This window comes from Pseudoalteromonas sp. MMG005 (assembly GCF_018101015.1).
Taxonomy (GTDB): Bacteria; Pseudomonadota; Gammaproteobacteria; order Enterobacterales; family Alteromonadaceae; genus Pseudoalteromonas; species Pseudoalteromonas aurantia.
In genome coordinates this window covers 57,672-115,342 of record NZ_JAGJEK010000006.1, presented here as the reverse complement: position 1 = coordinate 115,342, position 57,671 = coordinate 57,672, and the positions used below count along the sequence as shown (strand labels likewise).

59 protein-coding genes and 1 pseudogene (2 of these 60 cut by a window edge) are annotated in these 57,671 nt (G+C 41.4%); 30 read left to right on the top strand and 30 right to left on the bottom strand.

Translation table 11 applies throughout. The features are described 5' to 3' along the window. The 7 genes from J8M01_RS06455 to J8M01_RS06425 form a co-directional block, all read right to left on the bottom strand. Positions 1-2,108, bottom strand: partial view of a S8 family serine peptidase gene (locus J8M01_RS06455; protein WP_211057419.1) — the 5' portion only. Its footprint begins 19 nt before the window's first position; only the first 2,108 of its 2,127 coding nucleotides appear in the window; it begins with the start codon at positions 2,106-2,108; its stop codon lies off the left edge, out of view. Between the two features lie 298 nt (positions 2,109-2,406). Then, on the bottom strand, positions 2,407-2,622 hold the full coding sequence (locus J8M01_RS06450; protein WP_192510155.1) for a DUF6500 family protein: 216 nt from the start codon (positions 2,620-2,622) through the stop codon (positions 2,407-2,409). 42 nt (positions 2,623-2,664) lie between these two features. Next, positions 2,665-3,885, bottom strand: a complete 1,221-nt coding sequence (locus J8M01_RS06445) for a pyridoxal-dependent decarboxylase, exosortase A system-associated (RefSeq protein WP_211057418.1) — start codon at positions 3,883-3,885, stop codon at positions 2,665-2,667. A 2-nt stretch (positions 3,886-3,887) separates the two neighbouring features. After that, entirely contained in the window at positions 3,888-5,462 is a 1,575-nt protein-coding gene (locus J8M01_RS06440) for an acyl-CoA ligase (AMP-forming), exosortase A system-associated (protein WP_211057417.1), read from the bottom strand. A gap of 9 nt (positions 5,463-5,471) precedes the next feature. Next, on the bottom strand, positions 5,472-7,241 hold the full coding sequence (locus tag J8M01_RS06435; protein WP_211057416.1) for an ABC transporter transmembrane domain-containing protein: 1,770 nt from the start codon (positions 7,239-7,241) through the stop codon (positions 5,472-5,474). A gap of 15 nt (positions 7,242-7,256) precedes the next feature. After that, positions 7,257-8,096 (bottom strand): lysophospholipid acyltransferase family protein, encoded by an 840-nt coding sequence (locus tag J8M01_RS06430; RefSeq protein WP_192509637.1) that lies wholly within the window; start codon positions 8,094-8,096, stop codon positions 7,257-7,259. 1 nt (position 8,097) lies between these two features. Continuing rightward, complete coding sequence (locus tag J8M01_RS06425) at positions 8,098-8,352, bottom strand: hypothetical protein (protein WP_192509636.1); 255 nt, start codon at positions 8,350-8,352, stop codon at positions 8,098-8,100. A 315-nt stretch (positions 8,353-8,667) separates the two neighbouring features. Between J8M01_RS06425 and J8M01_RS06420 the strand changes: the two genes are divergently transcribed. Beyond that, the gene (locus J8M01_RS06420; protein WP_211057415.1) at positions 8,668-9,438 is read left to right on the top strand and encodes a hypothetical protein; all 771 of its coding nucleotides are present in this window, start codon (positions 8,668-8,670) and stop codon (positions 9,436-9,438) included. 113 nt (positions 9,439-9,551) lie between these two features. Here the strand turns inward: J8M01_RS06420 and J8M01_RS06415 are convergent, their stop codons facing one another. The 3 genes from J8M01_RS06415 to J8M01_RS06405 form a co-directional block, all read right to left on the bottom strand. Continuing rightward, entirely contained in the window at positions 9,552-9,689 is a 138-nt protein-coding gene (locus tag J8M01_RS06415; RefSeq protein WP_192509634.1) for a hypothetical protein, read from the bottom strand. Between the two features lie 96 nt (positions 9,690-9,785). After that, a complete protein-coding gene (locus J8M01_RS06410; RefSeq protein ID WP_192509633.1) occupies positions 9,786-10,193 on the bottom strand; it encodes an ACT domain-containing protein in 408 nt (135 codons plus the stop codon). A 170-nt stretch (positions 10,194-10,363) separates the two neighbouring features. After that, positions 10,364-10,519 (bottom strand): hypothetical protein, encoded by a 156-nt coding sequence (locus tag J8M01_RS06405; RefSeq protein ID WP_211057414.1) that lies wholly within the window; start codon positions 10,517-10,519, stop codon positions 10,364-10,366. Positions 10,520-10,765: 246 nt separating this feature from the next. On the opposite strand from J8M01_RS06405, the gene J8M01_RS06400 reads away from it, so the two are divergent. The 15 genes from J8M01_RS06400 (at position 10,766) to J8M01_RS06330 (ending at position 22,556) form a co-directional block, all read left to right on the top strand. Next, entirely contained in the window at positions 10,766-12,049 is a 1,284-nt protein-coding gene (locus tag J8M01_RS06400) for an ATP-binding protein (protein WP_211057413.1), read from the top strand. A 150-nt stretch (positions 12,050-12,199) separates the two neighbouring features. Continuing rightward, a complete protein-coding gene (locus tag J8M01_RS06395) occupies positions 12,200-13,399 on the top strand; it encodes an AraC family transcriptional regulator (RefSeq protein WP_211057412.1) in 1,200 nt (399 codons plus the stop codon). A 516-nt stretch (positions 13,400-13,915) separates the two neighbouring features. Beyond that, positions 13,916-14,209, top strand: a complete 294-nt coding sequence (locus tag J8M01_RS06390; RefSeq protein WP_010366135.1) for a RebB family R body protein — start codon at positions 13,916-13,918, stop codon at positions 14,207-14,209. A gap of 37 nt (positions 14,210-14,246) precedes the next feature. Then, complete coding sequence (locus tag J8M01_RS06385) at positions 14,247-14,516, top strand: RebB family R body protein (RefSeq protein WP_010366137.1); 270 nt, start codon at positions 14,247-14,249, stop codon at positions 14,514-14,516. Between the two features lie 87 nt (positions 14,517-14,603). Continuing rightward, complete coding sequence (locus tag J8M01_RS06380) at positions 14,604-14,870, top strand: RebB family R body protein (RefSeq protein ID WP_010366139.1); 267 nt, start codon at positions 14,604-14,606, stop codon at positions 14,868-14,870. Between the two features lie 107 nt (positions 14,871-14,977). Beyond that, on the top strand, positions 14,978-15,166 hold the full coding sequence (locus tag J8M01_RS06375; protein ID WP_211057411.1) for a RebB family R body protein: 189 nt from the start codon (positions 14,978-14,980) through the stop codon (positions 15,164-15,166). Between the two features lie 38 nt (positions 15,167-15,204). Continuing rightward, positions 15,205-15,609 carry a RebB family R body protein gene (locus J8M01_RS06370; RefSeq protein WP_210995057.1) on the top strand — a complete coding sequence of 135 codons (405 nt, stop codon included), beginning with the start codon at positions 15,205-15,207 and terminating at the stop codon, positions 15,607-15,609. An 81-nt stretch (positions 15,610-15,690) separates the two neighbouring features. Continuing rightward, on the top strand, positions 15,691-16,068 hold the full coding sequence (locus tag J8M01_RS06365; RefSeq protein WP_211057410.1) for a hypothetical protein: 378 nt from the start codon (positions 15,691-15,693) through the stop codon (positions 16,066-16,068). Between the two features lie 20 nt (positions 16,069-16,088). Further along, positions 16,089-17,156, top strand: a complete 1,068-nt coding sequence (locus J8M01_RS06360; RefSeq protein WP_211057409.1) for a hypothetical protein — start codon at positions 16,089-16,091, stop codon at positions 17,154-17,156. Further along, entirely contained in the window at positions 17,156-17,698 is a 543-nt protein-coding gene (locus J8M01_RS06355) for a hypothetical protein (RefSeq protein ID WP_211057408.1), read from the top strand. Before J8M01_RS06360 ends, J8M01_RS06355 begins: the two co-directional genes overlap by 1 nt. A 3-nt stretch (positions 17,699-17,701) precedes the next feature. Further along, positions 17,702-19,255 carry a hypothetical protein gene (locus J8M01_RS06350; protein ID WP_211057407.1) on the top strand — a complete coding sequence of 518 codons (1,554 nt, stop codon included), beginning with the start codon at positions 17,702-17,704 and terminating at the stop codon, positions 19,253-19,255. Positions 19,256-19,321: 66 nt separating this feature from the next. Next, on the top strand, positions 19,322-19,585 hold the full coding sequence (locus J8M01_RS06345) for a hypothetical protein (protein WP_211057406.1): 264 nt from the start codon (positions 19,322-19,324) through the stop codon (positions 19,583-19,585). A 603-nt stretch (positions 19,586-20,188) separates the two neighbouring features. Continuing rightward, positions 20,189-20,557: a DUF4157 domain-containing protein gene (locus J8M01_RS06340; RefSeq protein ID WP_247671027.1), complete on the top strand. Its 369-nt coding sequence runs from the start codon at positions 20,189-20,191 to the stop codon at positions 20,555-20,557. A gap of 6 nt (positions 20,558-20,563) precedes the next feature. Next, complete coding sequence (locus J8M01_RS06335) at positions 20,564-21,547, top strand: reverse transcriptase/maturase family protein (RefSeq protein ID WP_211057404.1); 984 nt, start codon at positions 20,564-20,566, stop codon at positions 21,545-21,547. Positions 21,548-21,893: 346 nt separating this feature from the next. Then, positions 21,894-22,556, top strand: a complete 663-nt coding sequence (locus J8M01_RS06330; RefSeq protein WP_211057403.1) for a hypothetical protein — start codon at positions 21,894-21,896, stop codon at positions 22,554-22,556. Between the two features lie 422 nt (positions 22,557-22,978). Here the strand turns inward: J8M01_RS06330 and J8M01_RS06325 are convergent, their stop codons facing one another. Continuing rightward, entirely contained in the window at positions 22,979-23,494 is a 516-nt protein-coding gene (locus tag J8M01_RS06325) for a hypothetical protein (protein ID WP_211057402.1), read from the bottom strand. A gap of 368 nt (positions 23,495-23,862) precedes the next feature. After that, on the bottom strand, positions 23,863-24,390 hold the full coding sequence (locus J8M01_RS06320; RefSeq protein ID WP_211057401.1) for a hypothetical protein: 528 nt from the start codon (positions 24,388-24,390) through the stop codon (positions 23,863-23,865). A gap of 281 nt (positions 24,391-24,671) precedes the next feature. Between J8M01_RS06320 and J8M01_RS06315 the strand changes: the two genes are divergently transcribed. The 9 genes from J8M01_RS06315 (at position 24,672) to J8M01_RS06275 (ending at position 32,977) form a co-directional block, all read left to right on the top strand. After that, positions 24,672-25,196, top strand: a complete 525-nt coding sequence (locus J8M01_RS06315) for a hypothetical protein (RefSeq protein ID WP_211057400.1) — start codon at positions 24,672-24,674, stop codon at positions 25,194-25,196. Between the two features lie 422 nt (positions 25,197-25,618). Next, a complete protein-coding gene (locus tag J8M01_RS06310) occupies positions 25,619-26,464 on the top strand; it encodes a glycosyl hydrolase family 18 protein (RefSeq protein WP_247671026.1) in 846 nt (281 codons plus the stop codon). 217 nt (positions 26,465-26,681) lie between these two features. Beyond that, positions 26,682-27,389, top strand: coding sequence for a hypothetical protein (locus tag J8M01_RS06305; protein WP_211057399.1), 708 nt, complete (start codon positions 26,682-26,684; stop codon positions 27,387-27,389). A 64-nt stretch (positions 27,390-27,453) separates the two neighbouring features. Continuing rightward, positions 27,454-27,846: a LysM domain-containing protein gene (locus tag J8M01_RS06300; protein WP_211057398.1), complete on the top strand. Its 393-nt coding sequence runs from the start codon at positions 27,454-27,456 to the stop codon at positions 27,844-27,846. A gap of 95 nt (positions 27,847-27,941) precedes the next feature. Next, on the top strand, positions 27,942-29,327 hold the full coding sequence (locus J8M01_RS06295; RefSeq protein ID WP_211057397.1) for an ATP-binding protein: 1,386 nt from the start codon (positions 27,942-27,944) through the stop codon (positions 29,325-29,327). Between the two features lie 526 nt (positions 29,328-29,853). Continuing rightward, positions 29,854-30,126: a RebB family R body protein gene (locus J8M01_RS06290; RefSeq protein ID WP_010366567.1), complete on the top strand. Its 273-nt coding sequence runs from the start codon at positions 29,854-29,856 to the stop codon at positions 30,124-30,126. Positions 30,127-30,231: 105 nt separating this feature from the next. Beyond that, the gene (locus J8M01_RS06285) at positions 30,232-31,212 is read left to right on the top strand and encodes a hypothetical protein (RefSeq protein WP_211057396.1); all 981 of its coding nucleotides are present in this window, start codon (positions 30,232-30,234) and stop codon (positions 31,210-31,212) included. A gap of 25 nt (positions 31,213-31,237) precedes the next feature. Beyond that, positions 31,238-32,053, top strand: a complete 816-nt coding sequence (locus tag J8M01_RS06280; protein ID WP_211057395.1) for a hypothetical protein — start codon at positions 31,238-31,240, stop codon at positions 32,051-32,053. A 9-nt stretch (positions 32,054-32,062) separates the two neighbouring features. Further along, positions 32,063-32,977 carry a hypothetical protein gene (locus J8M01_RS06275; RefSeq protein WP_211057394.1) on the top strand — a complete coding sequence of 305 codons (915 nt, stop codon included), beginning with the start codon at positions 32,063-32,065 and terminating at the stop codon, positions 32,975-32,977. Between the two features lie 138 nt (positions 32,978-33,115). Here the strand turns inward: J8M01_RS06275 and J8M01_RS06270 are convergent, their stop codons facing one another. Continuing rightward, positions 33,116-36,250, bottom strand: a complete 3,135-nt coding sequence (locus J8M01_RS06270; protein WP_247671025.1) for a M43 family zinc metalloprotease — start codon at positions 36,248-36,250, stop codon at positions 33,116-33,118. An 878-nt stretch (positions 36,251-37,128) separates the two neighbouring features. Between J8M01_RS06270 and J8M01_RS06265 the strand changes: the two genes are divergently transcribed. Next, the gene (locus J8M01_RS06265; protein ID WP_211057392.1) at positions 37,129-38,052 is read left to right on the top strand and encodes a bile acid:sodium symporter family protein; all 924 of its coding nucleotides are present in this window, start codon (positions 37,129-37,131) and stop codon (positions 38,050-38,052) included. Between the two features lie 178 nt (positions 38,053-38,230). On the opposite strand, the gene J8M01_RS06260 is transcribed toward J8M01_RS06265, so the two are convergent. From J8M01_RS06260 to J8M01_RS06215, 11 genes and pseudogenes are all read right to left on the bottom strand, one after another. Next, on the bottom strand, positions 38,231-39,661 hold the full coding sequence (locus J8M01_RS06260) for an EAL domain-containing protein (protein WP_211057391.1): 1,431 nt from the start codon (positions 39,659-39,661) through the stop codon (positions 38,231-38,233). Between the two features lie 199 nt (positions 39,662-39,860). Beyond that, complete coding sequence (locus tag J8M01_RS06255; protein WP_211057390.1) at positions 39,861-40,904, bottom strand: PLP-dependent cysteine synthase family protein; 1,044 nt, start codon at positions 40,902-40,904, stop codon at positions 39,861-39,863. Positions 40,905-41,002: 98 nt separating this feature from the next. Further along, positions 41,003-42,622, bottom strand: coding sequence for an FAD-binding oxidoreductase (locus J8M01_RS06250; protein ID WP_211057389.1), 1,620 nt, complete (start codon positions 42,620-42,622; stop codon positions 41,003-41,005). A gap of 91 nt (positions 42,623-42,713) precedes the next feature. Continuing rightward, positions 42,714-43,028 (bottom strand): helix-turn-helix domain-containing protein, encoded by a 315-nt coding sequence (locus J8M01_RS06245; RefSeq protein WP_211057388.1) that lies wholly within the window; start codon positions 43,026-43,028, stop codon positions 42,714-42,716. Positions 43,029-43,093: 65 nt separating this feature from the next. Continuing rightward, the gene (locus J8M01_RS06240; protein ID WP_211057387.1) at positions 43,094-43,810 is read right to left on the bottom strand and encodes a hypothetical protein; all 717 of its coding nucleotides are present in this window, start codon (positions 43,808-43,810) and stop codon (positions 43,094-43,096) included. A gap of 109 nt (positions 43,811-43,919) precedes the next feature. Beyond that, positions 43,920-44,132, bottom strand: a pseudogene (locus J8M01_RS24325) (GNAT family N-acetyltransferase); the annotation flags it as partial. Positions 44,133-44,147: 15 nt separating this feature from the next. Next, positions 44,148-44,372: a hypothetical protein gene (locus J8M01_RS24320; RefSeq protein ID WP_348772721.1), complete on the bottom strand. Its 225-nt coding sequence runs from the start codon at positions 44,370-44,372 to the stop codon at positions 44,148-44,150. Positions 44,373-44,481: 109 nt separating this feature from the next. Next, positions 44,482-44,886 carry a phosphate ABC transporter substrate-binding protein gene (locus J8M01_RS06230; protein WP_192509603.1) on the bottom strand — a complete coding sequence of 135 codons (405 nt, stop codon included), beginning with the start codon at positions 44,884-44,886 and terminating at the stop codon, positions 44,482-44,484. Between the two features lie 10 nt (positions 44,887-44,896). Then, on the bottom strand, positions 44,897-46,087 hold the full coding sequence (locus J8M01_RS06225) for a porin (RefSeq protein ID WP_211057386.1): 1,191 nt from the start codon (positions 46,085-46,087) through the stop codon (positions 44,897-44,899). A 281-nt stretch (positions 46,088-46,368) separates the two neighbouring features. Beyond that, a complete protein-coding gene (locus J8M01_RS06220; RefSeq protein WP_211057385.1) occupies positions 46,369-48,870 on the bottom strand; it encodes an FtsX-like permease family protein in 2,502 nt (833 codons plus the stop codon). Next, entirely contained in the window at positions 48,860-49,573 is a 714-nt protein-coding gene (locus J8M01_RS06215) for an ATP-binding cassette domain-containing protein (RefSeq protein ID WP_192509600.1), read from the bottom strand. The genes J8M01_RS06220 and J8M01_RS06215 overlap by 11 nt, the downstream gene beginning before the upstream one ends. On the opposite strand from J8M01_RS06215, the gene J8M01_RS06210 reads away from it, so the two are divergent. Then, complete coding sequence (locus J8M01_RS06210; protein ID WP_211057384.1) at positions 49,572-50,198, top strand: arylesterase; 627 nt, start codon at positions 49,572-49,574, stop codon at positions 50,196-50,198. The genes J8M01_RS06215 and J8M01_RS06210 overlap by 2 nt on opposite strands. Before the next feature lie 109 nt (positions 50,199-50,307). Here J8M01_RS06210 and J8M01_RS06205 read toward each other — a convergent pair whose 3' ends face one another. Then, positions 50,308-50,454, bottom strand: coding sequence for a hypothetical protein (locus tag J8M01_RS06205; RefSeq protein ID WP_211057476.1), 147 nt, complete (start codon positions 50,452-50,454; stop codon positions 50,308-50,310). A 539-nt stretch (positions 50,455-50,993) separates the two neighbouring features. On the opposite strand from J8M01_RS06205, the gene J8M01_RS06200 reads away from it, so the two are divergent. Then, the gene (locus J8M01_RS06200; RefSeq protein WP_211057383.1) at positions 50,994-51,269 is read left to right on the top strand and encodes a SelT/SelW/SelH family protein; all 276 of its coding nucleotides are present in this window, start codon (positions 50,994-50,996) and stop codon (positions 51,267-51,269) included. Positions 51,270-51,453: 184 nt separating this feature from the next. Next, positions 51,454-51,894 carry a winged helix-turn-helix domain-containing protein gene (locus tag J8M01_RS06195; protein ID WP_247671024.1) on the top strand — a complete coding sequence of 147 codons (441 nt, stop codon included), beginning with the start codon at positions 51,454-51,456 and terminating at the stop codon, positions 51,892-51,894. A gap of 99 nt (positions 51,895-51,993) precedes the next feature. On the opposite strand, the gene J8M01_RS06190 is transcribed toward J8M01_RS06195, so the two are convergent. After that, positions 51,994-52,797: a transporter substrate-binding domain-containing protein gene (locus tag J8M01_RS06190; RefSeq protein ID WP_192509595.1), complete on the bottom strand. Its 804-nt coding sequence runs from the start codon at positions 52,795-52,797 to the stop codon at positions 51,994-51,996. Continuing rightward, positions 52,797-53,978 (bottom strand): porin, encoded by a 1,182-nt coding sequence (locus J8M01_RS06185; RefSeq protein WP_211057381.1) that lies wholly within the window; start codon positions 53,976-53,978, stop codon positions 52,797-52,799. Before J8M01_RS06185 ends, J8M01_RS06190 begins: the two co-directional genes overlap by 1 nt. 88 nt (positions 53,979-54,066) lie before the next feature. Here J8M01_RS06185 and J8M01_RS06180 point away from each other — a divergent pair, with 88 nt between their 5' ends. Beyond that, a complete protein-coding gene (locus J8M01_RS06180; RefSeq protein WP_211057380.1) occupies positions 54,067-55,950 on the top strand; it encodes a methyl-accepting chemotaxis protein in 1,884 nt (627 codons plus the stop codon). Positions 55,951-56,086: 136 nt separating this feature from the next. Here J8M01_RS06180 and J8M01_RS06175 read toward each other — a convergent pair whose 3' ends face one another. The 3 genes from J8M01_RS06175 to J8M01_RS06165 all read right to left on the bottom strand — a co-directional run. Further along, positions 56,087-56,296 carry a DUF1289 domain-containing protein gene (locus J8M01_RS06175; protein ID WP_192510154.1) on the bottom strand — a complete coding sequence of 70 codons (210 nt, stop codon included), beginning with the start codon at positions 56,294-56,296 and terminating at the stop codon, positions 56,087-56,089. 94 nt (positions 56,297-56,390) lie between these two features. Further along, positions 56,391-57,635, bottom strand: coding sequence for a HAMP domain-containing sensor histidine kinase (locus J8M01_RS06170; RefSeq protein ID WP_211057379.1), 1,245 nt, complete (start codon positions 57,633-57,635; stop codon positions 56,391-56,393). A gap of 25 nt (positions 57,636-57,660) precedes the next feature. Then, positions 57,661-57,671, bottom strand: the end of a protein-coding gene (locus J8M01_RS06165; RefSeq protein ID WP_211057472.1) for a response regulator transcription factor. It continues 679 nt past the right edge of the window; only the last 11 of its 690 coding nucleotides appear in the window; its start codon lies off the right edge, out of view — the gene reads right to left on this strand; the stop codon is at positions 57,661-57,663.

Here is a 57,671-nt window from a genome sequence, read left to right as displayed (position 1 = left end):
GTTACCTTCTCTTTATGGCCAATAACCCGCAGTGACCACCCTTTTAATATGCCTGATACAGCATTATTCTTATTATTAATTGTCACGGTTTCACCGTTGCTTTGTCTTAGACTAAAGTTACGATCTGTATTACTTACATCGGTCACGTGCAGTTTCCATTCTCCGTTGACTGCGTTAGACTTTTCATTCCAGAATTTATAACTTAACATCAAGTGATCATTGTATCCCTTATATAACACATCTTCTGCTACATCGATGCCTTGTGATTGAGAAATAGCGCGACCAACCAAATTATTATGTGGTGACATTAAGATACTACGCGTGCCACTGGGTGATTCCAGTTCAACCTTCAGGTCTGAGATCCGTGTATGATCAACATCTAAGCGAACTTGAACCGCTTCAACAAATAAGTCATCAGCAATTGTTACTGTGTCTGTTACCGTTTGTGCATCATCTGAAATAACGATATTTTTTGCCGTCTCAAGACCATGCCATGGCGTCATTATTAACGCTGAGGGTAAATCGGTGATCGCATAACGACGAATAAGTTCAGCGGCTTTATCAACATCAATTAAACCAAAACCATAATATGGTGAATAGCTGACTTTCTCTTGGGCATTATTCTGTGACCACCCTTCTAGTCCCACAACATCACCCACTAAAATATCTTGGTAATAAGGGTCTACTTTAGTGGCTGTTCTTGCCAATAAATGGCGGATATCACGAGCAGATAGCGAATGGTTTTGTTGTTCTGCTGCGGAAATCAAAAGCGCGATTGCGCCTGATGTATTTGGTGCCGCAGAAGAAGTACCATTCATGCTATAACTATATTCAGCTCGGCTTGCCATATAACCCACAATAGAAATAGTAGGATTACGATTTTGCAATAGAATCAAGTAGTCTAAATGACCCGCATTAGCCGCAAATGCCGCTGAAATCGCTTGCTTATCTTGTGCTGAAACCTGTGTATCATTTTCCTGTAAATGCGCTAATAACATAAAGTCTTTACCATAGTTGGCTCTATACTTTTCTGATATTGCGTATAAAGTATCAATCGCCTCCACATTGTCACACGCTATGCGGTTAAACACATTGGTATCTAATTCACCGCGAAGCTTAAGTAGTTCACAACTCAACGTAGGCGTAACGTGGCCCGGTGTCCCTTGGTCATTCCCTCCTGGTGCGGTCAAAAATACATTACTCCCAACAGAAGAGTATGAAGATAATTTACCATCCGCATTCAGCGCACTGACAGTCAGATTCCAATAATTAGCTTGTTCAAAGTCTACATTCGAATTATGCCACGGCAAACCAAAATTATTATTACTTGGGATACTATGTCCCTTAAAAATAAGCCCATTATCGCCAAAAGCATGCACACGCGTACCCGTATAGCCATTCCCTGCAGACTTCACAAATGTGGCTTCTCTTGGGTCTAGAATATGACTGGTAGAAACTTGCTCTAAAACACGCATCCGATCAGCTTGATCAATTAAAAGTACCTGTTCACCCGATGCAGCTGAAATTGTTTGAGAGTATTCATAAGGAATACTAATTGCTTGGCTCACACCATAGCTTTGATTAAATATACGAATTTCATCCGCAATCGTGTGTGCATTGATGTCACCGTCGTCACCATGACTTAGCTTCCACTGTGCATGGCTATCTACAGCTCCACCAAAATTGGCATAAGAAATGACTTTTGAGCTTGGCGCAACACCCCGTGCCCCAATATCATTCATAACCGCAGCGATAATACCACCCACCATAGTGCCATGAGAACCAGACACATTTTCATTGGTATTTGGGTCGATAATAACGTTGTCAGCTAAATCAGGATGAGATAGCTCAACACCAGTATCAATGACAGCAACTTTGACGCCTTGGCCTAAGTGCCCCCAAATATGAGTTTGCCATAAATTTAAATCTACTCCGGCAACTGTGCCTGCTCGCGTGCCATCGTTCAGCAGGTTCCACTGATATTGCACCAACGGATCGTACTTTAAATCAATCCATCGATTGTCATAGTCACGGTCTGTGGTCGCGCTGGCTTGAAATGCTAAAGCGGCAGATACTGCACATGTTAAAAGGGCGAGTTTGTTTTTCATAAGACTTCCTTCGTCAAATTAAGTTAATTATTATTAAAAGCGAGGCTTCCTTAGCCAGAAAGTTCACTAATAAAATCAAACCGAAGAAATCCAAAGAAATAACAAATAGGTAAAAAACAATTGTAAATCATTATAAAAAAACTATTCAAGTCATTGTTTTTATGTGTGAAAATAAAATTTAGGAAATTCAAAAGGCTCGATGAATATCAGCCGATATACATAAGTAAGCGCCTAACTTGGCGCTATTTTATGTCGCGAAAATGAGAAACCCGTCTCAACAGAATCCTTTTGTATCCTCCTATTCGGCTTCAACTAATGCTAATATCCGTACCGCTTTCTCAAAATGATCCAATTCATGTATTTGGATCCACCAAGTCGCCGCTTCCATTAACAGCGCAGGATCATCATTTTTATTTGCGAAAAAAGCATAAAATGACACCCCAACCTCCTCGCCTTTTTGTGCTATTTTTTTATTACACACTTGTATAATTTTATCTCTCAATACTCGACGCATAGACACTTTATTATTCCTTTTTAAACATTGGGGGTACTGACGTTACAATAGCACCTCTCGTAATGTTGGCTGACTGAGGAAGCTTTGCGGGCTTGCTGAAGCACCGTACGCACCCGATTGCATAACTGCAATAATATCATTAGGTTGACAAGTTGGTAAATGAACTTTTGCTGCAACAATATCTAAAGGTGTACATAAAGGGCCAACGATATCTACTTGTTCTTGGTTGTTATGTTGGTAACGGTTGGCAACACATACAGGGTAATTCTTTCTTATTACTTGTCCTAAATTCCCTGAGTTTGCCAAATGATGATGCATCCCTCCATCAACGACTAAAAATGTAGTGCCTCTAGAGACCTTCTTATCAACAACTCTCGTTAAGTATATACCGGCATCTGCCACTAAATAGCGACCTAATTCAAGGTGAATATCGACCCCTTTTAAAACCGCTGCATATGTCGTCAGTAGCACCTGTAAATTATCGATGATAGGCTCTAAGTTTAGAGGCGATTCATGCTCAAAATAAGCAACCCCAAAGCCTCCCCCGATATTAATATGTGATGCTTTAAAAGGCGTATCATTTAACAACCGGCTTATCAGTTCAAACGTTTGGTTGTGACATTCTATGATCGCCGCTTCACTTAAATTTTGAGAGCCTGAAAATATGTGAAACCCTTTAAAATCAATATAGTCAGAGTTAATATAGTCCAATACACCCAAGACTTGTTCTTCATCAATACCAAACTGCTTTGCTCCACCACTCATTTTCATACCTGATTGCTTTAACTCAAAAGCAGGATTAATACGCAACGCGACTTTTGCTCGTTTTTTTAGCGTCTCACTTAACGCATGTAGGCGAGTTAGTTCAAATTTTGATTCGACGTTAATTGTGACACCCGCGCAGATAGCAGCGCTCAGATCTGTATCACTTTTGCCAGGTCCTGCAATACTAACTGCGTGACTTTTCAGCCCAGATGCTAAAGCCAGTAACATCTCCTGATGAGATGCAACATCAAAACCGTCTATCACTGTCGCCATGCGAGTAATTAACGAAGGGAAAGGGTTTGCCTTTATTGCATAATGAAGCTTCACCTTACTCGGCAACCGTCGCTTTAAATTCTTAATATTATTAACAACTTGCTGTCCATCATAAATGTAGCATGGTGTACCACCTGCTATCTTAATGGCGTCTTCAATCGCCAGCCCCGCAACCTGCAACTGATTGTTTTCAACAACATGATGCACTCTACTTAACCCTGCCATTTTCAATATTGCTCCTGAAATAAACGCCCATACAGTGTATGCCAGTGGTTTCTATCAAATTTACCATTGCTATTTTTTGGTAACTGCTCGGTATATATAAATCTTTTTGGCACCATATAAATGGGGAGCTGTGCTCGACAGTGTTGGATCATTGCACTTAGGTGACTTGCGGTTTGCACCGTACTATTAACGATGGCGACAATCGCTTGACCTAACTCAGAATGGGGCACACCAATCACCACCACTTCGCTAACGTGATCATAGGTATAAACGACCTCTTCAACTTCTTGAGGGCTAACACGATACCCAGAGGTCTTTATTAAGTCATCTTTACGTGACACAAAATAGAAAAATCCCTCGTGATCTTGATAGACAATATCACCAGACCAAACCGCCCACTGTGGCAGCATCCGCTGCGCCAAACACACGGGTGCTCGTTTAAAACGTACCTGCGTTTTATCGGGATCATTCCAATAACCTTGGCTTACCAAAACGCCACTATGCACTAACTCTCCATGTTCAAACGGCACACATTCATTTCCTTGTTCATTAATCACTTGAATTCGCGCATTTGGAATGGCTTTACCAAATGAAGTTGGCCGCTCATCAAGATGCTCTGGCGGTAAATAGCATGAGCGAAATGCTTCTGTTAAACCAAACATCATATAAGGTAATGCATGAGGAATACGCTGTCGTAATTGAGTTAGCACGGCACTCGGCATAGCCCCGCCAGTATTACAGAAATATCGTAATGACATTAGATCTTGTGCTTGCCAGTCTCCTTTTGCCAATTGCACCCAAAGTGGCGGCACTAACGCCATTGATGTGAGCTGGTGATCACGGACTGCATCTACGATATCTTTAACAAATAAGTAATCTTGAAGATAACAGCTCGCCCCCGTCAAAAACGCGATTGTCAACTGACTAAAACCATAGTCAAAGCTCAGAGGGAGCACAGCCAGCAGTTTGTCATTTGCTTTAGTCGGAAGGTAAGCCACCACGCTCTGAGCACCAATAACTAGATTTTGATGTGTTAACACCACCCCCTTAGCTCGCCCTGTACTTCCCGATGTATAAAAAATAGCCGCTAAGTCTGTTGCTATCATCTGTGGTAAATCAGCTCTTAAATCGGTTATATCCAAAGACTGAATTGCATGCCAGTGATGCACCTGAGCATCCGTACTTCCCATACTCCCATCAAGCAACACAACATGCTTAATACTCGGTAGCTGCACTAAGTCTAATTGTTGATAACGCGATACGCTGGTGATCAACACCGTTGCAGCGCAATCTGCGACAATTTGCTCAACTTGCGGTTTTTTCAAAATAGGGTTGATCACGACGGCCACACCGCCCGCTTTACTCACCCCAAATATACTACTTACACAATTTACTGACTTGGTTGTATAAATAGCAACTCTCTCTTGTGTAGAGTCCATTATCGAAGCTAAAAAGCAAGCAACGTGATCAACTGAATTCGAAAGAGTTTGATAATTTACCCAGCTATTTTTACACCCAAGAGCCGGCGCGTCAGGCTTGAACTTTGCCTGTGTTTCAATTAATTCATGTAATAACATATATCTGGTTTACACCGTTGATTTTTTATTGAAAAGTGATTGATAATGCACTGAGCCGTGCAGTAAATTCTGATGCGTTCCTTGAGCAATAATTTGACCTTTATCCATAACAAAAATCTTATCTGCATCAACAATTGTGGAGAGCCGGTGCGCAATCACAATCACGGTTTTACCAACCATTAAGCGCTTAAGTGCAACCTGTACTAAATGTTCTGAGTGGTTATCTAATGCAGACGTCGCTTCATCAAGAATTAAAATCTCTGATTGTTTAAGTAACGCACGCGCAATGGCTATCCGTTGTCGTTGGCCACCCGATAACTGTGATCCATTTTCACCAATCTGACTTTGTAAACCATTTGGTAACGTGTGCAAAAACTCATGCACATTCGCTGACTCTATCGCAGCATGCATTGCTTGTTGAGTCACGGCTTTATCACAACCAAAAAGCAGGTTATTTTCCACCGTATCATCAATTAAAGTGACATTTTGCGACACATAAGCAATACTTTGTCGTAGAGAAAGCAGCGAATAGCGCTCAATGGCTACATCATCAATAAAAATGGACTTTTCTGGAGCTTGGTATAAACGTAAAATCAAATTTGCTACTGTTGTTTTTCCTGAACCAGAACCACCCACCACCGCGGATACTTTACCCGCTTCAAATACAACTGATACCCCTTCAACATGCAAACTCGAATGACTCCCATAGCTGAAGTTAAGATGTCGAAATGCGACCTCATGACTGCATTTGAGCAGAGGTAAATTGCCATCATCATGCTCAACCGGTGTATCGAGTAATGTAAACAAGCTACGTGCCGCAACGAACCCTTTTTGTAATTTTTGATTCACGACGGTTAATTGCTTTAAGGGTTTCAATAATGATCCCATCGCTAGCAGCATCATTGTGAATGTGCCTGCGCTCAGCTCAACAAGTATTGACTCAATACTTGCAAAGACCAAGATTACCGCAATTGCACCGGCCCCTATCAGCTGGATCACTGGGTTACTGATGGCGGATACCGCCGCCAGTTTCATTGTTTGCTGGCGAGTATGGTTATTTACTTTTAGAAAATCTTGATTAACGCGCGCTGTTGCATTGAAAACTAATATTTCTTGATGTGCACTAAATGCTTGATCTGATACTTTAGCCAAACCGCCCATACCATCTTGCAATTGTTTGCTCACTTTACGAAAACGTTTACTCACAATATTTATAATAAGTGCGATCAGCGGTCCAATGATCAGGAAAATTAATGAAAGCTGCCAACTCGCATATAGCATCATGGCTAACAAGACCATGACAATAATACCCTCTCTGATCACTGTAATAATGGCTGTTAAAAACGCTTGTGATAGTTGCTCAGCATCATAAGTGATCTTAGAGATCAACGTGCCTTTTGAGTACGAATTAAACACACTCATAGAAAAACACTGTACCCTTTCAAACACCTGCTGACGTATCGCATACGTCACATTTGATCCAGCATAAGAAATACAATAGTTAGACACAAAACTTGCGACACCACGAACAGCAAATATCGCAACAGTTAAGTAGGCTCCTTGAATGAGTGTATTAGGGTTTGATTGATTAAGACCATCATCAATAAGCGGTTTAATAAAATAAATCATCCCTGCATCCACTAAACTAAACAATATCAGCGCGCATATTCCAATAAAGACAACCCATTTTTGCGTCATCAAATAATGATATAACCGCACACTCACATTTTTATCTTCTGCGGCGGTTGCCACATTGATTAGAGCATTTACATTGTGCATTGCTGATCCCATGTACTAAGGCCTAAACCGGTTGTATGACCAATACCATTGCTCGGGATGTTTATATATAACCTCTTCAAAGCGTTGATATAGTTTCCCCATGGTAAGCGATATTTCTTCTTTATTATTATCAACGTAGCCATCAACAAAACGTTCAATCACCACATCATATCGATTGTTATCTTTGAGTACGGTGTAACACATCAGTATTGGCATTTTTCCATATGAAGAAATTAAAGCAGCGCCTGTTGGTGCTTGAGTTTTACAACCAAAAAATGACACCGGGGTCTCTTGTGCATAATGATCTGAGTGCAAACATACTGCTCTGTTATCACGTGATGCCTTCAAAAGTGCAATAATTGGGTTGCTGTCGTGCTTATCGATGACATCAATATTGGCAGAGTGATAAATGGATTTGGCTTTTGATAGAAATTTAGGAATTTTAGAGAGTGTCGTGACATTACCAGTTAAGTGCTGTATTGCAAATGGCACAAGCTCGAAGCAACTTGTATGCATTGTTGCGATACTCACCCCGCCTTCTCGAGATAATATATCCAGTGTTTGCGCATCACATACAATATCAATTTGCTGTTCTAATTCTTGCAACCAAAAGCACTCTACAACACCAAAAGCAATATTTTGATATGACCTCACCGCGATACGCAGGTTTTCTTCATCGGTATTGTATGGGTATGCGACACGCAAGTTACTCAATGCTCTGCATTTGGTTTTTTCAAATCCCATGATAATTTTTTCAGCTAACCAAAAAACAATGCTTTTTCGAGTATCTCGCTTGAGTAACTTCAATAAAAAAACAATAAAAGTGATTAAGTTACTGGCAATAAAATGCTTCATATTAATTTACTTTTTCACCAATAGCACATTTTACACCTGTCACTAATGAACCAAATGACTCAAACAACTCCGCTGATAACTCTATATTACTGGTATTCAAATTGAGCTTTTCTTCAAACTCCATTAACAGCATAACCACCCCCATAGAATCTAACTCCGCGTATTGGCCAAATAGCAAAGTATTCTCATGCAATTCACTTTCGTGAATATTTATCAAACTACAAACAGACGACTTAACAACCGACTCAACCTTCATCTTGAACCCCTAAAAATAAAACAGGTTATTACAATAATTAAAATATGAGTGTGGATCTTTAAGGTTTCTGTAACTGTGTGTAAGATGAAATTCAAAAGTGTAAAAAACTATATAAAACACTCAAGTAAATGGCGTACTCAGCGTACTTTTAGGCATTAAATGCAGAGGGAAAGCACCATAAGTCATAGAAATATAGGGGATTTTGTTTACAACAACATGTGATCAACACATTCATAAACACGCATCATCAGCATGACAAAACATGTTTAATAGCTCATAATCCCCGCACCGATTAAGCCTATATTGCAAAAATTAATGTATGATTTAGAGCAAGAAAGTACAGACGAAAACCTAAAAGCCAGCCACCATGCACAAGAGTTAAGTCTGTTTGTGTATGAAAATCACTCCTACCGATGGCTCACGTTTTCAGATGGTTTAATACAGGGCATTATGAGCCTAGCAAATCCATCACATATTATTGCTCCTGTCGGACAGGCCTTGTTATTGTTTGTATTGGCACCTCAGCCTAGCTATAGAGTTCTTAATCTTGGTTTGGGCACTGCTGCCATTGAACGAGCACTGAATCATTTAGCAAATAGTACGCCCTTTACGTTAGATACGCTCGTCAGTGTGGAACACAATGCAGCCGTTGCCCATTGTGCACAAGCACACTTTGAATTTACACCATCGACATTGCACATTGGCTGTGCTCAACAGTATATCGACGAAACAAGCTTGCAATTTGATGTGATCTTATTAGATATCATCCATACAGACCAAAAAAGTGACTTCTTACAACACGACAAGTTTTGGCAAAAAATTAGTCAAACACTCGCGGCTAAAGGGCAAATCACCTTTAACTTTAACGCCTACTCTGAACAAGGTTTAATCGCTTTGTTAAAGCGAATAAAAGCATACTTTAAAACAATATACATTATTGAGTTTCATGATTATAAAAATCTCATAATCTCAGCCTACAAAGCACATGAAGAAAGGTTAACCAGAGAAAATATTGAACATTCGATTCTTATAAATCAAGTAGCACCCAATCTGAGCAGTAGTATTAAAAAGATACTAAAATTATGAGTCTTTATTATATAGAAAGAACGTTTTTATCTAATTAGATATGTTGGAGTGATATTTCCCTGTGAAAGAGAAGCGATAGAAAGTGAGAGTATACAACTCTCACATAAAAACGTTTATTTATTAGGTTGACATCGACTTGCGGAACAAGGCCCTGTTATACCAAATCCGCCAGCAACATCTTTTGTTGCAGCTGTATCAAGTGGCTTTTGTGATAGAGATTTTAAGTTTCTTTTATTAAGTGTTATTTTCATTTGGAATTATCCTTATATTTATTTTGAGTATTTAACCTACTACAAAAAACCACACATTTAAATAGTTAAATATATAAAAATAAAGATAGCAATACATCATCTCCCTTCTTGCACTAATGACAGTAAAGCCGCTAACGCTTTGTCTGCATGTTGCTCACCCACAAATACATGGTCATGATAATACGCCGCAATCACGTTCGCGCTAACATGCACTTCAGTGAGCTTTGTTGCTATAGCCGCTGTTAAGCCAACCGCCTCTAAACTCGAATGTACCGCCAAAGTAATACATTTAAAAACACTCGAGTATGCAATATCATACTCGTTTGCTTTATCTTTTGTTAAAACAACCGTTAACCCCTCTTTTTCTTGAAAAGTGCTCACCGGCATGAGCTGAGCCAAAAGCGCATAATCCCATTTTTCTAACGTCGCAAATATATAGCACTCATTGTCTAAAGACGGTTCCATGCTTGCGATTAGTTTTTTTAAGTCAGTTTCACCAGACATCACGTTCTCCATTAGTGAAATATATAAGTTAAATGTAAAAAGATCAGGCTATCAAAATGGGCACCCATGAAGACATAGGAAATATTGTACTAAGCACATTAACACACTAGTACATACTAATGGCACACTCTAAAAAAGTACAACAATAAGGTATTCCACGCGAGCATACTTTATTTAACAATACGACCATTGCTATTGATACTGGCTGAGTAATTAACTAAACATAAAAGCCTTAAGATTAGCTTATCTAACGGAACCATTGCTAGTTGCTCAATCGCGATATTCATACCCACAATATATTCCGGCACGCTTTTCAATGCTGTCATTAAAATGACAATAAAATAAGGTAAAGCACTCTGCGTAATACACTGTAATATTAAAAACATTAACAAAAAAGTAAACTTATAATTCCAAAAAACTTTCACTATTGAGCGACTAATTATCGCCATTTTAATAAAAACACTACAGCGTTATAAGGAGTAACCTAATGGAAACGTTCACGAATGGGCGCATCAATATTAATGCGCACGCACTACAGTTACTGAGAAAAAAAAGCTTTAAGTCAAGAACAGTTGGCTCAAGAATGTATAGATAAAAGACTGCCAATTTCGGTTTCTTCAATAAAAAGAGCCGAAGCTGGAGAAAAAATACTCTATAGAACACTGTCGATATTTGCGCGCTTTTTTCAAGTCAGTATTGATGTATTACTGCCTAATTCACCTATACCTGCTTGGCTGTACACGCACTTAATAAGCCAGTCAGTAGAACCTTGTTTAGGTAGAGAATGGGAACTTCATCAATTACACTCATTACTAAATTATGTTGAAAGCCAACATCGCGCCAAAACTATTTACATTTATGGTATAACTGGTTCTGGAAAAACCCATTTACTTCACCACTTTATTGAATGTGTTAAAGCTGCGGGAAAATACGATTTAGCGTTTGGCCAGCCCCATAATTGCCCTCCCCATAAACTCAAATTTTCTATCGCTAATTTAATTAAACAACTATTAAAAATTGACCATACAGCCACTGAGGTAGTGATAAAAGAAAAAGTAAATTTAGTGGTAAGCTCTTCTTTGAGCTATATAAGGACTTTGCAATTACTGGCGATTTCACTCAATCAAAATCAACATAACACGCTAGAAAAACAAACACCGCTGCAAATAAATAAAATAGATAAACAGATTGCCAATGATTTAATACGTTACGCTGCTCACAAACATATTGCACTGGTCACCTTCGATGATGTACATCATTTAACTTATACACAAGTGCAATTCCTACGTTTATTTACCGAAGAAGAGTACGCCCAGCCCATCTTATTTATTATTACTGCCCAGCCAAAAGGTCTATTTACTTCAGTCCCAGGGTGGCTGTCTCTTGCTCACACCATGCCGTTAAAACAACTCAACCTAGACGCCCAAACTCGCTTAGCTAAACATTATCTCGCCAAAAGAGGATTATCTATTGCGAAATATCAGACCAGAGTAAAAATGGCGATAGAGCGCGCTGCTGGCAACCCCGCTTTTTTACAGCAATTACTCTTGTCTCCTCATTCTCAAACGTGCCCTCCCACTGAATTACAGCGATTTATAGACAATACATTAACTGATATGCCAGCAGAGCTCGCAGAGTTATTCCAATTCTCAGCTTTACAAGGATTTCATTTTAATGCCAGCCAATTAAGTCAATTTACACAGAAACAACACATACGTGCACCACTGTGTTTGGCGCAAAAAATGTTAGCCAGCGGATTAGTCATACGCGAGTCCGATCAATATCGTTTCTCACATCCGTTAATTTGGGAGAGCATAAAAAATCACCATACTCAATTTGCTAAAAACTCTGTGTAAAAAGGTCAAATAGCACAAGTGAGCCGGATCTGAGCCAATATAAAAAGCGATAAAAAAATATCTTTTCGTTGAAGCAAATAGTATGCGCAGCCTCATAAGTAAAATTTTTGCCTGCGCATGTTTACCCTCCATTCAATGAAAGGAAAAATCATGTCTGTACAGTTGAAAGTAACACCCAACATAACCCCGTGGATTGGCAAAAGTGATGCACTTTTTAAACTAAAACAAGATATTGAGAAACTAGCTTGTTCAACCATTCCCATCCATATTACCGGAAACTCAGGGACTGGTAAGTCACTTGCAGTACAACAAATACACCAATATTCGCCACACCAACACGGCAAACTGGTGATTTCATGTTGTAAATTGTGGGCACCTGAGAATATCAGCAATGAACTTGATTCATTACTCAACCAAGCCTGTCATGGCACCCTTTACCTGAAGAATATTGATGCGCTAAGTAGCACACAATTTGAACAGATAAAAGATTACTGGTTACTTGATAACCCACTCAATAATGCAGTTAGGCTCATTACATCAACCAGCCAATGTGCCAGAGCCGACGCAGGCCAAGTTGATGATTCACTCATATGGCTACAATACTACTGCCTCACTTTAGTGTTGCCTTCTTTATCGCAACGAAAAGGAGATGTCGAGCCACTCATAAGTTATTACCAAAAGACCGATCTGCGTATTGGGCAATTAAAATTAGAAAAGTCTACCATCGCGCTGCTTAATAACTATAGCTGGCCCGACAATGTAAAGCAGTTAAAACGTTGCTTAGAAAAGCTCACTTTCATTAACGACAACATCGAGATCACACCACAAGCCCTCATCGATGTATTTCCTTGTATGGCACCCAATTTTGCAAAAAATACAGAACTAAATCGTGATACCCAGCTATCTTTACAGCCTCAGCTGCCAAAACCTGACACTGACCTAGAAAGTGAATTAACTCTGGATTTCCAAACTATCAATACAGCCCCTCAGCTCACCGAAGCTGCAACGGCACATTACAAACCCCACCCTGCACTGAAAAGGGCACTAGATTACTTAGAAGCACACTACACACAACCCTTGAGCTTAAGCGAGGTCGCAGAATGTGCGTGTGTCAGTCCGTCGCACTTATCGTTTTTATTTAAGCGTTATGTAGGTCAATCATTTAAACAAACTCTGCTGCGTATTCGTATCAAAACCGCTATGGCGCGGTTCAAAGAGAACCCATACAGCCAAGTTACAGAGGTATGCGATGACGTTGGCTTTTCTGATTTAAGTTTTTTTGTTCGTAAGTTTAAAGCAGTGGTGGGCGTGAGCCCTGGAGTTTACCGTGACCAGAGGGCTAAGCATTAGCCAAATAAAGTATTTAATAGATATAGAAGTTTAGGAGCTGTTGATCTTTCAGGTTCATTTTTGCAGCAGCTTGATTGGGTTTTATACAAGGCAGAAGCTGCGTAGCATGATTATTCCATGGGAGTCAGCCGAGCACATAGTAGAAAAGCCAATCAAGCGCTGCCTACCGGTTCTTTTGAGCAGCCCTTTCTCTTTGCTGCTTAATATTCGCTTAGATTACTTGGCCATATATTAAGCGCCGCGATAAAAGCGCGCTCAAAGAGAACAGCAAAGATCAACAGCCCCTAACTATTGCTCTATGGTTAAACTTCTACATCTACGCAATAAAATGCGTGTACTTTAGACCCGTTATTTATTCCCTGTTTTTACCAATTAGCTTACGCGTTCTTACCAATCATCCAATCTGTGCAATACGTATACTGAGTTCAGTGCTTAGGCAAGCTGAATAGGTTTTTATTGCTTAAGAGAAACACGTTTATTCATTTGATTATTAACATAAAACAAAAAGGTTTAATTATGGCATTTCCAACAGCAGTGAACGACCAAATTACAGACTCTGTCACCCAAGCCAATGTAAAAGTGCTCGGTGATGCGCCCGCTATGTCAATGGGTAACTTATTTCAAGCTACTTCACAAGCACTGGCAAACGCTGCACATAATGCAACGTCGGCACAACAGCAAACGTCAGTAACGGCTCAGGCTGCGACCACAATGGGGGTGACTACGTTGTACTCAATTGATACAGCAACAACTGGCGTCGCAACCAAAGATATTCTTACTCCAAGCAATAAAGTCGCAGGGTTAGGTTAATAACTCGGTCAATCATTTTAACTTATAGGATATTAATATGGCATTTCCAACAGCCGTGAACAGTCAAATAACCGACTCAGTAACACAAGCAAATGTACAAGTTTTGGGTGACGCGCCTTCCGTCGCGATGGGTAACTTATTTCAAGCGACATCACAAGCCCTTGCTAACGCGGCCCACAATGCCACCACAGCGCAGCAGCAAGCAAATATTACGGCGCAAGCCGCCACCACAATGGGGGTAAGCTTACTTTACTCCATTGATACCGCATCTACTGGCATGGCGACAAAAGCAATTCTTGGCTCATAATATTTCAGCTAAGGTGTTTTTCGTCCCCAGTAAATACCCCTGTAATCATAATGGTTACATTTTAAAACTTTAAAAAGGAATAATACTATGGCATTTCCAACAGCAGTAAACAGTCAAATTACCGATTCAGTATCTCAAGTAAACACAAAAGTACTCGGTGATGCACCGGCGCTTGCAACTGGCAATTTTATGATTGCAACAAGCCAGGCATTGTCAAATGCTGCGCATAACGCTACTTCTGGGCAACAGAACAATGGCATTACAGCACAGGCTGCACTGGTTCAAGGTGTGAATACACTCTTTAGCGTAGATACAGCTGCAACGGCCACGGCAACACATAAGATATTTCGCTAATCAGTGAGTATCGCAGCATTGCCCAGCTTTAATCGGCAATGCTGCATTTTAAACACATTAATACCTTAGCCAACTGCGATAAACACTTACTCTGAAGGGGCTACACAATGACCGAGTCACTCTATTCCGTAGACATAGCAGCCATCGCAATGGCTAATTCCATCGCCTTATTAATGGAAAATGCCGTGAGTAATGACAAAAATGCGCAGTTAATTCAAAACGCGGCGGTAACACAGTGCTGTGTACTGATGGTATGCGCGGGTGCAGCACAAGCAGCAGTCGCACCTAAAAGTTAACGTCAATCTCAAGAAATAAACCAGTAAGGACTATAAAGATGAGCACAGTCAACGACCAAATAACAGATTCAATCACACAACTGAATGCATTACTCACCGGCGGAGCCGCGGCGCAATCTATGGGCATGCTCGATATAACGGGCACAGAAACCTTAGGTATGTCTATGTTTAACGCCATTACAGCGCAGCAAAATGCACAGACTTCAGCATCCGCCGCTGCCACTGCCAGTTGTGCAAAAATGCTAAACATTGAATTACCAAAACCGCTGCCTGAAAAAAAGCTCAAAGCGGATGCAAAACAGACGATTGCCGATTTAACGCATGCAATCACCGCAGTACAAAAAATTGAGCCCGCGCTTAAAAAACACGAGGCCACATTGCCTTCAAATACAAGTGAAGGCGGTACAAAAAAATCAAGTTCAAGTGACAGCGCAACAAGCTAGCCTAAATCGTTGATAAATAAAAACAGGTATTGAGTGTGTAAAAACGCACTTCAGTGAATATAGATAAAAAGGTAACTAACCATGTCCAATACCACACAAGTTAACCCACAAGTTGTCAATGCACTGGAGGTTATTCAGCACAATGCATTGTCTGGTGAAACCGCAAAGCTGTCTGGAGCTGGCAAAGCCTTTCAAGCTGTGTCACAGTCTTCGGCCATAGCAATACAAGACGCGACCGATAATTTACGTAATATAAATACTATGGCCACCACCGCAATGGGCGTTGCCATGGCGCAAATGTTAGCCACTGGGGATGTCGCCAAATATAACCCAATTATTGCCGCCGCCAATACCATGGTAAAAGATGGGGCTGATAACTTTAAAACGGTGGGTACCAATGCTGGTTCATTGTTGAATCAGTTCCCAACAGGTGCCAACACGCCTTCATCAAATAGTTAGAATAAAACAGAGAGTGAATTATGACGATTATGATAAACCAGAGTGAAGTCAAAGCATTAGATCAATTACCCGATAAGGTTCAAACATTAATCCAGTTGATCCCCGACGGTGACAGTGCGTTTGAAACGCTACTTAGTAATCAAGATGAGAACTTCAGCTTTAATTCAGCCGACAGCTTTGTAGAGCAGCTTGCACTGGGCATTCGCAATTCGTCACTCGTTTTATTACCCAATGCGGAGCTCGTTGCAGACATAAAAAAACTGTTAGATTTAAGTACCAATGACCTCCGAGATTTGTCATATGGTATGAATCGCGATGAAAATAACCTGTCGATGGAAAAACACCGGCAATTGTTACAAAAGTACCATTTACTCAATAGGCACGACTTTAGTGCCGTTAATGCTTTTTATAAACGTAACAATTTGAATGACAACTCAATTGTATGGGCCGCTGATTTTCAAGGTCAGATCACGTTGCAACGCACGTTAGCGTATTGTGAAAAAACCTTTTCAAGCTCCAATACTCAAATACGAAATGCCTGCCACTGGGCGTTAAGCCAAGCGCAAAACCTCTGTGAATTTGCACATTACTACTGTATCCACTTAATGTGGCAGCAACGCAGCACAGCTAAAACACCTCCCATAGATACCGTGGTTACGCAACTCATGCCATTGGCGCTTGCTCATTTAAACTGTCCAACCGTTACCTTTGAACTAGACGAAAACACCTTAAATCGCGCCATTGTGCAATGGCAAGAAGCTGATAACGCCGTTGGTTTTGCCAGTGTATCTGCTGGGTTACTCTGCATGATGTTGCACATCGACTTATCAGACTCCAGTGAGCTTGTCGCGCAAGCCAAACTATATATAACGACATTACAAAAACTGCTGGCCAAAACACTCGCCAGCGAACAGTTTGTTGGGCAAGCTGGGTTGGCGAAATATTACGTGCTTAAATTAACTGACCGCACGGTGGTAATGAGTGTGGACGCAGATGGGTGCTTAAGTATCGACAGTGATAGGCCCTCAAAAAAGCCAACCACTCCCCCAGCCAACACTGCCTCTAACACGTCTAAAGGAGCTGCATAATGGCTACCCCGACTGATAATAAACTCACAGCAAAAAACACATCAACCGCCGTGCAAAATAATTTAGATCAATTAGTCAATACTGCGATGCCAGCAGGGTTGAATGACTTACTTGCAGGGATAGATACTATGCTGGCCAATGCACAGCATACAATTGATAGCTCTTTGCAACAATCAACTGCGTTGATAGAGCATTCTCGTCAGCAATTGCAACAATTTGAACAACTGCAAGAACCAGTTCATAGCAGCCAACTAGGACTTAATCAAGGGGGGCCTGAGCACGATACTTATACCCTAGGTAAAACAACGCCGCAGCCAGAAAATGAGTCGACAGGCAATATTTTAACGCCCTCTTTCACGACACAACAAACCGCGGCATTAGAGGCTGCTCAGGCTGCGCAACAAACCATGGATGACGCGATTAAACAGATGCAGCAACAATTATTAGCACAGAGCAAACACTATGAAGCGTCTGTCGCAAAAAAAGTAGCATCTCATGAGGCGCATAACCAAGACCCACAACCTCATCAAGCGCAGGGCTAAACTATGATAGCCATTGAATTTTCAAGCGTCGAATGCTCTGCCGATGAAGACGTCAAAAAGCAGGCCGCAGTGAAACAAATGCGCGCGCTCATGTCGCGCTTAGAAAGCGCACCAAAGTATCACACTCTCACAGCAAAAGATCGTGCTCTACTGATTAAAGAAGGCTATGCCCGTGATTTGGTCGATAACTTAATTTTTATCACCGAACGAATGCTCACGCGGCCAAAAAGCTACGACAGTCAAGCGGTACAGCCTGATAGCCAAGATGACCTCGAGTTGGGGTTCAATTATGCTGCGTTTGACCCTGCGCTATTTGCCAGTAACACCATTAAAGCGCATTTTGCGCAATTATCACACGGATGCTGCGCGCTCTGTGAGAGCCCATTAGCCGCCACACAGTGCGGTGAAATTGGCCACTTTAGACCGGTAGACCTCCTTGATAACGCCGCAATTGATAAACAAGTTATCCAATCTCGATGTTCACCTTACTATGCCCTGGCCTACGAGCAAGAGAATTTACTTTATGTGTGCAGTGCGTGTAATGAACAACACAAAGTTGGGCTTTTCCCTGTAACTGGCCCTCGGTTTCCTAAAGTAGCCATCGAAAATGAGCATCCTTTACTGGTGAGCCCATACCATGACAAGCCACGTGACTATATTCGCTTTAACCCATTTACCGGTCAAGCATATAGCTATGACAAAGTAGCCGCTTTTTTAATGGCAACCCGTCAATTAACCGCGCCAGAGGTTGAGCAGTTGATTTGGTCACAACCGGATGTGATCCCCATGCAAGCCTACACGGGTATACTTTGTGATACCGCCAAAGAGCGCGATTTTTCATCTTGGTTTGCAACACTCGATCACCAAACCCAAATACACTTAAGCCGTGGCGAACTAAGCATTGACAGCTATGGCCTTAATCGCCCAGCATTGGTAAATGCAAGGCGTGCATTTAGTGCGCAACTGCTGTCATTTTATACCCACACACACAGCGCAAAGTCCAAAAGTCAGCATAAAAACACTGTTCGGGAAACAAATACAAACACACCCAACACTGAAACAAGTCCTGCTCAACCGCAATCTGATATCCCACTCACTGGATATCGCAGTTTTGCAATAGACGCGTTAAATAGCTGGCAACACGGCGTGAAACAACTCCCCACCCTTGTTCATGATGTAATAAAGCAGCCACTAGAAAACGCCAACAATCCTTCCGATGAAGCAATCGCGGCAGTTCGGGCATTTCCCATGTGGTTTAGGTCGTGCATTAGGTACTGTGTTGGGGAGTCGCACCTCACGCAACAGGACAAACGTCAGCTGGTATTCCTATCAGGTCAAGATGCGCATTATGGACAAAAACCGATAGAAAAGAGCGTATTTTTAGCGATTGACTGGTTAGCCGACCAACATAAAGTGATTAAAGTAAAATCGCATCGAAATATTTGGGAGACGTCTTTTGCAGAGCTTGCATGTTCACGGGCGCAGCAGCTCACTGATTTATTCAGTCACAATGAAGTCTGGGTGGAAGGGCCCTTCGTGCCCTTAGCACCAAAGTGATGAAGCCAACCTAGCATAGGTTTTTTTATTTAGTTATTTTTAACCAACCAACAAGGAAATACCGTAATGAGCCAACCAATAGAGCGCACTGTAGATCAAGAAGAGCAACAAGCAACGAATGCCGTTGAATATACCGACAAGTTAGTAGCAGAGCAAAGTACTGGCTATGCTACCAACACACCGGAACAAGCGGAGCAAGTGGCCACCAATGCGGTTGTCGATGCCATCAACACAACCGCTGAGCAACTACAAGGTGAGGCTGAGTACAACTCACCTGTGGAGGCTGAGCAACGAGCAACCCAAGCCGTTGCAGCAACCGAGTACGAATAGCCCCCTCTGGGTTAATGCCCAGCAACGTGTTATTCACTTAACACCTAAAACCGCCTTGCTCACCCAGCCGAGTAAGGCAGTTTTTTATCTTTATTATGGACATCATCACCCATACTCGTGTTCATATTGACCCGATAACAGCCGCTTCATATAACTTCATCCCCCATCCTAATTTTGTCTCCCTGACGCAGGTCAGGGCCCATACAAATTAAAGTCACCATTATTCGTCTTTTATTTCACGCAACTTCTGCTAATTTTGTTACCGTCTCCCAGCTACCTCATCTCTAATTTCGTCTCCCTGACGCAGGTCAGGGCCCACACAAACTAACCCAGCACTTTACTCCCCCATTCACAATTCCTCTCCCATTCCTAAATTTCCTCTCCCTGACGTAGGTCAGGGCCCATATCAATTCGCAGCATAATAAAAAAGCAAAATATACCAAACACCTCCACAACAAATACCAATTACATGCACAGGATCTTGCCTATAGTATTCACATCAAACGGCTTTTTATTAACAATAAGCGAACATGAATTATGTGGTTAACTCAAGCGAAATGCGCAGTACAAAGGGCCTTGCCCTGCACAGCAGTCAGCCCCTTAATGCAGCGTAAAACGCATCGTTTTGCAAAGGTACTCACTCGCCCACATACACAAGGGTTACCACCACGGCTAAAACGCGGCATGGAAAAACTCACCGGCGTGAACCTCGCCAATGTGCAAGTGCACTATAACTCACCCAAACCCGCGCTGGTGCACGCCCATGCCTACGCTCAAGGGGAACATATTTACCTTGCGCCAACACAAGAAAGCCACCTCCCTCATGAGCTGGGGCACATTGCCCAGCAAGCACTGGGGATGGTTAAGCCCACCACAGAGGTTAATGGGGTGGCGGTCAATGACGACCCACAACTGGAGCAGCAAGCGACAGACTGGGGTGAGATGGCGCTGCGTTTAGGTGCTCAGGGGTAAGTGACTATGGGAGGTGGGCTTAGATCTGCGCATAACTCTGCGCGTAACGATGAACATTTGCTACTGCAAATTGCCAGTGATGACATATTACAGCAAGCTTATGATTGGCTACGCCATGCGCGCAAAGACAGCCATCACAATAACAGCGTGTGGGATGTACGGTTTCATTGGACGACCTTAAAGCCCTTACTACAACAGCAATTATTACGCGGGGAGTATCGCTTCTCGCCTTGCAAAGTATGTCATCTGGATGGTGAACAAATGGCCGTGTGGCACGCACAAGATGCGTTGGTACTAAAGGCGCTATCGCTGGTGTTAAGCGCCTATTTATCGCCGAAACGCTCACCGTACTGCTCCCACCTAGCGGGCAATGGTGGCATCAAAAAATATGTTGGCGCACTGAGCCACCATGTCGGGGACCATCGGTTTGTGTGTCGCTCTGATGTGAACGCCTATTACGCCACCATTGATCACCAAATTTTGCTTAGACAGATTAACTCTCTCATTCATAACGCGGATAGAGATGGGCAAGTGCAGCGCTTGATCGCCAATATGTTGGCCACCTTGCACAACGTGAATGGTGCACTGCACGAGCCAAGCATTGGCGAGAACGAAGGCAACCCATTGGCACCCTTACTCGGTGCCATCTATTTACATGCCTTGGACACTGCCCTTAGCAACTATTGCCAACATCGCGGGCTGCGCTACTACCGCTACATGGACGATTGGATCATTTTATGTAAAACCCGCCACCAATTGCGTGCCGTGGTAAAACTGATGAACACCAGCTTACAGGCCGTTAAGCAAACTAAACACCCGTATAAAACCTATATAGGGAGATGTAAAGATGCAGCATTTGACTTCGTTGGATATCGAATAACCCCCACACCAGAGAACAACTTAACACTCGCTTGGAAAACCTGGGTCAACCACTTTAACAAACTCAAGCAGCCTTATGAGCGAGGTACCCATTTCGCGGGTATTGCGTAGTACGTTAAACGTTGGCTGAGCTTTGCAAGCGCTGGCGTCACGCGGGATGTAACAGCGAGTATAGCGCAAGGGTTTCAGCACTTGGCCGCGAGGTTGAGACGTTGTGGGTGGAGTACTGGGGTCTGTGTAAGGGCTGATTCTGTCGACATTCCATCACCCTTAGATGAAATAGACGATTTATAGTAATGACAATGCTATGACGTAGTAACAGCCGAACAAGGTATTAATGAACCAAAGAATGATAATGAGATAGTTTGAGTAAAAGCCATTGGCTTTTACTTGGGTTGTTATGGGCAACTGAAGAGAGGCTATAACATCAATTAAAGCCAATTTAAAAAGGTGAGATATGTATACACAGTTAGTTAGATCAAAAGAGCATGAATTCAGGGGCGGCGGAAATACGCGGGTACGCAAGAGAAGTGACGGGACACAATACTTTGGGTTTATGGACAATCACCCCGAACGGGTTGCAGCAGGAAAATGGAATGTTGGTGATCAAAAGAGACCATGTATTTCCTTAGTAGACTCGGGAATGACCATTCAGCGTGCTGATGACATATCGACAGCATGGAGTGATCTAGAAAAACTTAGTTTTATCTCGGAACAAAGTGAACGCTGGAAGCCCTACGGCACGTCTACCAAAACATATACAGAAAGGTTTGAGTCACTTAATTCGCCTCTTAAGTTGAGTGATTTGATGGCAATAATTCCGAACGAAGCAAAGAATACCTGGATTCCAGAAGAGCGCATTCAAATTGGCTTTAAGTATGAGTTTTATGACGGTGAGGGTGTTAAATGGATTGTTAGGGCTCATGCGCCAGAGGAAGGGGACGATCTTAGTAAGGTTGGGAATCTATTTTGGACTGTAAGAATACAGAGAGGGAAAGAGCATTTCTTGTCGGAGGAGGTGGCGATTGATCAAAAGAATGAAAATTGGTCACGATGGGTCAAGAATATCAGAAGTGATGAACGCACTAAGCTTGCACATAATATTGGCACTCCGGTGTAGTAGGAGTTATTAAATAATAATAATGGTTTGGCATTCATAATAATACCGATAGAGCCAATTTTTGCATCGTGAACGTTTCTAAAGGTTAGCTATGATTAGTTAACCTTTTTTATTTTAGCGACAAAACATGAGACGACCATAACGAATGGAGTTAGCTGGGCTGTAAATCATATTATTTCAAGAGGCTATGAACGTAAGGTAGTTTTCGGAAATAAAGTACCCAAAAAGCAAAAACGCATGCAAACCCAGCCACTCACTTGGTATGCCCAAAACCAAGTGCATGACAAAAAGCAGGCGATGGCAGCCACCTATTTGGGGGGCAGTATACCATGAGTGACATCACCAAAGCATTTGGGGTTCACTACGCCACCGTCAGTTGCACAGTGCAAGACCTGACCCCGTTGCGCTCTGATCTCTCTGCGCTAACTAAAACGTACCAACGTGCCATCTATCAATTTGAGACAGTCGGCTATCTCCCCGACCATCCAGCGGCCAAATTTTCCGCCGGGTTTGACATTGTGCAAGCCACGATTGGCATACCACTGGAGCAGTTCAGCCTGTTTTGGCCTGCCGTCATATCCTGAGGACTCTGCGATTAAACGCACGATATCACACCCAGCTGCCTTGCCTATTTCCATGACGTGTTTCATCAACTTCACCCCAGCGCCTTTTGTCAGCTTGTTAGATACTAGGTCGGTGATCTCCAGTATTTTTGCGCCTTGATAATTAAATATCTTATATTTTAGTTTTCCTTCTCTAATACACAGGTCCTTACCATCACCGGTGATTTGGCGCGATAATGTTTTGGCGTACTTGTCGTACTTATGCGCTGCTTTTTGTAATACGCCCTTTACTTGGGCATTGCCTCTTTGCTGCGTAGCACGCTCTATGATGAGTCGATGGTTATGCCGTTTATCATTTTTTATCTGTGCATACATATCGCATACCTTATTTAGTAAAAGCGGTAACTCATTTAACCTGTATCTGTGAGCAAATATGCATGGGCTCACGACGGAGGTTTTTTATGTTGGCAAATGGCACAAACCACGCACTTGTGAGGTCACCAAAACACACTTATCTAGGGTGATAATTTATCAGGTGTGTTCACTATAAATTTACTGAGGTGATAGCAATTGGTATTAAAACCCAGTTAATTGGTATTTTATCGCATTATGGCTCAGAGGCTGGTTGAAAAGTGCTGCACAAACCAATGTAACGCGATCATCTAGCAACACATAAAGCCATAGAAAGAGAGGCCTGTTTAAAGACTATTAGTTTTAGTAGGCCTCCAATTTAGGTAAATCCACTAGGCGAAATCCAATGGAATATGTGAATGTTCTCTTGCAAACGGACCATTGGCTGGTGCCCAGTTTCTCGGCGCAAAATAATTAACGTGATCATCGGGGTGAACGCTGACCAACGGCTCAGACAAAAGCCATTGATTGCCATTTCGTATGCGCACAACCCAGCCTGCGCCCCCAACATGGCCTGCTTGAGCGCCTGTATCAGCTTCATGCCCGTGAACATGCCAATCCCCCCATTCAAATCTGAAGCCTCTTTGTGCTCTTGGCCCAATATCAAAAGTATTTTGTAACCCTGTGGGGATCACCGCCATTAACTGGTCTGCATTGATGCGGCCATCATGCAGTAAATTCTGAAAATCTGCTCTAGTGGGGTTTGGTGCACCTATTGGCACCCATTGTTCTAGACCAAACAAACCTGCGAGCCCTGCCATTCTTTGCATAGGTTTGGGTTCGGTATTTTGCTTTTTATTGGAAGAATGCATACTCGGGCTCAATACATTCCTTTTTGATTTATCTACATGTACATACATATTTCAAACCTTTATTAAGTGAGCTTTACTGTTCGCAAAGCGTTGAAATCGTCCAGTCAATAATTTAGAGCGCGTTGATAGTTTTATCTTGGTAAAAACAGGTCTATTTTTGGTTGTTTTTGCGGTTTAAAAAACAAAAAGCGCCTGCCTTTTTATTGTGCAACCTCTTTGGTTAATGGTTTTTTGATAGTCCCATAAACATAGAAAATACCAAGTACAACAATAAATTACCGATTAAGTTACTCATAACTCAACCTGCTAAAAACTGAATAGGATAAGTTATGGATACCTTACATTCACCACCTAATACCAATGACGCCGAGCAAACAGACTTGGACAATTCGGAACAATATGAAGCCGCCATAGCACTTCAACCTGAAAAGGTGCAACCTCAGGCTACGGCGAGTCTCAATATTTTCACCACACAAAAAACCACTGCACTGGCATTAATTGCCAAGTTACTGGCGTTTTTCCCCGGATTTACGAACCCACAACGAGATGATGTTATCATCGCAAATAGGATTTTAAACTTTGGCTTGGATGAACTGAAAACATCAGATCTGCCCATTGCCAAAGAAGCGATGGATTCTGCGCGAAGCTTTTATAGCAAATATGCCAGTCTACTGGGGCTTGCCGTTGGCGGTACAATCAGCGCAGGTGTTGAGTGGCTACAACATACTTACCCAGAATATCAGGCAATTAGGGCGGCACATGTTGGCAGTGGCGTGATCGCCAGCTGGATAGTACACAATATTATGGGTGAATATGAAAGGCGCTTACATCAACTTAAAGAACACCTGAATTAACCCAAGGTACAGCGCTTGTCTGACGCTAAGGCCGCACAACAAGGATAGCTGCACAATTCGGCCATCCTTGTGCCCCCCATCAAAAACCACAACAAACAAAGTGCTATAAAAAGCCAACCTCTATTAAGTAAGTAAGTACTTGCAATAGTGTAATTGCTTGTAATACTAAAATAAAAATAACTTTATTATTATAAATCATTAAGTAAATCTCTTAGCCTGAGTTCAGGTTAAATATCTACTCACTGAGCTAGATTTTTAGAAAATAACGTATTCCCGCCTATGATGATTAAAAATCACCTTAAGCCAAAGGGGCATTTAATCCTCAGCATGCTGAGCATCGTTACTTTTACCAAGTCAAGTGGGTCGGGTGCAGCTAAGCTAATTACGTAACCTCATTTTTAGTCAAATAGATATAAGGAACTATGATGTCTAAAACCATTACCTATTATAACTCGGGCGCGGTCCCGCTCATTAATGCCAGCGAACTGCCATATGATGTGGTGAATCTGGCATTCCTGTCTTCTTCGTCTAACAACCCGTTCAATTTAGTATTAAGTGGTGCCATTGCTGCAACGGAGTCTAGCTTCACGACTAATACCATTGAGGCCATAAAAGCAATGCAACACAAGGGGCAGAAAGTATTGATCTCATTTGGTGGCGGCACCATGGGTTCCAACGCCTATCGTTCGTTGTCAGAGGACACGGGTAAGCTGGCTGACTCGCTGGCAAGCTTTGTGAAAAATAATCAGTTAGATGGCGTGGATATAGACTATGAAGATACCCCCGCGTTCACAGGTCAAGCAGGATACGACGGCGCACAATTTTTGATTTCTTTGACTCAGGAGCTCAGAAAACGACTCCCAAGCCCTGACTACATCATTTCTCATGCACCTCAACCTCCTTATTTAGAGCAGGGCGGGTACATGGCAGGTTATGTTGAAGTGATAGAGCAGGTGGGACAAGAGATTGACTGGTTAAATGTGCAGTTTTACAACAACCCGCCATGGAGTGCCAACCCTGACCAAATTGTTAGCTCATATTTGAATTATACAAAGCTACCTAATATGTCTCCAGAGAAGGTTATTGCTGGCTTTCCTGTCACGCAGAACGATGCGGGTTCTGGGTATATGCCAGTGCAAACAATCATCAATGAAGTGATTAGACCTATTCAACAACAATCGAGCCTTGGCGGCATTATGAATTGGCAGTTCTCAAGTGACCACAATGGTGATTGGATCAAAGCCATTGCACAATCGCTGGATAGCTAAACCCACACATGATTTGTTGAATATAGGCCGCTTTTAGTGGCCTATGTTGCGACAGAGCGCAAATAAGAGTTAAAGAATTCTCCATTAAAGTAGAATATACCAATTTAAACCCCACTTTTACCAAGTTGGTAAAACCCCCCTCTTTTATAGTTAATTCAACCAATTTATTTGGTTTTTCACCTTCAGATCAACAACATTCAAGAAAATAGGATTTTTTATGAGCAGCTCAACCCCTGGTGATAATAAAGGTACAACGGAAACCCCCACCTTAGTCAAAATAGTTAATCCACCCATTCCACAGTTAACTTATGCTGAGATTGCACACCCTCACGCAAAAGGGATTATATACAATGGTACGATGAAGCCGAGCATTGCAGATAAGTACAAAAGTGAAGATTATAGCTTTTGTATACGCAGTCTTAACGCACCAACGACTCAATCTCCTCCAACTGCCAAAGGTTCTGGGCCAAGCACAATACCGCTGACGGCGCAAGAAACCAATCGAATCACCGGTGCAAATGACAAACATGGTTACGGGCTTGCTTTAATGCCTGTATATCATCAAGACGCAAGCAAAATTGGTACTGGCACTGGACAAACAGCTCCATCTGATATCGCTACCAGTGTACTTAATCTACTCAGTGAAGCCGCGATCCCAATCGGCACGACTGTTTGGTTACAATTGACAAGCACGGTGAGTGGTTCGGGTTCAGGCCAAATTCAGGCTGTAGAACAGCAGATTTTTCAATCTGGTTACTCCGTGGGAATATTAGGCAACGAAGTGCAGCAACAACAGCAAACAAATGGCCGAGTACTGGAGTCTACTTATACACCATTTGAGCAATCTAGCAGCAACACCCAAATACGCACTATTACCATTGGTGACAATGCTGGCTCATACCCGATTTATTGGGCTATTCAATAATACCCCCTTTCATATACGAGCAGGCAAGCCATACCAAACCTGCTCTTAACTTAGAGTATTCTTTATGCATACTGTACTCAAATATACCGTTCAACCAGGCGACACGCTTGCACTGATCACGATTTCAATTAGAGCCAGTGCGGGGGTTAAAGCCAAAGAGGTTATCAAAGCTAATCCACAAGTGAACGTCGCGTTTTTATCAGAGCGCACTTTACTAAAAATACCCTATTGTTGCGCGGGTGGGCACTTTATATACCAAACTCGTATCGGCGATTCAGTCACCTCGATTTGCGAGGGGTTAGCCAATGCAGCATCACTCACGGTACTCGACTTAATTAATCACAATTACGCCATAAGTAAACACAAAGCGTTATTAGATCTGAGTAAGTTAAAATTAAACCAAGTTTTATCTGTTCCTTACTCACCGGCATTACATGATGTCACAGCCATACCATGATATACCAATAAACACCGCTTCTTTGCCAAGAGACCCCCCCCGTTTTTTTATACGCTATGTCCATCGTCTGTGATATGACTAATAAGGACACACCTATGTGGCAAAACCATAAAAACCGTTTAAGGTCTGAGGCCTGTCAAAAGACAAGCGCGCTTTCACATAATGCACGCGATTTAACGCAAGAATGTAGCTGGTTAAAACAGCTACTCCACACGCGCATAACGCACTATTTTGAGCAAAGTGAGCACGCAACTGAATGGCACATTATTGAACCTGCAGAATTCACGTCTGCGCTGTCTTCCTATGGTCACTTCATTGAATCTAATAAACTTAGTACCTTGGAGCGGCTCCTGATCATTTTGGCATTAACCCCGGTGATCAACCCCTCCCTCTTTGATGTGCTATTAAGTATAAATGAACAAACAAACCGCCCTTTTACTGAGTTTGGTATGGTTGAGCGTGACGCAACCCTATACGCCAGCGCTGCCACAGCCGCATTTATTCTGGGTGGAAATGACGTGATGACTCAATGCCAAGTATTAAAAACGTTACACACAAGCCCGTTGTTAAAGCGGGTTTTATCACACTATGACGATGGGCATGCCCCCAGCCTATTAAGTGCACCATTAGCCTTAACCGCTGAGTATGTGCAAACACTGACCACCGCCACGGCGTATACCCCTGAGTCAGACAGCACCTTTGCTGCATCACCTGTCAAATCAAATATGACGTGGCAAGACCTTGTTTTACCTACGTCAATTCAAACCCAACTAGACGACATCATTCAATGGGTAAAGCATGGAGAAACGCTCATTACAAAATGGCAAATAGGCAAACAACTGCGCCCTGGATATCGCGCTTTATTTTATGGCCCACCCGGCACTGGAAAAACGCTCACAGCCAGCGTGCTAGGGCAAGCGGTCGACATGGCTGTTTATAAAATCGATTTATCAATGGTGACTTCAAAGTACATTGGTGAAACAGAAAAAAACTTAGAAAAGGTGTTTAGTTTGGCTGAGCATCGCCGTTGGATATTATTTTTTGATGAAGCCGATGCGTTATTTGGTAAGCGGCAAGCATCAAACTCTGCCAACGATCAATTTGCCAACCAAAATGTGGCGTATTTACTACAACGTATCGAGCGCTTTAATGGCATTGTTATTTTGGCGTCTAACTTTAAAGACAATATTGATAATGCCTTTTTTAGACGCTTTGAATCAATTGTGCACTTTGAATCCCCCAAGCCCGCACAGCGCTTAAGTATGTGGCAAAATGGATTTTGCGAAAAAACCCGACTTTCTCCAGACATTAACTTTCAGCAACTCGCAGATCAATACCCATTAAGTGGCGCTGATATTGTTAATATCATTCGATGTGTGTCGTTGAAGTTACTATCACAAGGCCGATCTGAAGTGCACCCTCGTGACATACACGATGCCATCGCTCGGACCCAAGCTCATCATACCCAACCTCGATGGTAAGACTAAATGCGCTTAATCGTAACTTTTACCAAGTTGGTAAAACCCATCAGTTCTATAATGACTAAGTCCTACTGAGGTTGGAAATGCCAACACTAGGTAACCTCGATTGGCATAGCTCGTTATATCGGTTTGAGACTATACCCACGGCATGAAAGACAAGGTCAGAAAATGCAACAAGTAATTGGCATGATAACACGGCAAAACTCGCTATGTAGTTATTTAACATACATAATTTTTAGCGCCGTTTACGCGTCAATTAGCTCACTCGCATGACCTAGGTGTGAATGAAATGGGTTGACTTATTACTGGTGAATCGGACATTAATCAAATGAATAGCAGAGGTAACATGGCTAATTTTGGCATATTACCTCTTTTGAGTCACCAAGTTTAGCTGTGAAAAATAACGATTTAAAAAACACGTTATTTACCATCTAATCGGTAAGTTCATCCAAAACTTATCATCATAATCTCTCTACAATTACTCCTGAATTTTAACGTAACCACATATTATAATTAAGGAACAACTATGGCATTTCCAACCTCAGTTAATGATCAGATCACCGACGCTGTTACACAAGCCAATGTGAAAGTACTAGGTGATGCACCCGCTATGTCAATGGGCAACCTATTTCAAGCCACATCTCAAGCACTGGCGAATGCAGCGCATAATGCGACCACCGCACAACAACAAATGGCCATTACCGGGCAAGCTGCCACCACAATGGGTGTAACGACGTTATATTCAATCGACACAGCCAGTACCGGTGAAGCCACAAAGACCATATTAGGTGCGGGTTGATTTTTAACAATTCAATATACCCCCCCTGACATTTTAGATAGCAATAGCACAAGCAAAATGCACTGGTCTAGGCCGGTGCTTTGGCTCAATTAATAAGGTGAAAAAATGAGTGATAAAGATGCCGATGAAGCCACTGAAAGCCACATCGAACAAAACGACACAACCCTTGACTTAAATACTAACAAGATAAACGCAAAAACGAACGATGCGATGGCTATAACTGCGCAAGCAACGCCAATTGTCGAAACGCCTGAGACTGACAATAAACTGCTTGAAAGTCTTGACCCCATAATTCAACGCCAGCACTCAGATCTTATCTACGCACTTGGTGTAATAAAAGTACGTTTTCCGAATAAAGGCATAAAGAAACAATTTTTAAGCGCTGCCCGCACCCTTGGCGTTAATGAACAAGACTATTATGGGGTATTTACTAATAATAATGCCAACACAGATCGTGACAAATATTTATATCTTGCCGAACAAGTGCAATGGGTACTCTCTATAAAAGAGCATTATCAGTATTTACTCGTGCCTGCAACGCAGCAGGTACTAGCTTCATTTATCGCATCACTTAAAGCACCCAACGACACACTAGAGACTGTTTATAGCAGTGTGATTGGTACCAGTTATATAAGTGACAATAGTCTGAACCTGCCTGAAGTTGTTTGTGAACAAATTTACTCTCAGACCTTGGATGAATTGCACCGTACCATTAAGGAAGTATCATCGGCGCAAACCACAGCGATCCAAGGTGTCATTAAAGAGTTAGAGGTTACACCAAATATGGGGGTGACCCCCTTCGATAGAGCGCGTAATTTTGTGGCATTTCGCTACCCTGATATGTATGAACATACCCATAAAATGCAAACCGGATCAAACACGACACAAAGCGCATCATTGTTACGTATTGATATGACTATGTTTGATTCTGTGTCAAGCCACTCTATTGTCGATATGACATTCGTCTATCAAGAGAACAGTTCAGACAAGCAGCATTATTATTATTGTCGGATAGATGTGACTGGTTTGTACCCCTTTATTAATACTGCTATCCAAGCTTTCACCCCAGTACAGCCTTTGATATGAATACTGTTCTTTGAGGATCGAAAAAATGAATTTATCAGATGAGACGCACAATGCAGCTCAACCAGATGTGGTCAACACAACTAGCCAAACTCAAGAAACGCTGCAATGTAACCGTGAACACCCCCATGGACACGTGTATGCAATAGGTTATGTTAAGCCGTATTTCGCAACAATAGATTTAGAAAAGCAGTGCGAGGCCGCCGCAGAATTTACCAAGCAATCTACTACCAGTTTTGATCAGATTTTTAACTATGTAACGTCGCCTAATGAGCAGCCGAATCTTCGTATTCGCCCTTTTTTGTACCTCGCACAACAAGCAACTTGGGTATTTACCATTAATAATGTTGATACATATACGTTATACCCAAGAACACTCACACAATTAAATGCGCTGATCCAAGCGTCAACTAAAAACGAGGTTATTTTAGTCGGGTTAGTCGAGCGTATTTCTGTGGCTGGCAGCCATGGTTCAGAAGCGCTCCCTAGCGTTCTGGTCGAGCATTTAATTGATACTGTAGACGGTACAAAAAGCCCACCAAAAAAAACCAGAGAAGGTGCGTTAGCACAATTAAAACCCAATATAGGCCGATCAAACTTGGAGCGCGCTAGCAATTATTTAGTCACGCATTTTGATCAAATCAATACTAGTCAAACGCAAAATGAGATCATCGATAACGTCAACGCCGTGCATTTTCAACATGTGTCATTGTATGGTGACCGCTCCATTATAGAGGTTATTCTTTCTAATCCGAATGACACCCGATTTGCGTGTAATATTGATGTGACAAACGCGTACCCTTTTGTGTCATCTAAGCTCGCCCCCTTTGCTAAAAGCAGCTAGGAGTTACTTATGTATCACAAGAATGAATCAATATATCAACACCTTAAAAAACCAATGGTGTTACAACGTGCACTCACCGAAAAAATTGAATTTGAGACGCAACCAATGAGTAATCAATATGTGTATTGCGTGGGTAATATCAATGCTAAATTTCCTACGTTAAATTTAGAAAAAGAACTAAACCAAAACAGCATCATGTCATCTAACCCATTACCCATGCTTGAAAACGTGAATGATAATATTGCATTAGCACGCTTAAACCGGAATACGCAATTGTATCAAGCCCTCTTTAAAGGCCTCAGTCAACCGCAAAATAACTACATTGCACGGGCGATGGATTGGGTGCTAGATAACCGCTTTAATGAACAGCAATATAAACTTATTCTGACTAACGATGAATTGCTTACGCAGTGTATTTCAGCACTGGGCCGTAACGAGTCATCTACTGATGGGCAAGTTGTCGTGATTGGCGTAGCCTCTGGTGCATACGAGATGCACGTCACTGCGATTATGCCAACAGCGGTAATGCCCTATGGCCAAGTGTGTCATGGTGAAAAAAGCACAAATACACATTTCACGCAACTTGTTGGGGAAATTACTGCCCTCGATAGTTCTGCTGGCAACACAGATAACACGCGAGCGCTTAACTTTGTGTTGTATAACAATGTTGATGTGTATAATCATTCTTATAACTTATACTATAACTCAAGTTCAGATGGACCCAATCCCAGTGGTTATCAGTTGCTCAGTGTAGACACTGACATGTTAAACAGTGGAGACCGTATTGTCGTCAATGTGATTTTTAAATACCAGGGGATCAATACGGGTGCACTACAATATTGGTATTGTCGCGTTGATGTGACTGGTGAATATCCTTTTATCGTGCAGCCTTGGCAACAGTATTTACCGAGTGATAACTTGTAGTGTTTCTCAATAGCGCAACAAGCATAAATTCATCACTTAATATAAAAATCAATCATTTAAACCAAATTATTCACCGCAAAAAAATAAAAAAAGCAGCGCATTACGCGCTGCTTTAGTCGGGGGGAAATAAAACTCGGGTTACTTACGACAAGCTGCCGTATCAAAATCAACAATAATGCTGGTATTGCTCGCATCACCGTTAATTTTTAAATATGACCAATGCTGAGTCCCTGCCGGAATATAAATACACTCCGTTTGCGTACCACTGTTTGATGTCGCATCATTATCAGTGTCACTTGGCCAGCCACCATTTTTGTATAAGATCTCTAAGTTACTTTGGCCATGCGCTGTGGTAATTGCTACGCTTTGTGCTGCAGACACATCAGCAATACTTAACCAAAGCGTACCATTGCCTCCTAAGCAACTGGCTGTGCCCGCTTCTAAACGACCACCCGTGATAGGCGATTGTGTCAAACAGGCATTTGGTACTTGTGAAACTGGTGGAGTTGTACCTCCAGCTTTAACCAATACGGTATAATCTTCTACTTCACCATCACCAATATTGCCGCATGCGCTGTTTGCAGCGCTACTATATTTCATAGCAAGGCGCATTCTTAAAGATTGGCCAACTAAGCCTGCTGGAACGCTCAGCTCACCACTGACAGCACCTTTACCAGACACACCTGTGAGTACTTTTTCATTGTCACTGAACGTGCCATCATTATTACTATCTAACCATGCAGTCCAATGTTCAGTGTAAGTACCACCTGGCGTTAATGTCAGCGTATTCTTACCTTCAGTCAACTCAATTACTTTACTGGTAAAGTCTTGGTAACCAACACCTTGAGACGGGTTCGTAAAACTGCCCGATTGCACATTCGCAATCCACTCATAGCGCGTATTACCTGACGCTTCACAATAGCTTGACTCACTCACTGTAACTTGTGCAGTTGACGTGTTTGTCAGTCCTAAGTTGTCAGTCACTTTAAGCGTAGCGCTATAGTTGCCAGCCGCTGCGTAAGTGTGAGTTGGAGTAGCACTGGTGCTTGTTTGTCCATCACCAAACTCCCATGCATAAGCGGAAATGGAACCATCAGGGTCAGATGAACCAGCACTGCTGAACGTAATGGCTTTGCCAAGCTCAACCGAGTAAGGCCCATTGGCATTCGCCACCGGAGCTTGATTGCTCGCAGTAATTGTGACATTAGCCGCATCCGTTGCGGTGTTACCATCATTATCTGTCACCTGTAACGAGGCACTATAGTTACCCGCTAATTGGTAGCTATGTGTTGGATTCGCAAGCGTAGAAGTGGCACCATCACCAAAAGCCCATAAATATGACGTGATTGAGCCATCACTGTCATTCGAGCCTGTGCTGCTAAATGTAATATCTTGACCTATCAATGCTGAATAATCCCCATTCGCCTCAGCGATTGGCAGTCCAGATGCCGCACCTCGTTCATAATAAACGACCAGTGAAGCACCGCTATATTCTAAAAATGGGTCAATCATAATATTGAGTGTACCGCCACCAGCACCAAACTCACAGTACTCACTTAGACGCGGCGCGCTGAAAGGCCCACAATCATACGTGGTTTTATCGGGTGTCGCATTCATACTCATATAAGCATCGGGATCGCCTTTATAACCACCAGGCATAACCGCAACGGTGCGTACTGCATCTGCCGGTATTTGATATTGATACGTTTTTACCGGTGCGCCTTTGGCTGACGCCAAGTCTTTCACTTCGGTTAAAAATACTCGCTCACAGCCATTACACAATGTACTGTCCTGGGCGGTAATGACGCTTAATGTGGCATTAGAATAAGCGGAAAACGCATCGACTGCTGCATGATAAGTTTCAGTACTTGAAGGAGAAGAAACCGTCACTAATTCAGGGGAACCTGCACTTCTAAACGAGATAAAATCAGCATCCCAGTTATCACCCGTTTTAGTAGGGGCTGCGCCTTTAGACACATACATGTCAGGATCTTCATCGTACCCGTCAAGATAAAATGCAACTGCTTCAGTGCCCGCTGGCACCGACATCTCAAAATTATCAACTTCGCCTTTTTGTGCTGATATATTATTAAATGTTTGAACCGTAGTACCTTGTGGTTTTGGGTTGCCACCTAGTCCATCCCAAGGATGATCGGCGTTACTGGTTAAGTCGTCTAAGCCAACTGCGATCAAATTACTATTAGACCAAAGCGTCGCTCGTGCTGAACCGTGTAATGCTGCTGTCATGCGTTCAACTTGATCTTGAGTATACATCGCGTAGTTGTCTGAATAATGCATGAAGTTTTCGGTGTTAGTTGGCTCACCTAAGCAGTTTGTTGCATTATCTTGCAACACGCTGCTGCTCATTTGCGGTGTATCACACGAACCATCCCCCGTAGCACTACAAAATGGCTGTGAATGTACTGTACATTCACCATCAAAAGTGTGAGGAAGGTTTAAAAAGTGACCAAATTCATGTGTTAATACTGAGCGGAAATTTTCATTGGTGTTTGAACCAACATAGTCCCCATTGTATACCACCCGTGCTAAGCCGGCTTCCGACATGCTGACCTGAGGGTACCATGCCACACCTGAGTTATTGGTTTCGCCATCCGCATATAAGTCATGCTGGATGTAAATATTCATGTATTTAAAGTTGTCCCATGCATCAGCTGCAATTTGCGCGTCAGCTTTCTCACCATCCCCATATCCTGCTTTCTCTGCATGGCGCACGATGCCATTAGTGGCGTTGCCACTGGGATCTTTCTTGGCTAAAACAAATTCAATATCTAGATTTTCTCGGATTGCCTGAAACTGGGCAGCAATAGGGCCATCATCCGTGATCAACCCTCTAAAGTCTTCATTGGTTTTATTTAAACCATCAATTATTTTTTGCTCAGTTAAGCAATATGTGCCAGTCTCACAGTTGTATCTATCGCCGTATACATGTACAACAACGGGAATATAGTAACGTCCAGCCACACCATTACCGTTGGCTGCTGCTTCATCTGATGCTTGTGCCATACGTTGTTGTATTTGGCTTGTCAAACTGCTTGGGAGTAATGCTTGACGTGCATTCTCTTTTTGTAATACGTTCCAATCTTGCAAATTCGTATCTGTACCACAAATCTGCCCTGAGCTCGCTTTATGAAACGCACTAGACTCAAGTGACACACTGCTTTGCGACTGCGCCGTCAGATTTTGAAATGACTTAGACTCTACTATTTCACCGGCAAAGGCTGAAGTCGACGACATACCTGCTAGTAACATCATAAGGTAGCTTTTTTTATAATTATGCCCGTGTATATTTTGCCTACTTAGGCCGCATAAACCCCTAAAATTAAATAGCATGATTCTCTCCTGTGAGTATCTTTACATGTTGTTGTGTCGCCATATAGCTGACGACTTTATTTTTATATCCGCTGCGCATTTTGACATTTCAAACTCAATACTTTGAAAAGTAAAAATACACTTTTTGAATCAGTAAACAGAAAAAACAACACAAGCAAATACGACTTCAAACTGTCAGCTTGTTTATTAAAACTACAATACAAAACCACCTTTGTATACAATATAATTTATATTTTTACATTTAAATTTACTTAACATGAACATTTAGTGAAGAATTAATTTACAAAGAAAAACCTGAAAAACGGAATAATCTATGGGTGAAAGGCCGAAATAAAGTGAAAGCAATGCATAAGCTATTGGTTCTAGCACTTATATTCAGTACAGTACGGAGCATGGAAACCTATAACAAGTAGACCTATCACTCACACGACCTTAGATGTAACATCAGCTCAGCCATAACTTTGTACTCACACTCAAAGGGGAGTGAGACACATTTATGTGGCATCGTACGCTCATGTCGTTACTTAACCTCAGCTCTGGATAAGCGAATTTGCCCAATAAAGCTATTTTTCTCACTCTCGGCGTTGCTTTCATTTGCAATAGCCCGCTATTACTGCATAAAAGCGCCTTGATATTGAACAAGATATCATCATTGGATTGTACGTAAGTTTACTTACAAAACATTTTCTATTCCAAAACCCTTATCCAAACCTGAGGTTACTCACTAAAAGCCATGTAACTCGTAAAGGTTAAAAATTCAGGATAGTATCTGATCACACTTAATTTAAATCTTAAAATCAATGGCTATCACCGTACAATTATTCCCGCTATGGGCAATCTTATTTTCAGCGTTCGCATTTGTATTTCCTATCTACTTTGTTGATCTGAAAAGTATGATTATTCCTCTACTCATGGTGATCATGCTCACCATGGGGCTCACACTGACACCCAAAGATTTTTTGCGTGCCACAGAGAATAAAAAAGCAATTTTTATCGGCATCTTACTGCAATTTTCCGTCATGCCTATTTTGGCATTCTTACTGGCAAAAGGCATGAATTTCGACACCCAATCATTGATAGGGCTCGTATTAGTTGGCACCGTAGCGGGTGGTACCGCAAGCAACGTGTTATGTTATCTCGCTAAAGGTGATGTTGCTTTATCAATAACCATGACAGCCATCAGCACCTTGATAGGTGTCATACTTACGCCGGTACTAACCACACTCCTTATTGGTGAACTGGTCAATATTCCAATCATAAATATGCTCCTTAGCTTATTCAAAATTGTGTTGCTCCCCGTCACAGTGGGGGTAATATTAAACCTATACTGCAATAAGCTCATCACGAAGAGCTTACCGGCATTACCAATGCTATCGATGGGCGCAATTGTCTTCATCATTGCCATTGTGGTGGCACTGAATCAAGCCAATTTAGAAAGTACGGGTCTGGTCATTATGCTTGCGGTGATCTTACATAATGGGATTGGACTACTGCTCGGATATTTTGTACCTAAGCGCCTTGGGTGTGATGAACAAGTTTGCCGAACCATCGCCTTTGAAGTCGGAATGCAAAACTCTGGCTTAGCGGTTGCTTTGGCAATGAAGTTCTTTACTCCCAGCGCAGCTGTCGCCGGTTCTTTATTTTCAATATGGCATAATGTCAGTGGGTCATTGCTTGCGAGCATATGGCAAAAGTCAGCAGTGCCTAATATAACGAAGAAATAGCGGCAGTCGCATAGGCCACCTACGTAAGACTGAGTTATATTGCACAGTCTTACCTTTATAACAAGTTAGTTCAACGTAAAGCATGATAATAAAACACGACTTTAAACTGCAGATACAGTAACTTAAGTATGTCCTCTCGGTTAGATTGAATAATAAGCGATACGTTAAAAGTCCTTTATCAACTTAATGTAACTGACTGTTTACTTTCCACTGATAGGTAGTCATGCGCACTCAAAGGGGCGCTAATGTAATAACCCTGCAACATGGCATTTTCAAAATTTTTTATATAATCCAGCTGATATCGATTTTCAACGCCCTCTACAATGACGGTCAGTTTAGAGCGCTTCGCCGTCGACATGATCTGTTCAAGCGATTTAGAGGTGGCGTGCCTGTCACGTACTTCGGCTATATAAGATTTGTCTACTTTTATTGTTTTGTAGTAACCATTACTGAGAAGTTGATAACTCTTTCTATCATGACCAAAATTGTCGATTGAAAATCGACACCCTAAATTGATAATTTTGCGCATATTACTTTTAATCAATTCGCTCTCTGTCAAAGTATCATTTTGCTCAACCTCAAAAACAATAAAGCTCGCAATTGATGGTGCACCTTTTAGTAATTGTTTAAGATGGCCAAATAAGTGCTCAGTGTTTAGCTCTTGCTTAGTAATATTGACATGAATGGGCGTCAGATCCTTTTTGCTATCTAGCTGGACTTTGAGCAAAGAAAACACTTGGTTAAGCACAATCTCCGTCATTCCCTCTTGTAAACCGGGTTGACTCTTAAGCATCGGGATAAAAGTTTTTGGTCCAAGGTTTTTATGATTTTTCCAGCGGATCAACGCTTCATAGCGTTTGGGTTTGTCCAGATCACTCGGAATGTACATTGGCTGAAACACCAAGTAAAAATCATCTGGATTAAACGAGATGCTGCTCGTGAGCTTTCTAAGCACATGCTTTTTATACATTTCAGCTTTATACAATTGCTCATTATGAAAAAAAGTGCCATCTTCACTCTCCAATGCGTGATCCATCGAATAAGTTAACCTACGTTGCACTTTGTCCATACCGTAAATCGCCGAATATCCCGTCAAACTTAACGATGATATCGCATAATCAATAGGTACCTTGGTACCACTGATTAACACCTGTTCGGGTAGTTTATGTAATATGTCTTTTTGCTTTTCTATGGCTTCTTGTGTATTTGACCCTGTACCTTGAGTGACAAATGCCATCAACATATATTCAGAATCGTATAAGGCTAATGCAAAAGGCTCACAAGACTTACTAATCGTATTAAACAACTCCGAGAAAGACGCTAACTGTTCATCTATGTCATCAAAAACAGGTTGTTTACCTAACTTAATCAAAGATATGTGGTACCGAGTAAACTTTCGCTCAACTTTGAGCAGCTTTTGCATAAATTGACGGTAGTTTGGAATATCACTATCACCGTGATAGAAAATCTTTTTGCTCAGCGCCGATTTTGCTTTTTTAATTTCTCGTAATGCTTTTTGATCTTTTTTCCGTAAAGTACTCATCCGTACTAAAGCCACAATACTGACCACAGCCACACCAACTGCCAGTAATAAAAATAGATTATTCATGGTGTATCCTTTAATGCGAAAAATTTTCTCGCATTAAACAATACAAAAGTGAAGAAAGTATGTGTTTATTATAGAAACTTGTCAGAATAATTACTTCATCGGCGCGGTACTTTGTTAGCCGGTCGGTTAAGCACCCTACTTGTTAAATATTGTTGAATCATCTGACGTATATTCAACAATTTCCGCAGAGGCTAAATGACTAAAAAAACTGTGCTAAATAATCATTATGATGATGTCCGTTTCCAATATTCTCCGTAACCCACTGGTCATTGTAGTAGGTATTTAGGTAGCGCTCACCACTGTCGCAAATCAATGACACAATGGCTCCCGTTTCTCCTTGACGTTTCATCCTATCAGCAAGATGCAATACGCCCCATATGTTCGTCCCTGATGAAGGCCCCACCTTACGTCCTAGCTGTGCACTCAGCCAATGCATCGCTGCAACACTTGCTTGATCCGGTACTTTGAGCATTTCATCGACTACACCAGGTATAAAAGAAGGCTCAACTCTGGGACGACCTATCCCTTCTATTTTACTGCCACAATGATGCGTCAAGGTCACATCTTGTGTCTGATAATAATCATAAAAAACAGAATGCTCAGGATCAACAACCATGAGTTCTGTCTCGTATTGCTGAAAACGTATATATCGACCTAGCGTCGCGGAAGTCCCCCCTGTACCTGGGCTCATCACTATCCAGCTCGGTATACTAAAAGGCTCATCTGCCATTTGCTTAAAAATACTTTGCGCAATGTTATTATTTCCCCGCCAATCAGTAGCCCGCTCCGCGAACGTGAATTGGTCCATATAAAACCCTCCCATTTGCTCAGCAAGCTCCCTTGAGACGGCGTAGATCTGATCGGTTTGTTCAACTAAATGACATTGTCCATTATAAAACTCAATTTGCTTTATTTTTTCCCGCGCCGTGGACTTGGGTACGACAGCAATAAACGGTAAACCCAATAGCTTAGCAAAATAAGCTTCTGATACTGCTGTACTCCCTGAGGATGACTCTATGATGGGGGTATCCTCATTTATTTTCCCATTACACAACGCATATAAAAATAATGAACGTGCTAGACGGTGCTTTAAAGAACCCGTTGGGTGCGTGCTCTCATCTTTTAAGTAAATAAGTATATTAGGATGGCTTTTTAAGTCTAATCTAATCAGGTGGGTGTCTGCAGAGCGAGTGTAGTCTGCTTCAATTGTTTTAATCGCCCAATTTATCCACTGTCGATTCATAATTTACTCCCGAACTCATTCACATCAATAGTGCTCTAAGACTGGCATCTTTTTGATGCCAGTGCAAAAGTTCACGCTGAATATTAAGCCTCTTTGAATTAAACGTGTCCTTCAATTGACTGAGTATGATGTAATCTATTTTTTGGGTCTAGCTGAGCTTTGATCCGCTGTAGGCGAGGATAATTATCCTTATAATAGAGCACTTGCCAATTATCTAAATCAACGTCAGGGTAATTCACATAACACCCATCCATCACTCCATCTGAGACAGGCCCTAATGCACCGTACATTCGAGTGTAAAGCTTACGCATCCAGTCAATATTATAGTCATCATGAAAAGGTGAAAACCAGTACGCTTGATATTGTAATTTTAAAATAGAATCACGGTGCGATACGGCCGTATCATATTTCCCAATAGTATTTATCTTCCCACCATAAGACGATATTTGTACCGCCGCTGCAGGGTTTATAAAACCATCAGCTGTGAGCATTTCCCAAAGAGTGTCTATTTGATGTTCAGGAAAAACATCATTCATATACGCGGATTTGTACTTGGCCCTTGCGCCACCAGCTCCACCACCACCGACAGTTACTGCCATCCACCATGGAATCGTTAAATAACTCCCTAAAGGCTGTGGCGCATTTAGAGAGTTTGGCACTAAGCTGCGAGAAGCTTCTCGGTGTGGCGCGAAACTCACTTCTGCAGCTCGTAGTTGTGGCTCATCAAAAATAGCGATAATAAAACCGTCAATTAATGCTGGCGTATCACCGCTATAAGTGATCATTAAATCCAGCGAGCTGGCTGGACCTACTTTTTTATTCAATGTAAATGACGTATGTAGTCCATTGTACTTATTATTTTCACCGCGGTTTATCGCGAAAAAATGCGCATAACGTTGTAACAATGCAGCAAAGCTATGCTTATCTAATATATCCCATGGGATAGACAGCTGTTGAATACTCATCATAGCTGGAACAGATGGTAAACTTTCAAAATAATATTTGGTTACGATCCCCATATTTCCACCCCCTCCTCCTTGGTGTGCCCAGACAATATCATCGGATTTTTCATTTTCACCCAAAAAATAACTACGCGGATAGTTCGCTTGCCCGCCATATTCAGAGAAGGTAACAATTTCAACACCCACTAAGTAATCTACGGTCAGGCCATATTTACGAGACATTGCCCCAAAACCTCCTCCACACACATGCCCGCCGACAGCGACATTAAAGCAAGACCCTCCCGGTAACATCACTCCCCACTCTTTGAGTAATGTCTCGTAAGTATTCCCTAAACGTGCACCCGCTTCGACAACATAGTACTTTCCTTTTTTATAGACTTTGTCCATGTTACCTAAATCAATGATATTGCCTTGATCATTGTCTACAAACCCTTCATAGCAGTGGCCGCCAGATCTTACAATTATACGCTTGTTGTCAGTAATTGCTTTACGCGCTGCTACATAAACTTCGTGGGCCGAAGAACATACTGAAACCCAGCTTGGTAGTGAGGTAAAACGATAATTTGAACCTGATAAAAATGCGGTGTACCTCGTGTCATTAGGGTAAATATATGCTGGACGGTAATCATCTCCTGTTTGCTGCTCCAATGTACTTTCAAATGAGGCTCTAAGCGGTGTTACACCAAGTGCGGCACCTATGCCTAATGAGGATTTTAAAAAACTTCGCCGTGTACTCATGTTTAATTTATTCGCCATAGTTTTTCCTTGTTATTTGATAAACAAGTAAAAACTATGAAGACTGTCACGTGAAAGCGTCACTCTAGATAATAAATGACATATTTTCTTACTAAGAAGCCATTTTTCTATTGCGACTACGATACGCTGATGGCGTAACCCCCACTTTCTCCTTAAATACCCGATAGAATGTATTTTTATTATTAAATCCAGCGGAAAGCGCAATATCAATAATAGAACTGCTAGTAGCCTCTACTTGCAGCATGCCAATGGCACACTCAAGTCGGTATCTATTTACTAGCTCATAGAAATTCGTCTGCATATGTACATTTAACAGCTCTGATAGCATATGACTTGAAACACCTGTCGCATCAGCTAACTTAGAGAGCGTCAATTCATTATCTTTATACAATTCATTGTCTTTCAATACATGATGAACAGTTAACTCAAGTGGCTTTATGGCGCTATTAGCAAGTAGATATGCACTACCATTTAACTTTTTTGACTTTTTACTTTTTTCTTCAATATATTATAAAAGATGGTTGGTCGCCAGATAGAAAAGGCGCTCACTATTGTCAGGTAACCACACAAACTGAAAGTCATGATGTTCCACCACTTAAAACCAAGATATATACCATTTAAGTATAAAGAAATAATGATAATATCGTACACAGTTAGTACGCTAATCCCACCAACAACGAAGCTAAACCAGTAGAACGTTGTATTTTTATAACCACTATGTAATTGAAAAAACTGCTCCCGAGATGTAATAAGGAGCCTTATATTAACAAGTAAATATACCAAAATAAGGGTCACAAATGGGATCCAAACATACAGACCATAATCGGGAATAATAAAAAACTTGAGTAAGAAAATAGTAATAAAAGGGACAAAGTGTAAGTAAGCACACTTTACCGGGCGCTCTGGTTTTAAAATCGCTTTCAGTAATAGATAAATGATAGGTCCGTATATCAAAATTAAACACTGACTAGCAGCTTGCAACGCAAACGGGACCTGCCCAAATGTTAACTGACTATACGCACTCAGCGTTGGCACTTGAATAAATAACATAAATGCAGCCAGTGTTTTATTGCCAGGCCGACCTCTATGTTGATGAGACAATAACAAAGCAAAAATAAAACCACCAACAGCAATACATGCCACGTAAAGGGCTTTAAACAGCTCGGCTTCTGCACCCTGCATATACATTCAATCTTCAATATTTACATGGTATTAACTATATATCGGCTCACGATTAGAACAAATGCCACTTTAGTACGCATTAACAAGTGCACGCATAAAAACCCTTTTATTGCCTTTATAAATGCAATTTCATTTCCACCAGTGAACTCCTTAGACCAAGCTTTTCATATGCCTTAATCGCTGAGACATTCTCGCTATACACATCCAAATAAAAATCACATATCCCTTTTGATTTTGACCAATCAATTAAATGTTCAATAACCGCTTTATTTAACCCCTTTCCACGATGCTCTGGTACAACATACATAAACCCTAAATAACCATGCTTTTCATGTAAAACCGATTACTTTGAAGTGCGAATTTGAACATAACCAGTCGCGATGATAGTTGCTTGGTGCTCTACGACCAGTAAATAAGTTTGGCTATCGGCGATAAGAAAAGGTAAGTCATAATAGCGTGCTTGTTGCGCTTTCAAGGCGTCATTGAATGGTCTTTCAGCTTCAACTACCGCTTGTTCAAACTGCTCCAATCGAAATAAGTCTTCTAATGTTGCAACCCGAAAAATCATGTCAATACCCATTATTTAATTCACTTTGAATATTAAAATACGTTTTTTATGCCCGATAAACATAAAAAGCACCTTAGTGGTGCCTTTTGTATTTAAAAATATAGTTGAGCTAAAATTTACCAACCACTTTTACTTTATCTGTCACTTTAGCGCTATCTATATAGCCAATACCTTCTGGATTATTCATAACAAAATCAATGACGGCTTGGTCATTACTTAATGGGTTTGGTGGCGTGCCTTTGCCCGTAAAAATCAACTTAGACCAATAAGCCTTAAACTGACTATTCGACTTGCCAACCACATTTTGCGTAAATGCTTTTGCAACAGACGTGCCTGTTTGAGCTACAGCTTTCACTTTAGTCCCATCAGCATAAGATTTCGATTTTCCTAAATATATTTTTGATATCGCACTTTTATCTAAACTATTGCCATTACTGGCGTTCACGATTACAGCAACCTCAGCATTGACATAAAAGGCACTCATAAATAAACATAAAGCAATTTGGCTTTTCATTGTTCACTCCTTAAAATACTAAATCTATCGCCACTGCCAACACATCTATATCTTGATCAGTGATATCATCATTATAACGGCTTAAATCAACTTTAAGCGCAGCTGAAGGGTGAAAATCATAGCGAGCACCTACGCTCACAGTACTGCTCTCCTGCTTAGCTCCCAACAAAACTTGGTTAGTGACATCTCGTAATAATGGTGAATTTGCATTCGTTGGATCTAGTGACACGGGAATAACTGTTCCATTCGGCCCAGAAATGGAAACCGGTACTGTATTTAACCGATTAGAATCATGCTCATCATCGTTATTTTCGTAAGTTAAATGCACGGTCCAGTCATCTATTCGATACCCAACGGATGCATAATACTGTGTTTGATCTGGCAATAAGCTATTCTCAACTTCTATTTCGGTATACTCTGCATCAAACAGAAAATTATCGTAATCGATAGAAAACCCTAAACCAAAAAACGCGCCATCATCTTCACTGATTAGCAAACTATTTGCTTGATTATTCAAGCCATATCCATTTAGAGCCGCGGTTAAGCCGACAACACTAGAGGCACTGATTGTCGTTTCAGCAACGATGTAAGCAGCTCTTGCACTAAACCAGTCATAGGATATAGTCCAATTTATACCCGCTAAGTCATTCAACTCAACTTGTTCTGGAGTCGCCCCCGCTGCAGAGGGGACCCTACCCGAGAATGAACCGTATATAAGCTGAGTTGTCGAGTCCCAATCGCCCAATGTGGTCGAGTGTAATAGGTTTAAACCTTCATATGTTGAAAAAGCAAAGTTATAAACAGATTGAGGAGGCCTCACCCAGCGATAAGCATATCCAACATCTAGAAAATCGGAATAGCGATAGAATGGGATCCGCATTTTTCCACCACTCACTTTTAAGTCATCATTGATTTGATAGCTCACATAAGCCCATTCAAATTCGGCGTCAAAATCTTCGTTACCTCGAGCGACAATTTGTGCTGTGGCACTCAGTCTATCTTGTAAGTCAGACGACAGTTGTAATGCAAACATACTCTCATTTTTATAAGAAATATCATCGTCATAACCATACAACCTCGTATCGTCATCTAACGTTTGACCAGCAACAATGGATGCAAAACCATTAATCCTAATTTCAGCTTGTACATTTAGACTAATACAAGCCAAACTAACAACAGCAGCGAGTAGTCGTTTCTTCATAGCATCATTCCATACTTAATAAATTTTACGTTGATTGCAATGTGAGTATAGACGCTAGAATCCACTTTATTGATTTATTTGCTGGTTGTAAAAAGCCGAACTGAAGAATATAACCATATGATTAATAACTTAAATAGGTACTTAACTTAACAGTCACTGAGTACGGATGCCGATGCTCACTCCTTATTCGCAAGAGCCCAAGCGTGAGAGGCAATGATTATTCACGCAATAAAAAGGCCACTGAAATGTGGCCTTAATGTAAACAAAATACTCGCCTCAATTTAAGATAAATTCCTCAATAATCCTTGCGTATTTTGCCGCATTGTATTTGCCACCATAAAGTATCCGATTGTCGCAACAAACGCGGCACCACTGATTGGCCCTAAAAGCCATATATACCAATGTAACCGCCCAGCAACGTCAAAAAGCTGCTGCTGAATAAGCAGTAACGCCACATCACTCACAAGGGCAGCAACAAATCCAGCAATAGCCCCCAGTAATACAAATTCATACAGTGTCGCCAGCTTAATTAAGCGCCCTCTAGCCCCTAAGGTTCTTAGAATCACCACTTCTTGCATACGTTCAGCTAAACTGGCCTGGACTTGAGAGATCAAGACCAGTGCGCCACTGACTAATACAATCGACAATACAAACCCTATCGCAAGCGATACCTGCGCGATGATTGATTGTGCTTGCTCCAAGCGACTCTTAATATCTATCATACTCATCGTTGGGTGACGCTGCAGCAATTGACTCACACCTTTATTATGCTGTGCTTCCAATTTAGCGGCACTGAAATAAGTTACCGGCGTTTTACCTGCCATATTTGGGCTTAATATCATGACAAAGTTAGGCTTCAACGTGCCCCAATCGACACTTCTAAAACTGGTCACTTTCGCATCAAAACGCCGTTCATTAGCCAAAAATGAGACCGTATCACCCAGTTCTAGATCGAGTACTTCTTTCCAGCCTTCAAATACCGACACTTCAATGTCATCACCATTACTAAACCACTCACCTTCAATCACTTCATTGCCTTCAGGGATTTCTGACAGCCATGTTAAATTTGGTTCTCGGCTAACACCCTCTCGAGCATCTTCATCGCGCTCTTCTCCCTCTTGCTTTGATACTCGACGTGCAAGCTCTTCGCCATTAATGGCATTAACCCGTGCATTAAATACGGGGTAAAATGCTTCATGGGTTATATTATTGTCATTGAAAAAAGTGGTAATTGGTTCAATATCCTGTTCAGCAATATTGATGAAAAATGCGTTTGGTGCGTCAGCTGGCACTTGCATTTCCCAATCTGAAATCATGTCATTTTTTAGAACGACTAAAAATAACATCAGCTTAATCGCCAAAGCGAAACTAATTAGCTGCACCGCATTGGCATTCGCCCGCTTTTGTAAGGTTGCAATTGCCAGTGACCAACTTGAGCCAGGGCTTAAACCTAACTTTCTCCCAAATGAGAAAAGCGCCCTAGAAATACCAAATAATACTCCAATTACCAATAAGCTAGATCCAAACAAAATAAGTGTAATTACTATTTCACCGCTGAATAGCCACATTAATAAAAAAATAGTGAACAAAGATGATGCCATATGAATACGGCTTATCGCTAAGCGGTCACCTAAATTTCGGCGCAAGACCCTCAGAGGTGGAATATCAAACAAATCAAGCAAAGGTTTTAATGAAAACATTAAAGCGCAAGTCATACCTATAAATGCAGACAATAACCATGGCTTTATGCCTGCACTAGGTAACTCCGCCCCCATAAACTGTGCTAGGTAATTTGCACCGAAGTACTGCAATACAAAGCCGATGCTCAACCCGATAATAATTGAAACACTCGTCACTAATGCGAGATGCGTTAAAAATATTTTGCGTATTACAACTCGGCTTCCTCCGAGTGTTTTCATCATTGCCACAGGGTCATATTGCCTTTCACAATAACGTTTTGCAGAGACAGCCATTGCCACTGCTGCAAGCATAATACCGAACAAGCCAGCCAGTAATAAAAATCGCTCCGCACGCGCCAAGTTTTCACCTAATGGTGATTGGCGATCTTTAACCCCTTCCCAATTTTGATTTTCTTTCAATTGTGGCTTTAGCCATAAATAATAGTCAGACAACTGTGCGTCAGTACCCGCAAACAACAAACGGTGAAATACCCTACTACCAACTTGAACGGCTTTTGTACTGCCAATGTCGGCATAGTTTAACAATACGCGTTTATTACCAGCGAGTGAAAAAAACGGCGCATCAGGTTCACTGACCAACACTTTGCTAATGGTAAATTGACCAGCTCCAAGCTCAACTGTGTCACCAACATTCACGTTCAAGGTATAAAATAGCCCTTCACTGAGCCAAATATTACCACTTTTAGGCCCGCCACGAATTTCATAACCCACACTCTCTAATGTGTCTTTTATTTCCACCATGCCTCGTAATGGATACTGCTCAGTGACTGCTTTCACTGACCCCAAAACTAGCTCATCATTTGCAAATAGCATTGAGTCAAAAAATAACAGTGACGCCGTTTCTAACCCTTGCTGATTGGCTTCATTAATATAATTGTCAGTAAAAGCATGGTTACTAGATAGTCTGCGATCTGCTGCAATGAAGTCACTGGTTTTTTTCTCAATATTTAAACCTATTCGTTCAGTGACTGACGACAAACTAAATACCGTTAAAACCGCCAAAGCAATTGCCGCAAATATAATCGTCAACTCACCGCGACGAAGCTCTCGAGCAAACAATTTAAATGCTAATTTAACCCACATTAACCGCTCCCCCTTCACTGATCTGCTCTAACTTGCCTCCTTCGATATGAATCACACGTTGACAACTCTGCGCAAGGTGCTCATCATGCGTCACTAAAATTAATGTGGTTCCATTTTGTTTATTCAAATCAAACAATAGTTTTTCAATTAACTGGCCATTTTTGCTATCTAAATTTGCAGAGGGTTCATCCGCAAATAAAATCTTCGGTTCACCAATAAAAGCCCGAGCTATGGCCACCCTTTGTTGCTCTCCTCCCGAAAGTTGAGAGGGGTAATGTGCCAATCGATGAGACAACCCTACCTTCTCAAGTAACGCAATCGCTTGCTCCTTGGCATTAACATCACCAGCGAGCTCTGCCGGAAGCATCACATTTTCTAATGCGGTAAGACTTTGCACCAACATAAACGATTGAAACACAAATCCTACCTTTTGCGCCCTAACTTGTGCCCGTGCTTCTTCATCTAATGTACTTAAAGCATCACCATCAAGGTGTATGTCACCGTCAGTCGCAATATCCAACCCAGCTAATAAACTCAGTAGCGTTGACTTACCTGAGCCTGATGCCCCTACAATAGCAACTGACTCCCCAGACTTGACAGAAAAATTAATTTCGCTAAGGATAGTAAGGTCCCCTTCGAGGGTACTCACTCGTTTGGTTAACCCAGCGACTTGAATTATATTTAATTGAGAAAGTACTGACATGACTCGTTTTTTCCTAAAGTTTACGGTGTTATTTATCTTAACGCTGCTTCCATTTACTAGCGTCGCAAAAGACAAAATAATGCTCATTGGTGACAGCTTAAGCGCAGGCTACGGCTTGAAACAAGCCCAAGCATGGGTTTATTTGTTACAAAATAAATACGCAGCAGAAAAAAAGCCGATCGAAATAATCAATACAGCCATTAGTGGGCAGACAACAGACAATGCCTTACTCAAAATTGACGCGTCGCTACAAACACATAAACCAAGTCACGTTTTAATTGAACTCGGTGGTAATGATGGGATTCGGGGCTTTCCAATTAAGGTACTAAAAAAGCATCTCACGCAATTAGTCGAAAAGAGTCATCAATCAGGTGCCAAAGTAGCGCTAATGGAGATTCAAATTCCGCCGAATTTGGGGCCGCGATATACCCGTATGTTTACCGAAAGCTATCAGTCTGTGGCAGAGCAAACAAATACATATTTAATGCCGTACTTTATGACTTCAATCGCTGTCGATAACTCTCTGATGCAAAATGATAATTTACATCCAAATGCCAAGGCACAACCCATTATTCGTGATTTTATGTATACAGAGATAGATAAATGGCTAGCTAGTTCGAAGTAAAACTTTACAGGAAAGGCGAGAAATCGCAAAGATAAGAAGGTTTAGTAAACACAAAGCCCTTTCTTAATTAAAAAAGACAAGCACTTTGTGAATACTGAGCATACATGGCTTAATGCTTTGCAGTAAGCCATTTAATAAAACTTCGGGCATCACCAGTTGTGGCGAACCGAGTATTTTTCATTCCTGTTCTGTCCGCATAAATTACGGTACTTTTATTTACAGAAATAGATTGCACTGGATGTGCGATTTGGATCATAGATCCGTTATATTCATATGACATAGAAAACTCACAATAATTTGTATCCAGACTCTATACTGGATTAATTTAATATAAGCTTCACTACAGTTTTGACGATATTCCAACATGTAAACATGTTCAAGAGGACTTTACTTTAGCAACGAGATTTCGAGTCTTGCTTTTGGTCGCCGTACAATAATTCAGCTTTCGTTTTTTTAATGCTGGCTTACTGGATCAGGGTAAGAAAGGACATTACAATAATGATTATTAAAATCAAGAGGAGGAATATACCAAATAAAAATCAACTACACAACAAAAAGATAATGGAATTCCAAATCCTTGTTTCCCCAAACTCAATGTTCACTATTTCCATAAGCTTAAAACATTACTGTGGGTGATTTATTTGTTTTCAAGAGCAATGTACAAAAAAATACTTTTGCTAGAGATTTAATCTAAACTTGACCTGTCTCCTGCTCATAAACTGCGATAAAACTTTTCATTTACCTACGCATCAGGTAATTTCCCCTCTATGCATCGTAAGAATAAGGCTGAACTCATTGCACAAACCTAAAATAACAATTCAATATTGTGTGCTATGCCAGTGGCTACTTCGTAGCGGTTGGCTGGCTCAAGAGCTTCTTTCTACATTCTCTGATGACTTAGCTGAAGTATCATTGTCACCCGCGAGCAAAGGAACATTTAAAATATATTACAATAACACACTGATTTGGTGCAGGGAGTTAGATGAAGGATTTCCTGAAGCGAAAGTACTCAAGCGCCGTGTGCGTGATCAATTAGACCCATCGAGGTCTCTGGGGCACATAGATACGTAACAACCATAAAGTGCTTAAAAAGCACCAGCATATCTGCCTTTAGTAGTAATTCAATGCACTTAATATGATTTATCTTCAGTTATATAAATAACTTTTAACGATTACATCCCGATTTTGTAATGAATATGTTATGCTTGCAAAAAAATAAAAACAGGTACGTCCCAATTGGGGTATGAAAAATATCATGAAATTCAGATTTAATGATTTTGAGTTTGATTGCGATACGCTCACGCTTTTTAATGCTGGTAAAAAGTTTTCCATTAAAGAGAAGCATGCGCAAATGCTCGCGATATTACTACTCGATACAGACAAAGTGCACAGTAAAGCCGAATTACTAAAAAAGGTGTGGCCAGAGAAAACCGTCTCTGATCAAATGGTATTTCAAAGTATTGGACACCTCAGAGCCCTGTTTGGGGATGACGCAGTAAAGACTTTCTCTCGCAAAGGCTATCAATGGCAATTACCATTAGAGTCGGTAAATCAACAAGCAAACAGTGGCAAACCGAACCATACGCCTGAAGCAACATCTTCACATGTTACTAGTGAGCCTACATCAAACAACGCTGATAATTTACCTTGGTTCAAACGTGCATTAGGTAAAATACAACAAAAGTTCGGCTACTAGTTTTGTAGCCAAACATTTTAGCCTTTACAACATATGGTGACGCAACGTGCAAGCTTCATTGTTTATGTAAATCGTACTATTAGAATAATACAAACCGGCTTATTGGAGCTTAACACCATCTTCTTGGCGTTCTAATACTATTTTTAGCGCATCATCCATTTTATTGATGAAATCATATTTAAATGGGTATTTTTTACTTTTCTCCCTTAAGTAACCAATATGTGCTGTACGCCGTAATATCACTTTGTCTTCAATAAACTGTTCTAGTCGAATACTCGGATCTGAATGCCTGATATTATTCAAACCAATGAGCGTAGATAACCTATCATTGATATAACAATCGATACGCTGTTTACTCATCTTCATTATATTTGAACGTATATTCCTATTTTCCCATACCTTGATCTTGCCACGCTTTTGCGCCTCCATTAGTGCTGCATCTAAAATCATAAAACCAGCGTTAAGCCCAACATTAATTGGCTCAGCTGAATCAGGTCGTGATAACACATTGACAAGGGTCTTACCTTGATTACAAAAAGCAACCACTGCTTCTTCTTGTAATGCGATGGAATAAGGCCAAATAAAAGGCCTTTTTTTCATATGAATATACGGGGGCATCAACGCAAATGCTGCTCCTTGCTCCAGCGCGGCAACACCCCGCTTCCAAGGCACAGGTTGTAACTCTATCTCGTATTCATCTTTTAGTAAACGTGCAGCTTGGCGCACTAAATCAACATAAATCCCATACAAGTAGCCATTACTTTCATAGGTATATGGAGGGTAACTATCATCCACTAAAATAGTTACTTTTTGCACTTTAGATTCTAATGTTGTTTGTGCGAATAGCGTTGAACTCACTAATACGGCCACACAATAAATCACTAAAAGTACTTTATATCCCATTATTCATACTGCCACTTTGTACTGAAATCATATCTAAAACCAACAGAAATCGAGTCAAATTCATTTTTATTATCAAACGATTTCGTTAGGTACTCCAAATGTAAGCGCAGCGAATCAACAGGCAGCCATTCTAACGTTAGATTGTATCCGTCAAAGCTCTGGTTATTTGGATCTAGGCTTATATGCCCATCATCAAAATCAAAAAAGCCTGCTTTAAGCTTATAATGTTTAGTAAGCTGATAAGCCATCGACATGTCAAAAGTATGCCCATCTCGGTTTCCCGTAAAGTAATCATACTCCTTCGCTTGATAAGCAAGCGCTGCATAAAAATCATCGGTGAACTGGTAAGCCAATGCCCCTGACCACAACGTGCTGTCTCCCAGTTTTTGCTCTTGCTCATAGGCAGTATTATGTTGATATGTTACAGCAGCATGAATGCCATTTTTATCGTAGCTCAAACCGATATTAATTAAGTCAGCTTGGTTATCCCCCTCCTTACCGTCAAATTGCCCCACGGCAATAAACGTAACAGGACCCGTTTCATAACGGTACGTCACCAAGTTATCGACGAAGAAAATACTTTCTGGGTCATAGGCAAAAGGGCTTGCACCATGGTTAAAAATATCCACATACTCAGCTATAAATAAGTACTGAGCGGGTCTTTGTTTGCCAATACCAAAACGCCCATAAGGCGTAGATAAAGCTGTATAAGCGCGTCTAGAGCGACCAAAGTTGCCTTCATTCGCCAAATCAATGCTCCATTCACCGTGCAATTCAGCACGCCAACCGGGTTGAAACTCATGAACCGCCTTAATACCGGCATGAGATAACGCATCTCGCACATCTAAATTACTTTCATCTTGCTCATCAATTAACCCAAATGTTGGCCTTACCGTTGCGTATACTCGTACCTCTTTCTCACGTTTAGGCTCTACTTGTGTTGTCGAGTGTAACGCCGATACCGCTCTCGTTTTGTCTTTTGCTTTTGGCCTTTTCACCGCTTGAATTGACTGAGAGTCAGAACTTTGTGCTATTAGGCGAGCTTTTAGTTCGGCAAGCTGTGCTTCAAGTGCTTGAATATCAGCCATTGTTACCGGTCTTTGTGCTGTATATGCAGGCATCGTTGCGCAACTGATCAATACACAAAACATCCCGATATTTGAGTAAGTTACATTTTCCATTTTGTTCACATTTAAGGGTTGCGAATAATCGAATTATAGTCAACACTTTGCATACATGAGTGTTTTTTAATCAGCGGTAGAAATTATAATGAAAATCCGTACTAAGTTTTCCGTCGCCTCAGCGCTCGTTATTCTGACTATCATTTGCGTTACAACATTATCGACATACTGGTTCGTCAATGACTCGATGAAAAATAAGACACGCGCATATGTGACGGATAATGCCGCCTTACTTTCCATCAGTATCGACAACTGGCTGGCATCCAAAGCACATCAAATAGAAGTTGTAAAAAGTCAGTTAGAGCAAGATTTTAGCCCAAATGAATTTCAACGAGTACTGGACACTCCGTACTTTCGTACCGCATTTTTACTCAGTTTTGGGACGCTAGAAACAGAGACCGGCTTACGCTCTAATGACCCAAATAGACGAAATCCTCCGAATGTGGATTTTAAACAACGACCTTGGTACCAGCTCGCGCGTTCAAAACAAAGTACGGTTTTTACTAGCCCATATACCGACGCTGCCACAGGTGACTTGTTACTGTCTGTTGTGTCTCCGATAAACACCGCGAATGGCTTTGCCGGTGTTATTGGGGGAGATTTAAGCCTAGATACCATCGCTAAAACAGTGAACGCAGTGAACTTTGATAATACCGGATACGCCTTTCTCGTTGACCAAAGTGGGGTCATTATTTCTCACCAAGAAAGCGATTATAATGGTAAAAACGTCACTAGCTTGTACCCTGGTTTAAATACCAACCAATCTGATCAACTCATTGAAATAGCAACCAGAGATGGTCAAAAAATATTTTATTTACACCAGCTGAAAAATGAGTTTGGGACTGACTGGTACCTGGCAGTGCTCATGGACAAAGGCTTAGTTTATAGTACATTAACTGATATCACGGTGAACTCACTTGTGATCGCTATCCTGGCTATTTTGTTCGGATCAGTCATCATGAGAAGTTTAGCGATTAAGCTGCTTCAGCCACTACGAGATTTAGAGCAAACCATTACAACAATGGCCAGTGGTGGAGGGGATTTAACCAGACGGTTAGAGATCATAAACAAAGATGAATGTGGAACGGTTGCTCGACAATTTAACCGCTTTTTGGAATCACTACAGCTGTTAGTAAAAAGCGTTAAAGAGCGCGCCGATCTTGTTGTTAATAGTAGTGATGAAGCCCGAGAGTTGTCGACTCAGTCAACACAACGATTGGATCAGCAGGTAAGCTTAATTGAAAGCTTAGCAACTGCGATGCATCAAATGAGTACCACGTCGTCGGAAATTGCAAGTAGTGCACAGCAAGCTGCAACCTCTATCACTCAAGTGAATGAAAAAACCGAGCAAGGACAAGAGGTATTCAGTTTGGCTCGCTCCCATATCACGGATTTATCTGACGAAATATCTAAGTCACATGAATTAAGCACGCAATTAGCCGAGTATAGTAAAAGCATTGAGAACATTTTATCAGTGATAAATGGCATTGCCGAACAAACTAACTTACTTGCCCTTAATGCAGCAATAGAAGCGGCACGCGCAGGTGAACAAGGGCGAGGGTTTGCAGTCGTGGCTGATGAGGTTCGCTCGCTTGCGTCTAAAACACAAGAGTCAACCACTGAAATAAAATCCATGATTGGTCAAATACAGGTTTCTTCAAACCAAGTACAAAGCGCAATGGGCTCAAGTCGAGAGAAAACACAGTCGTGCGTCGAACAAACAGAGCAGGCCACCGTCATGCTCAGCGACATTTCTGAATCTGTTAAAGAGATTATGGATCGCAATATTCAAATTGCCACTGCGATAGAAGAACAAAGTGTCGTTATTGAAGAGATCAATAAGAATACCAGTTATATCAATGACATTAGTGTAGAAGTCGGAAGCTTTGCTGATAAGCAATTTACGGCGAGTGGGAAATTAGCAGGCCATGCGCACGAACAAGAATCACTGCTTTGTAAGTTCACATTGTAAGCGCTGTACAATCAACAATCGCAAAAAATGAGCGATGAGCTATTGCGACATATATCGATGCCCAACGCGTACTTGACAGTATTTATTTCACAGTATGCCGAGTAAAATGCTCTGCTGAAAAATAGCATAGCCAACTCTAGCGCTCACGGCTCAACTTTCGCTGGTTGCACTGTTGTATTACCGAGTGCTTTTGTTCAGTCGATAACTCATGCCAGTCTAAAATTTCTTGGAGTGTTCTATAACAGCCGATACATACATCGTTATTATCCAAACAACAGCGTCTTACACACGGTATATCAATTGATTGGGTAAGCGTTATAGAGTGAGTATATTTAACCGAGACCATCACACTCTCCATTACTAAGAAGCACTATGAGTTTAAGCATGGGCTAAAATACAGTGCAACACAATAAAACATACCTAATAACGGGAGTTCGGTGTTAAAACGTTAAACTGATCTGAGTGCCATCTCTGGTTGAATCTAGCACAAAGCCAATATCAAGTTGTTCACAGAGCCTTTTAACAATATATAGTCCTCGTCCTAGCCCTTCACTATCAGTCCCTTTAGTGCCAGCCTCAAGTACATGAGGATGTAACTCTGAACTTATTCCTTTACCAGTATCCGTAATGGTTAATACTGGCGCACAATAGCGGATACTAACGCAACCTTGTTCTGTGTACTTGAATGCATTTCCGATTAAATTATTCAGTAAAATCAACAAGCTCATTGGCTCTATAGGTACTTCACATTCTCTATTGATTACCACATCAATATCAATTTCTGGGTTCTTCAAGTATTGATATTGTTGTAAAATACTTTGCTCTACTAGCTTTAATAATTTACTCGTCCCTTTGGTTTCATGATCTTCTCTTGCCAACGCAAGCAGTGCTTGCAAACTTTGCTCTATTTGATGTTGTGCATTTTCTATACGACACATCAACTTTAACTGCTGCTCATCTAAATTTGTTTGCTTAAGCAAGGTAATCGCACCTTGGCTAATCGTTACTGGTGTGCGTAACTCATGCGACACGTCTCTGGTAAAGTTTTGCTCACGGGTAACAAATGAGCGAATTCGCTTCAACGCAGCTTCCAATGTCATTGCAAAAGTGCCTATTTCATCATTTTTAAACTTATGAGCAAATCCTGAAGGAAGCCTCTCAACTGGCGCAGTTTCAATAATTGCCATTAAGCTATCAAGTGGCTTGAGTAACCTTTTAGCCACACTATATGATGCTAACGCCATAACAACCGCAATTGATATTGCAATCGCCAACATAACGAATAAAAAATACAACATACCTTCTCTGAACTTTCTAACAATCAAATGATCACTGACTTCAGCCACTAAAAACCCAGGGGTCAAAGATATAAAGTGGTAATGTAACCCGTTACTATCAGACACTTCTACACTTGTTGGGTCATTTAACCAAGATAGACGGACGGTGTGGGGCAACGTATCCTCGTTAGGGTAAAACCTAATAAACTCAAGCCTCGGATCGGGTAAGTTCCCTTGAGCTAGCTGCTTTTCCACTACCACCTGTTCATCTTTCAATAGCGCATAGAAAAAGTTGTCCTCTACATTATATGCAAATAGAAAACTGGTTATGCTATACAAAATACTAATTACGACTGTAGTACAAACGAAGTACCCTACTACCCGGTTTCTCAGTTGATCCGTTTTCATGCTTTAATCACCCATATCAGCTTCGTTATAAACTAT

Excerpts from the sequence above, each read along its gene's own strand:
- J8M01_RS06450 (WP_192510155.1), bottom strand. The coding sequence starts at position 2,622 with ATGCGTCGAGTATTGAGAGATAAAATTATACAAGTGTGTAATAAAAAA.
- J8M01_RS06445 (WP_211057418.1), bottom strand. The coding sequence starts at position 3,885 with ATGGCAGGGTTAAGTAGAGTGCATCATGTTGTTGAAAACAATCAGTTG.
- J8M01_RS06440 (WP_211057417.1), bottom strand. The coding sequence starts at position 5,462 with ATGTTATTACATGAATTAATTGAAACACAGGCAAAGTTCAAGCCTGAC.
- J8M01_RS06435 (WP_211057416.1), bottom strand. The coding sequence starts at position 7,241 with ATGCACAATGTAAATGCTCTAATCAATGTGGCAACCGCCGCAGAAGAT.
- J8M01_RS06430 (WP_192509637.1), bottom strand. The coding sequence starts at position 8,096 with ATGAAGCATTTTATTGCCAGTAACTTAATCACTTTTATTGTTTTTTTA.
- J8M01_RS06425 (WP_192509636.1), bottom strand. The coding sequence starts at position 8,352 with ATGAAGGTTGAGTCGGTTGTTAAGTCGTCTGTTTGTAGTTTGATAAAT.
- J8M01_RS06420 (WP_211057415.1), top strand. The coding sequence starts at position 8,668 with ATGTATGATTTAGAGCAAGAAAGTACAGACGAAAACCTAAAAGCCAGC.
- J8M01_RS06415 (WP_192509634.1), bottom strand. The coding sequence starts at position 9,689 with ATGAAAATAACACTTAATAAAAGAAACTTAAAATCTCTATCACAAAAG.
- J8M01_RS06410 (WP_192509633.1), bottom strand. The coding sequence starts at position 10,193 with ATGTCTGGTGAAACTGACTTAAAAAAACTAATCGCAAGCATGGAACCG.
- J8M01_RS06405 (WP_211057414.1), bottom strand. The coding sequence starts at position 10,519 with ATGACAGCATTGAAAAGCGTGCCGGAATATATTGTGGGTATGAATATC.
- J8M01_RS06395 (WP_211057412.1), top strand. The coding sequence starts at position 12,200 with ATGTCTGTACAGTTGAAAGTAACACCCAACATAACCCCGTGGATTGGC.
- J8M01_RS06390 (WP_010366135.1), top strand. The coding sequence starts at position 13,916 with ATGGCATTTCCAACAGCAGTGAACGACCAAATTACAGACTCTGTCACC.
- J8M01_RS06385 (WP_010366137.1), top strand. The coding sequence starts at position 14,247 with ATGGCATTTCCAACAGCCGTGAACAGTCAAATAACCGACTCAGTAACA.
- J8M01_RS06380 (WP_010366139.1), top strand. The coding sequence starts at position 14,604 with ATGGCATTTCCAACAGCAGTAAACAGTCAAATTACCGATTCAGTATCT.
- J8M01_RS06375 (WP_211057411.1), top strand. The coding sequence starts at position 14,978 with ATGACCGAGTCACTCTATTCCGTAGACATAGCAGCCATCGCAATGGCT.
- J8M01_RS06370 (WP_210995057.1), top strand. The coding sequence starts at position 15,205 with ATGAGCACAGTCAACGACCAAATAACAGATTCAATCACACAACTGAAT.
- J8M01_RS06365 (WP_211057410.1), top strand. The coding sequence starts at position 15,691 with ATGTCCAATACCACACAAGTTAACCCACAAGTTGTCAATGCACTGGAG.
- J8M01_RS06360 (WP_211057409.1), top strand. The coding sequence starts at position 16,089 with ATGACGATTATGATAAACCAGAGTGAAGTCAAAGCATTAGATCAATTA.
- J8M01_RS06355 (WP_211057408.1), top strand. The coding sequence starts at position 17,156 with ATGGCTACCCCGACTGATAATAAACTCACAGCAAAAAACACATCAACC.
- J8M01_RS06350 (WP_211057407.1), top strand. The coding sequence starts at position 17,702 with ATGATAGCCATTGAATTTTCAAGCGTCGAATGCTCTGCCGATGAAGAC.
- J8M01_RS06345 (WP_211057406.1), top strand. The coding sequence starts at position 19,322 with ATGAGCCAACCAATAGAGCGCACTGTAGATCAAGAAGAGCAACAAGCA.
- J8M01_RS06340 (WP_247671027.1), top strand. The coding sequence starts at position 20,189 with ATGCAGCGTAAAACGCATCGTTTTGCAAAGGTACTCACTCGCCCACAT.
- J8M01_RS06335 (WP_211057404.1), top strand. The coding sequence starts at position 20,564 with ATGGGAGGTGGGCTTAGATCTGCGCATAACTCTGCGCGTAACGATGAA.
- J8M01_RS06330 (WP_211057403.1), top strand. The coding sequence starts at position 21,894 with ATGTATACACAGTTAGTTAGATCAAAAGAGCATGAATTCAGGGGCGGC.
- J8M01_RS06325 (WP_211057402.1), bottom strand. The coding sequence starts at position 23,494 with ATGTATGCACAGATAAAAAATGATAAACGGCATAACCATCGACTCATC.
- J8M01_RS06320 (WP_211057401.1), bottom strand. The coding sequence starts at position 24,390 with ATGTATGTACATGTAGATAAATCAAAAAGGAATGTATTGAGCCCGAGT.
- J8M01_RS06315 (WP_211057400.1), top strand. The coding sequence starts at position 24,672 with ATGGATACCTTACATTCACCACCTAATACCAATGACGCCGAGCAAACA.
- J8M01_RS06310 (WP_247671026.1), top strand. The coding sequence starts at position 25,619 with ATGATGTCTAAAACCATTACCTATTATAACTCGGGCGCGGTCCCGCTC.
- J8M01_RS06305 (WP_211057399.1), top strand. The coding sequence starts at position 26,682 with ATGAGCAGCTCAACCCCTGGTGATAATAAAGGTACAACGGAAACCCCC.
- J8M01_RS06300 (WP_211057398.1), top strand. The coding sequence starts at position 27,454 with ATGCATACTGTACTCAAATATACCGTTCAACCAGGCGACACGCTTGCA.
- J8M01_RS06295 (WP_211057397.1), top strand. The coding sequence starts at position 27,942 with ATGTGGCAAAACCATAAAAACCGTTTAAGGTCTGAGGCCTGTCAAAAG.
- J8M01_RS06290 (WP_010366567.1), top strand. The coding sequence starts at position 29,854 with ATGGCATTTCCAACCTCAGTTAATGATCAGATCACCGACGCTGTTACA.
- J8M01_RS06285 (WP_211057396.1), top strand. The coding sequence starts at position 30,232 with ATGAGTGATAAAGATGCCGATGAAGCCACTGAAAGCCACATCGAACAA.
- J8M01_RS06280 (WP_211057395.1), top strand. The coding sequence starts at position 31,238 with ATGAATTTATCAGATGAGACGCACAATGCAGCTCAACCAGATGTGGTC.
- J8M01_RS06275 (WP_211057394.1), top strand. The coding sequence starts at position 32,063 with ATGTATCACAAGAATGAATCAATATATCAACACCTTAAAAAACCAATG.
- J8M01_RS06270 (WP_247671025.1), bottom strand. The coding sequence starts at position 36,250 with ATGATGTTACTAGCAGGTATGTCGTCGACTTCAGCCTTTGCCGGTGAA.
- J8M01_RS06265 (WP_211057392.1), top strand. The coding sequence starts at position 37,129 with ATGGCTATCACCGTACAATTATTCCCGCTATGGGCAATCTTATTTTCA.
- J8M01_RS06260 (WP_211057391.1), bottom strand. The coding sequence starts at position 39,661 with ATGAATAATCTATTTTTATTACTGGCAGTTGGTGTGGCTGTGGTCAGT.
- J8M01_RS06255 (WP_211057390.1), bottom strand. The coding sequence starts at position 40,904 with ATGAATCGACAGTGGATAAATTGGGCGATTAAAACAATTGAAGCAGAC.
- J8M01_RS06250 (WP_211057389.1), bottom strand. The coding sequence starts at position 42,622 with ATGGCGAATAAATTAAACATGAGTACACGGCGAAGTTTTTTAAAATCC.
- J8M01_RS06240 (WP_211057387.1), bottom strand. The coding sequence starts at position 43,810 with ATGTATATGCAGGGTGCAGAAGCCGAGCTGTTTAAAGCCCTTTACGTG.
- J8M01_RS24320 (WP_348772721.1), bottom strand. The coding sequence starts at position 44,372 with ATGATTTTTCGGGTTGCAACATTAGAAGACTTATTTCGATTGGAGCAG.
- J8M01_RS06230 (WP_192509603.1), bottom strand. The coding sequence starts at position 44,886 with ATGAAAAGCCAAATTGCTTTATGTTTATTTATGAGTGCCTTTTATGTC.
- J8M01_RS06225 (WP_211057386.1), bottom strand. The coding sequence starts at position 46,087 with ATGAAGAAACGACTACTCGCTGCTGTTGTTAGTTTGGCTTGTATTAGT.
- J8M01_RS06220 (WP_211057385.1), bottom strand. The coding sequence starts at position 48,870 with ATGTGGGTTAAATTAGCATTTAAATTGTTTGCTCGAGAGCTTCGTCGC.
- J8M01_RS06210 (WP_211057384.1), top strand. The coding sequence starts at position 49,572 with ATGACTCGTTTTTTCCTAAAGTTTACGGTGTTATTTATCTTAACGCTG.
- J8M01_RS06215 (WP_192509600.1), bottom strand. The coding sequence starts at position 49,573 with ATGTCAGTACTTTCTCAATTAAATATAATTCAAGTCGCTGGGTTAACC.
- J8M01_RS06205 (WP_211057476.1), bottom strand. The coding sequence starts at position 50,454 with ATGATCCAAATCGCACATCCAGTGCAATCTATTTCTGTAAATAAAAGT.
- J8M01_RS06195 (WP_247671024.1), top strand. The coding sequence starts at position 51,454 with ATGAAATTCAGATTTAATGATTTTGAGTTTGATTGCGATACGCTCACG.
- J8M01_RS06190 (WP_192509595.1), bottom strand. The coding sequence starts at position 52,797 with ATGGGATATAAAGTACTTTTAGTGATTTATTGTGTGGCCGTATTAGTG.
- J8M01_RS06185 (WP_211057381.1), bottom strand. The coding sequence starts at position 53,978 with ATGGAAAATGTAACTTACTCAAATATCGGGATGTTTTGTGTATTGATC.
- J8M01_RS06180 (WP_211057380.1), top strand. The coding sequence starts at position 54,067 with ATGAAAATCCGTACTAAGTTTTCCGTCGCCTCAGCGCTCGTTATTCTG.
- J8M01_RS06175 (WP_192510154.1), bottom strand. The coding sequence starts at position 56,296 with ATGGTCTCGGTTAAATATACTCACTCTATAACGCTTACCCAATCAATT.
- J8M01_RS06170 (WP_211057379.1), bottom strand. The coding sequence starts at position 57,635 with ATGAAAACGGATCAACTGAGAAACCGGGTAGTAGGGTACTTCGTTTGT.